56 protein-coding genes (2 of these 56 running past the window's edge) are annotated in these 56487 nt (G+C 74.7%); 27 read left to right on the top strand and 29 right to left on the bottom strand.

Going from position 1 to position 56487, the window contains the following annotated elements; translation table 11 throughout:
• The 3 genes in view from ACYVG5_RS12625 to ACYVG5_RS12615 are tightly spaced (at most 55 nt apart) and all read left to right on the top strand, a layout consistent with a single transcriptional unit that may run on beyond the window.
• Positions 1-67: the end of a phage holin family protein gene (locus tag ACYVG5_RS12625; protein ID WP_222049852.1), read on the top strand. Its footprint begins 323 nt before the window's first position; only the last 67 of its 390 coding nucleotides appear in the window; the start codon falls outside the window, past its left edge; it ends in the stop codon at positions 65-67.
• Positions 68-91: 24 nt separating this feature from the next.
• Positions 92-5047, top strand: coding sequence for an NAD-glutamate dehydrogenase (locus tag ACYVG5_RS12620; RefSeq protein ID WP_222049851.1), 4956 nt, complete (start codon positions 92-94; stop codon positions 5045-5047).
• A gap of 55 nt (positions 5048-5102) precedes the next feature.
• Positions 5103-5555, top strand: a complete 453-nt coding sequence (locus ACYVG5_RS12615) for a PGPGW domain-containing protein (RefSeq protein WP_222049877.1) — start codon at positions 5103-5105, stop codon at positions 5553-5555.
• A gap of 4 nt (positions 5556-5559) precedes the next feature.
• On the opposite strand, the gene ACYVG5_RS12610 is transcribed toward ACYVG5_RS12615, so the two are convergent.
• The 3 genes from ACYVG5_RS12610 to yaaA are packed head-to-tail and all read right to left on the bottom strand — an operon-like array spanning position 5560 to position 9481.
• Positions 5560-7263: a glycoside hydrolase family 13 protein gene (locus ACYVG5_RS12610; RefSeq protein ID WP_222049850.1), complete on the bottom strand. Its 1704-nt coding sequence runs from the start codon at positions 7261-7263 to the stop codon at positions 5560-5562.
• Positions 7260-8690, bottom strand: a complete 1431-nt coding sequence (locus ACYVG5_RS12605) for an amidase (protein WP_222049849.1) — start codon at positions 8688-8690, stop codon at positions 7260-7262. The genes ACYVG5_RS12610 and ACYVG5_RS12605 overlap by 4 nt, the downstream gene beginning before the upstream one ends.
• A gap of 38 nt (positions 8691-8728) precedes the next feature.
• Positions 8729-9481, bottom strand: coding sequence for a peroxide stress protein YaaA (yaaA, locus tag ACYVG5_RS12600; protein ID WP_222049848.1), 753 nt, complete (start codon positions 9479-9481; stop codon positions 8729-8731).
• Positions 9482-9630: 149 nt separating this feature from the next.
• On the opposite strand from yaaA, the gene ACYVG5_RS12595 reads away from it, so the two are divergent.
• Positions 9631-10506, top strand: coding sequence for a protein phosphatase 2C domain-containing protein (locus ACYVG5_RS12595; protein ID WP_222049847.1), 876 nt, complete (start codon positions 9631-9633; stop codon positions 10504-10506).
• A 72-nt stretch (positions 10507-10578) separates the two neighbouring features.
• Here ACYVG5_RS12595 and ACYVG5_RS12590 read toward each other — a convergent pair whose 3' ends face one another.
• Both ACYVG5_RS12590 and ACYVG5_RS12585 read right to left on the bottom strand, forming a co-directional pair.
• A complete protein-coding gene (locus ACYVG5_RS12590; protein ID WP_222049846.1) occupies positions 10579-11382 on the bottom strand; it encodes an exodeoxyribonuclease III in 804 nt (267 codons plus the stop codon).
• A gap of 46 nt (positions 11383-11428) precedes the next feature.
• On the bottom strand, positions 11429-12388 hold the full coding sequence (locus tag ACYVG5_RS12585) for an acyl-ACP desaturase (RefSeq protein ID WP_222049845.1): 960 nt from the start codon (positions 12386-12388) through the stop codon (positions 11429-11431).
• Between the two features lie 302 nt (positions 12389-12690).
• Here ACYVG5_RS12585 and ACYVG5_RS12580 point away from each other — a divergent pair, with 302 nt between their 5' ends.
• Entirely contained in the window at positions 12691-14319 is a 1629-nt protein-coding gene (locus ACYVG5_RS12580) for an LCP family protein (RefSeq protein ID WP_222049843.1), read from the top strand.
• Between the two features lie 64 nt (positions 14320-14383).
• Here ACYVG5_RS12580 and ACYVG5_RS12575 read toward each other — a convergent pair whose 3' ends face one another.
• The 3 genes from ACYVG5_RS12575 to ACYVG5_RS12565 are packed head-to-tail and all read right to left on the bottom strand — an operon-like array spanning position 14384 to position 17252.
• Complete coding sequence (locus ACYVG5_RS12575) at positions 14384-15016, bottom strand: LutC/YkgG family protein (RefSeq protein WP_222049842.1); 633 nt, start codon at positions 15014-15016, stop codon at positions 14384-14386.
• On the bottom strand, positions 15013-16482 hold the full coding sequence (locus ACYVG5_RS12570; protein ID WP_460683229.1) for a LutB/LldF family L-lactate oxidation iron-sulfur protein: 1470 nt from the start codon (positions 16480-16482) through the stop codon (positions 15013-15015). Before ACYVG5_RS12570 ends, ACYVG5_RS12575 begins: the two co-directional genes overlap by 4 nt.
• Complete coding sequence (locus tag ACYVG5_RS12565; RefSeq protein ID WP_222049841.1) at positions 16479-17252, bottom strand: (Fe-S)-binding protein; 774 nt, start codon at positions 17250-17252, stop codon at positions 16479-16481. Before ACYVG5_RS12565 ends, ACYVG5_RS12570 begins: the two co-directional genes overlap by 4 nt.
• 77 nt (positions 17253-17329) lie before the next feature.
• Between ACYVG5_RS12565 and ACYVG5_RS12560 the strand changes: the two genes are divergently transcribed.
• Positions 17330-17527: a hypothetical protein gene (locus ACYVG5_RS12560; protein ID WP_222049840.1), complete on the top strand. Its 198-nt coding sequence runs from the start codon at positions 17330-17332 to the stop codon at positions 17525-17527.
• Between the two features lie 36 nt (positions 17528-17563).
• The gene (locus ACYVG5_RS12555; RefSeq protein ID WP_222049839.1) at positions 17564-17761 is read left to right on the top strand and encodes a hypothetical protein; all 198 of its coding nucleotides are present in this window, start codon (positions 17564-17566) and stop codon (positions 17759-17761) included.
• 1 nt (position 17762) lies between these two features.
• Here ACYVG5_RS12555 and ACYVG5_RS12550 read toward each other — a convergent pair whose 3' ends face one another.
• The 4 genes from ACYVG5_RS12550 to ACYVG5_RS12535 form a co-directional block, all read right to left on the bottom strand.
• Positions 17763-18974, bottom strand: coding sequence for an acyl-CoA dehydrogenase family protein (locus ACYVG5_RS12550; RefSeq protein ID WP_222049838.1), 1212 nt, complete (start codon positions 18972-18974; stop codon positions 17763-17765).
• A 76-nt stretch (positions 18975-19050) separates the two neighbouring features.
• Positions 19051-19476 (bottom strand): DUF4383 domain-containing protein, encoded by a 426-nt coding sequence (locus ACYVG5_RS12545; protein WP_246630775.1) that lies wholly within the window; start codon positions 19474-19476, stop codon positions 19051-19053.
• Positions 19477-19619: 143 nt separating this feature from the next.
• Positions 19620-21269 (bottom strand): carbamoyltransferase family protein, encoded by a 1650-nt coding sequence (locus ACYVG5_RS12540; protein ID WP_222049875.1) that lies wholly within the window; start codon positions 21267-21269, stop codon positions 19620-19622.
• Positions 21266-21502 (bottom strand): hypothetical protein, encoded by a 237-nt coding sequence (locus ACYVG5_RS12535; RefSeq protein ID WP_222049836.1) that lies wholly within the window; start codon positions 21500-21502, stop codon positions 21266-21268. The genes ACYVG5_RS12540 and ACYVG5_RS12535 overlap by 4 nt, the downstream gene beginning before the upstream one ends.
• On the opposite strand from ACYVG5_RS12535, the gene ACYVG5_RS12530 reads away from it, so the two are divergent.
• Complete coding sequence (locus ACYVG5_RS12530; protein ID WP_222049835.1) at positions 21501-21986, top strand: FtsX-like permease family protein; 486 nt, start codon at positions 21501-21503, stop codon at positions 21984-21986. The two genes, ACYVG5_RS12535 and ACYVG5_RS12530, sit on opposite strands and share 2 nt — an antisense overlap.
• Positions 21983-23524 carry an ATP-binding cassette domain-containing protein gene (locus tag ACYVG5_RS12525; protein ID WP_222049834.1) on the top strand — a complete coding sequence of 514 codons (1542 nt, stop codon included), beginning with the start codon at positions 21983-21985 and terminating at the stop codon, positions 23522-23524. Before ACYVG5_RS12530 ends, ACYVG5_RS12525 begins: the two co-directional genes overlap by 4 nt.
• Positions 23525-23544: 20 nt before the next feature.
• On the opposite strand, the gene ACYVG5_RS12520 is transcribed toward ACYVG5_RS12525, so the two are convergent.
• The 3 genes from ACYVG5_RS12520 to ACYVG5_RS12510 form a co-directional block, all read right to left on the bottom strand.
• Complete coding sequence (locus tag ACYVG5_RS12520) at positions 23545-25260, bottom strand: RecQ family ATP-dependent DNA helicase (RefSeq protein ID WP_222049833.1); 1716 nt, start codon at positions 25258-25260, stop codon at positions 23545-23547.
• Between the two features lie 104 nt (positions 25261-25364).
• The gene (locus ACYVG5_RS12515; RefSeq protein WP_222049832.1) at positions 25365-26072 is read right to left on the bottom strand and encodes an HAAS signaling domain-containing protein; all 708 of its coding nucleotides are present in this window, start codon (positions 26070-26072) and stop codon (positions 25365-25367) included.
• Positions 26069-26428 carry a PadR family transcriptional regulator gene (locus ACYVG5_RS12510; RefSeq protein WP_222049831.1) on the bottom strand — a complete coding sequence of 120 codons (360 nt, stop codon included), beginning with the start codon at positions 26426-26428 and terminating at the stop codon, positions 26069-26071. The genes ACYVG5_RS12515 and ACYVG5_RS12510 overlap by 4 nt, the downstream gene beginning before the upstream one ends.
• 133 nt (positions 26429-26561) lie before the next feature.
• On the opposite strand from ACYVG5_RS12510, the gene ACYVG5_RS12505 reads away from it, so the two are divergent.
• The 7 genes from ACYVG5_RS12505 (at position 26562) to ACYVG5_RS12475 (ending at position 32492) form a co-directional block, all read left to right on the top strand.
• Entirely contained in the window at positions 26562-26957 is a 396-nt protein-coding gene (locus tag ACYVG5_RS12505) for a TOBE domain-containing protein (RefSeq protein WP_222049830.1), read from the top strand.
• A 67-nt stretch (positions 26958-27024) separates the two neighbouring features.
• Positions 27025-27804, top strand: coding sequence for a molybdate ABC transporter substrate-binding protein (gene modA, locus ACYVG5_RS12500; RefSeq protein WP_222049829.1), 780 nt, complete (start codon positions 27025-27027; stop codon positions 27802-27804).
• A 56-nt stretch (positions 27805-27860) separates the two neighbouring features.
• Entirely contained in the window at positions 27861-28643 is a 783-nt protein-coding gene (locus tag ACYVG5_RS12495; RefSeq protein WP_222049828.1) for an ABC transporter permease, read from the top strand.
• On the top strand, positions 28640-29689 hold the full coding sequence (locus ACYVG5_RS12490; protein ID WP_222049827.1) for an ABC transporter ATP-binding protein: 1050 nt from the start codon (positions 28640-28642) through the stop codon (positions 29687-29689). Before ACYVG5_RS12495 ends, ACYVG5_RS12490 begins: the two co-directional genes overlap by 4 nt.
• 12 nt (positions 29690-29701) lie before the next feature.
• Positions 29702-30286 carry a nucleotidyltransferase family protein gene (locus ACYVG5_RS12485; RefSeq protein ID WP_222049826.1) on the top strand — a complete coding sequence of 195 codons (585 nt, stop codon included), beginning with the start codon at positions 29702-29704 and terminating at the stop codon, positions 30284-30286.
• A gap of 20 nt (positions 30287-30306) precedes the next feature.
• The gene (locus tag ACYVG5_RS12480; protein WP_460683228.1) at positions 30307-30732 is read left to right on the top strand and encodes a molybdenum cofactor biosynthesis protein MoaE; all 426 of its coding nucleotides are present in this window, start codon (positions 30307-30309) and stop codon (positions 30730-30732) included.
• A 170-nt stretch (positions 30733-30902) separates the two neighbouring features.
• Positions 30903-32492 carry a PP2C family protein-serine/threonine phosphatase gene (locus ACYVG5_RS12475; protein ID WP_460683227.1) on the top strand — a complete coding sequence of 530 codons (1590 nt, stop codon included), beginning with the start codon at positions 30903-30905 and terminating at the stop codon, positions 32490-32492.
• A gap of 30 nt (positions 32493-32522) precedes the next feature.
• Here ACYVG5_RS12475 and ACYVG5_RS12470 read toward each other — a convergent pair whose 3' ends face one another.
• From ACYVG5_RS12470 to moaA, 3 genes are all read right to left on the bottom strand, one after another.
• Positions 32523-32735, bottom strand: a complete 213-nt coding sequence (locus tag ACYVG5_RS12470) for a hypothetical protein (RefSeq protein WP_222049825.1) — start codon at positions 32733-32735, stop codon at positions 32523-32525.
• 78 nt (positions 32736-32813) lie between these two features.
• Positions 32814-33068, bottom strand: a complete 255-nt coding sequence (locus ACYVG5_RS12465) for a MoaD/ThiS family protein (protein WP_460683226.1) — start codon at positions 33066-33068, stop codon at positions 32814-32816.
• A 4-nt stretch (positions 33069-33072) separates the two neighbouring features.
• Complete coding sequence (gene moaA, locus ACYVG5_RS12460) at positions 33073-34122, bottom strand: GTP 3',8-cyclase MoaA (RefSeq protein ID WP_222049824.1); 1050 nt, start codon at positions 34120-34122, stop codon at positions 33073-33075.
• A 180-nt stretch (positions 34123-34302) separates the two neighbouring features.
• Between moaA and ACYVG5_RS12455 the strand changes: the two genes are divergently transcribed.
• The 3 genes from ACYVG5_RS12455 (at position 34303) to ACYVG5_RS12445 (ending at position 37667) form a co-directional block, all read left to right on the top strand.
• Entirely contained in the window at positions 34303-35559 is a 1257-nt protein-coding gene (locus ACYVG5_RS12455) for an MFS transporter (RefSeq protein ID WP_222049823.1), read from the top strand.
• The gene (locus ACYVG5_RS12450; RefSeq protein ID WP_222049822.1) at positions 35556-36740 is read left to right on the top strand and encodes a GNAT family N-acetyltransferase; all 1185 of its coding nucleotides are present in this window, start codon (positions 35556-35558) and stop codon (positions 36738-36740) included. Before ACYVG5_RS12455 ends, ACYVG5_RS12450 begins: the two co-directional genes overlap by 4 nt.
• Positions 36741-36827: 87 nt before the next feature.
• On the top strand, positions 36828-37667 hold the full coding sequence (locus tag ACYVG5_RS12445; protein ID WP_222049821.1) for an aldo/keto reductase: 840 nt from the start codon (positions 36828-36830) through the stop codon (positions 37665-37667).
• Between the two features lie 22 nt (positions 37668-37689).
• On the opposite strand, the gene ACYVG5_RS12440 is transcribed toward ACYVG5_RS12445, so the two are convergent.
• The 3 genes from ACYVG5_RS12440 to ACYVG5_RS12430 all read right to left on the bottom strand — a co-directional run bounded on the left by ACYVG5_RS12440 (position 37690) and on the right by ACYVG5_RS12430 (position 39890).
• Positions 37690-38073, bottom strand: coding sequence for a GntR family transcriptional regulator (locus ACYVG5_RS12440; protein ID WP_222049820.1), 384 nt, complete (start codon positions 38071-38073; stop codon positions 37690-37692).
• Between the two features lie 5 nt (positions 38074-38078).
• Positions 38079-38951, bottom strand: a complete 873-nt coding sequence (locus ACYVG5_RS12435) for a hypothetical protein (RefSeq protein ID WP_222049819.1) — start codon at positions 38949-38951, stop codon at positions 38079-38081.
• 126 nt (positions 38952-39077) lie between these two features.
• Positions 39078-39890 carry a DUF3097 domain-containing protein gene (locus ACYVG5_RS12430; protein WP_222049818.1) on the bottom strand — a complete coding sequence of 271 codons (813 nt, stop codon included), beginning with the start codon at positions 39888-39890 and terminating at the stop codon, positions 39078-39080.
• 289 nt (positions 39891-40179) lie between these two features.
• On the opposite strand from ACYVG5_RS12430, the gene ACYVG5_RS12425 reads away from it, so the two are divergent.
• Positions 40180-41013 carry a DUF2382 domain-containing protein gene (locus tag ACYVG5_RS12425; RefSeq protein ID WP_222049817.1) on the top strand — a complete coding sequence of 278 codons (834 nt, stop codon included), beginning with the start codon at positions 40180-40182 and terminating at the stop codon, positions 41011-41013.
• A gap of 121 nt (positions 41014-41134) precedes the next feature.
• Here ACYVG5_RS12425 and ACYVG5_RS12420 read toward each other — a convergent pair whose 3' ends face one another.
• The 4 genes from ACYVG5_RS12420 to ACYVG5_RS12405 all read right to left on the bottom strand — a co-directional run bounded on the left by ACYVG5_RS12420 (position 41135) and on the right by ACYVG5_RS12405 (position 44489).
• A complete protein-coding gene (locus tag ACYVG5_RS12420; RefSeq protein WP_222049816.1) occupies positions 41135-42178 on the bottom strand; it encodes a uroporphyrinogen decarboxylase family protein in 1044 nt (347 codons plus the stop codon).
• A 77-nt stretch (positions 42179-42255) separates the two neighbouring features.
• Positions 42256-43251, bottom strand: coding sequence for a polyphosphate kinase 2 (gene ppk2, locus ACYVG5_RS12415; RefSeq protein WP_222049815.1), 996 nt, complete (start codon positions 43249-43251; stop codon positions 42256-42258).
• A gap of 88 nt (positions 43252-43339) precedes the next feature.
• Complete coding sequence (locus ACYVG5_RS12410) at positions 43340-43978, bottom strand: hypothetical protein (protein WP_222049814.1); 639 nt, start codon at positions 43976-43978, stop codon at positions 43340-43342.
• 79 nt (positions 43979-44057) lie between these two features.
• Positions 44058-44489 carry an NAD(P)H-dependent oxidoreductase gene (locus ACYVG5_RS12405; RefSeq protein ID WP_222049813.1) on the bottom strand — a complete coding sequence of 144 codons (432 nt, stop codon included), beginning with the start codon at positions 44487-44489 and terminating at the stop codon, positions 44058-44060.
• A gap of 227 nt (positions 44490-44716) precedes the next feature.
• On the opposite strand from ACYVG5_RS12405, the gene ACYVG5_RS12400 reads away from it, so the two are divergent.
• Both ACYVG5_RS12400 and ACYVG5_RS12395 read left to right on the top strand, forming a co-directional pair.
• Positions 44717-45358 (top strand): cysteine hydrolase family protein, encoded by a 642-nt coding sequence (locus ACYVG5_RS12400; RefSeq protein WP_222049812.1) that lies wholly within the window; start codon positions 44717-44719, stop codon positions 45356-45358.
• Positions 45359-45642: 284 nt separating this feature from the next.
• Positions 45643-45888 carry a hypothetical protein gene (locus tag ACYVG5_RS12395; protein WP_460683225.1) on the top strand — a complete coding sequence of 82 codons (246 nt, stop codon included), beginning with the start codon at positions 45643-45645 and terminating at the stop codon, positions 45886-45888.
• A 21-nt stretch (positions 45889-45909) separates the two neighbouring features.
• On the opposite strand, the gene ACYVG5_RS12390 is transcribed toward ACYVG5_RS12395, so the two are convergent.
• Positions 45910-47208, bottom strand: a complete 1299-nt coding sequence (locus ACYVG5_RS12390) for a M18 family aminopeptidase (RefSeq protein WP_222049810.1) — start codon at positions 47206-47208, stop codon at positions 45910-45912.
• A gap of 114 nt (positions 47209-47322) precedes the next feature.
• Here ACYVG5_RS12390 and ACYVG5_RS12385 point away from each other — a divergent pair, with 114 nt between their 5' ends.
• From ACYVG5_RS12385 to ACYVG5_RS12370, 4 genes are all read left to right on the top strand, one after another.
• Positions 47323-48246, top strand: coding sequence for an AAA family ATPase (locus tag ACYVG5_RS12385; protein ID WP_460683224.1), 924 nt, complete (start codon positions 47323-47325; stop codon positions 48244-48246).
• Entirely contained in the window at positions 48239-49372 is a 1134-nt protein-coding gene (locus ACYVG5_RS12380; RefSeq protein WP_222049809.1) for a vWA domain-containing protein, read from the top strand. Before ACYVG5_RS12385 ends, ACYVG5_RS12380 begins: the two co-directional genes overlap by 8 nt.
• Positions 49373-49446: 74 nt before the next feature.
• Positions 49447-50568, top strand: coding sequence for an XdhC family protein (locus tag ACYVG5_RS12375; RefSeq protein ID WP_222049808.1), 1122 nt, complete (start codon positions 49447-49449; stop codon positions 50566-50568).
• A gap of 55 nt (positions 50569-50623) precedes the next feature.
• A complete protein-coding gene (locus ACYVG5_RS12370) occupies positions 50624-51205 on the top strand; it encodes an MOSC domain-containing protein (protein ID WP_460683223.1) in 582 nt (193 codons plus the stop codon).
• Here ACYVG5_RS12370 and ACYVG5_RS12365 read toward each other — a convergent pair.
• The 3 genes from ACYVG5_RS12365 to ACYVG5_RS12355 all read right to left on the bottom strand — a co-directional run bounded on the left by ACYVG5_RS12365 (position 51202) and on the right by ACYVG5_RS12355 (position 54428).
• A complete protein-coding gene (locus tag ACYVG5_RS12365; RefSeq protein WP_460683222.1) occupies positions 51202-51885 on the bottom strand; it encodes a vWA domain-containing protein in 684 nt (227 codons plus the stop codon). The genes ACYVG5_RS12370 and ACYVG5_RS12365 overlap by 4 nt on opposite strands.
• A 389-nt stretch (positions 51886-52274) precedes the next feature.
• Positions 52275-53192, bottom strand: a complete 918-nt coding sequence (locus ACYVG5_RS12360; RefSeq protein WP_246630772.1) for an AAA family ATPase — start codon at positions 53190-53192, stop codon at positions 52275-52277.
• A gap of 111 nt (positions 53193-53303) precedes the next feature.
• Positions 53304-54428 (bottom strand): NDMA-dependent alcohol dehydrogenase, encoded by a 1125-nt coding sequence (locus ACYVG5_RS12355; RefSeq protein ID WP_222049807.1) that lies wholly within the window; start codon positions 54426-54428, stop codon positions 53304-53306.
• Between the two features lie 221 nt (positions 54429-54649).
• Between ACYVG5_RS12355 and ACYVG5_RS12350 the strand changes: the two genes are divergently transcribed.
• A protein-coding gene (locus tag ACYVG5_RS12350) for an L-lactate permease (RefSeq protein ID WP_222049806.1) crosses the window boundary here: on the top strand, positions 54650-56487 show its 5' portion. 64 nt of this gene lie beyond the right edge of the window; 1838 of the gene's 1902 nt are visible here — the first part of the coding sequence; its start codon is at positions 54650-54652; the stop codon falls past the right edge of the window.

The raw sequence follows: 56487 nt of genomic DNA, 5'->3' as shown, positions 1-56487 counted from the left end.
TCTGCTGATCGCCGTCTTCAGCTGGATCGCCGAGCTGCTGCTCCCGCTGAAGGTGCGCGCCGGCTGACCCGAGTCGCTAGCGTGACGGGGTATGGCACGCACCGTCCCGCCCCCCCATCCGGACACGGAGGCGCTGCTCGACCGGCTCCCCGAGGTCCCCGTCGACCTGGCGGCGCTCGAGGCCGCCCAGCAGGAGAAGCGCCGGCTGCTGGACCGCGCCGCCGAGGCGGCCGGCCGCCAGTTCCCCAGGGGCGGGGAGCTGCCCGGGGCCGTCGGCCCCGACGAGCTGAGCGTGCTGCTGCACCGCTTCTACGGGGGTGAGCCGGCCGCCGAGGTGGTCGGCCGTGATCCGGAGGCCCTCGCCGCACTGGCCCTGGGGCACCTGCGGCTGGCCGGCACTCGGCCCCAGGGCTCGGCGACGATCGACGTGCACCGCCGCGACGGCGGTGGGGCCGTGCTGCGGGTGGTCACCGACGACATGCCGTTCCTGGTCGACTCGGTCACCGCCGAGGTCGTCCGCCAGGGCGTCGGCCTGGATCACGTCGTCCACCCGGTCGTCGTGGTGCGACGGGACGTCAGCGGCCGGCTGCTGGCCCTCTGCGACAGCTCGGACGCCGCCCGTTGCGGCGCCGACGCGCTGCCCGAGTCTTGGATGGCCGTCGTCCTGGACGGTGCGGTCGACGACGAGGCCACCGCCGACCTGGTCACCGGCCTGCGGACCGTGCTCGCCGACGTCCGCAGCGTGCACGAGGACGCCGGCCGGCTGCGCCAGCGCGCCCGCACGCTGGCCGACGCGCTGGATGCCCTCCCCGCGCCCGGGCCGGCCGCGGACGTCGACGTGCACCCCGCCGCCGACCCGAGAGAGGCCGCGGAGCTGCTGCGCTGGCTGGCGAGGAGAAACTTCGTCTTCCTCGGCGCCCGCGCCGTCGACCTGCTCCCCGACGGCGGGACGGCGCTGGTGCCGGGCTCGGGCCTGGGTGTGCTGCGCAGCGACGTCGACCCCGGCACCCCCGTCGTCCCGGCCGGGCTGGCCGCCGCCGGCGTGGTCTCCCGCCGGCGGGTCGTGGTCACCAAGGGCGATGCCCGCTCCACGGTGCACCGGCCCGGCTGGCTGGACGTGGTGACGGTCAACCTGCCCGGCGAGGACGGCCGGCACCGCCAGCAGCGGCTGGTCGGTCTGTTCCCGAACGAGGCCTACACCAGCAGCGTCCGGGACGTGCCGCTGGTGCGCCGCACGGCGGCCGAGGTGCTGGCCCGGTCCGGGGTGCCGGCCGACAGCCACTCGGGCAAGGAGCTGCTCGACGTGCTGGAGACCTATCCCCGCGACGAGCTGCTGCAGGTCGAGGTCGACGAGCTGCTGCCGGTCGCGCTGGCCGTGCTGCACCTGCGCGAGCGGCGCCAGACCCGGCTGTTCCTGCGCCGCGACCCCTTCGGCCGGTTCTTCTCCTGCCTGGTCTACCTGCCGCGCGACCGGTACACGACCGAGGTGCGGCTGACCATGCAGCGCCTGCTGCTCGAGCGGCTGGGCGGCACCAGCGTCGAGTACACGGTGCGCTCCACCGAGTCGGTGCTGAGCCGGCTGCACTTCGTCGTCCGGGTCCCGGTGAGCCGGCGGGACGGGCCCTCCCTGCCCGCCGTCGACGTCGCGGGCCTGGAGACGGCGCTCGCCGACGCCGCCCGCAGCTGGACCGACGACCTCGCCCACGCGCTGGCCGCCCGGTACGGCGACGACGCCCCCCGGCTGCTGGCCCGGGCCGCCGACGCCTTCCCGGCCGCCTACCAGGAGGACTTCCCGGCCGAGGTCGCCGTCGGCGACCTGGCCCGGCTCGAGTCGCTGCCCCCCGGGGCGATCGACCTGCGGCTGTGGGCGCCGCGCGACGCCGCGGCCGGCGAACGCCGGCTGACGGTGTACCGGGTGGGGGAGCGGCTGCTGCTGTCCGACGTGCTGCCGGTGCTGCAGCACATGGGCGTGGACGTGCTCGACGAGCGGCCCTACGAGATCGACCGGATCGGCGCGCCGCTGGCCTGGGTGTACGACTTCGGCCTGGCCGCCCCCGCCCGGGAGGTGCCGTTCGCCGGGAGCCTCGCCGAGCGCTTCACGGATGCGATCGCCGCGGTCTGGACCCGTCGGGCCGAGGACGACGGGCTCAACGCGCTGGTGCTGCTGGCCGGGCTGAACTGGCGGCAGGTCGCGGTGCTGCGGGCCTACGTCCAGTGGCTGCGCCAGGGCGGGCTGCCGTTCGGCTCGCGCTACGTGGAGCAGGTGCTCGGCGACCACCCCGACGTGGTCGCCCGGCTGATCGCGCTGTTCGAGACCCGGTTCCGGCCCGACCGGGCGAGCAGCCGGCCGGCCAGGGAGGCCGAGCTGGTCGAGTCGCTGACCGCGGCCATCGGGCAGGTCGCCTCCCTGGACGCCGACCGGGTGCTGTCCTCGCTGCTGGCCGCGGTGCGGGCCACCCTCCGGACGACGGCCTACACCCCCGGCGTCTTCGTCGACGGCACCCCGCTGGCGCTCAAGCTCGATCCGCACGCCGTGCCCGACCTCCCCGAACCGCGCCCGGCCCGGGAGGTGTGGGTCAGCTCGCCGCGGGTGATGGGCGTGCACCTGCGCTTCGGCGCGGTCGCCCGGGGCGGGCTGCGCTGGAGCGACCGCCGGGAGGATCTCCGCACCGAGGTGCTGGGGCTGGTGAAGGCCCAGACGGTGAAGAACACCGTGATCGTGCCGACCGGCGCCAAGGGCGGTTTCGTGGTGCTGGACCCACCGCCGGAGGGCGCTTCCCGCGACGACGTGGTCGCCGAGGGGCAGGCCTGCTACAAGCTGTTCATCGGCGCCCTGCTGTCGCTGACGGACAACCTGGTCGACGGGGCGGTGGTCCCGCCGGAGCGGGTCGTCCGGCACGACGGCGACGACACCTACCTCGTCGTCGCCGCGGACAAGGGGACGGCGACCTTCTCCGACCTGGCCAATGCCGTGGCGATCGAGCGCGGGTTCTGGCTGGGGGATGCCTTCGCCTCCGGCGGCTCGGTCGGCTACGACCACAAGGCGATGGGCATCACCGCCCGCGGCGCCTGGGAGTCGGTGACCCGGCACTTCCGCGAGCTCGGGGTGGACGTGCAGGGCCAGGAGGTCACCGTCGTCGGGATCGGCGACATGTCCGGCGACGTCTTCGGCAACGGCATGCTGCTGTCCGAGCACCTCCGGCTGGTGGCCGCCTTCGACCACCGGCACGTCTTCGTCGACCCGGATCCGGACGCCGCCACCTCCTACGCCGAGCGCCGCCGGCTGTTCGGGCTGCCGCGCTCCTCCTGGGCCGACTACGACAGCACGCTGATCAGCGACGGCGGAGGGGTGTGGCCGCGGACGGCGAAGTCGGTGCCGGTGTCCCAGCCGATGCGCACCGCCCTGGGCCTGGCCGACGACGTCGAGGCGCTCAGCCCCGCCGAGCTGGTCCGCGCCGTGCTGCTGGCCCCGGTGGACCTGCTGTTCAACGGCGGGATCGGCACCTACGTCAAGGCCGCGACCGAGAGCGCGCTGGACGTGGGGGACAAGGCCAACGACGCGGTGCGCGTGGACGGCGGGCAGCTGCGGGTCAAGGTGGTCGGCGAGGGCGGCAACCTGGGGCTCACCCAGCGCGGCCGGATCGAGTTCGCGCTGGCCGGCGGGCGGGTCAACACCGACGCCATCGACAACTCCGCCGGCGTCGACACCTCCGACCACGAGGTCAACATCAAGATCGCGCTGAACCGGGTGGTCGACGAGGGGCGGCTGGACCCCGACGGGCGGGCCGGCCTGCTGGGGGAGATGGCCGACGAGGTGGCCGTCGCCGTCCTGGCCGACAACTACGCGCAGAACGCCGTGCTGGCCTCCGACGTGGCCGCCACCCGCGGGCTGCTCGACGCCCACCAGCGGTACCTGCGGGCGCTGGAGCGCGGCGGCCGGCTGGACCGGGCGGTCGAGGCGCTGCCCGACGACCGGGCGATCACCCAGCGCCGCCGGGACGGCCACGCGCTCACCTCGCCCGAGCTGTCGGTGCTGCTGGCCTACGCCAAGATCGAGGTCAACGACGCCGTGCTGGAGTCCTCGCTGCCCGACGATCCCGCGCTGGCCGAGCTGCTCACCGGCTACTTCCCCACCGCCCTGCGGCAGCGCTTCCCCGCCGCGCTGGCCGCGCACCCGCTGCGCCGGGAGATCGTCGCCACCGTGCTGGCCAACCGGGCGGTGAACACCGCCGGGGTCACCGGGCTGTTCCGGCTGGCGGAGGAGACCGGCGCCCCCCTGGTGGCCGTGGTGCGGGCGCACGCGGTGGCCCGGGCGGTGTTCGACGTCGACCGGATGTGGGACGCCGCGCGGGCGCTGGACAACCGGGTGCCGGCCGCCGTGCAGGTACAGGTGCGCACCGAGGGCACCCGGCTGGCCGAGCGGGCCGCCCGCTGGCTGCTGCGGGTGCCCGAGCTGTCCGCCGAGCCGGCCGGGTCGTTGACCACCGTGACGGACCGGTTCGCCGCGGCGGCGGAAGCGGTGCGCGGGGGGCTGCCCGGCTGGCTGCTGGGCGCCGACGCCGCCGGGTACGCCGAGCGGGCCGCGGAGCTGGAGGCGGCCGGGGTGCCCGACGACCTGGCCGCCGACGCGGCCGCCGCCCCGCTGCTGCCGGTCGCGCTCGACCTGGCCGTCGTCGCCGAGGACACCGGGGCGCCCATCGCGCTGGCCGGCCAGGTGGCGCAGTGCTTGGCCGAGCGGCTGGGCCTGGTGCCCCTGCGCGAGCTGGTGACCGCGCTGCCGCGGGACCGCCGCTGGCCCTCGATGGCCCGTGCCTCGCTGCGCGACGACCTGGGTGCGGAGCAGGCGGTGCTCACCGCCGACGTGCTCGGCCTGCGCGGCTCCGACGACGAGCCGGCCGGCCGGCTGGTGGAGCAGTGGGCGGACGGCTGGGACACCGCGCAGCGACGGGCGGCGACCCAGCTGGCCGAGCTCGCCGCCGGCGACCGGCACGAGCTCGCCGAGCTGCTGGTCGCCGTCCGCACGCTGCGCGGGCTGCGCCGCCGGTAGCAGCACGCCCTGGCCCCCGCGCATGATCCCGGTCCCGGTTGGGCACAACCGGGCGGTGAAGACCGTCGTCGTCGCCGCCCTCGGCGGACTGCTCACCCTCGCCGGCATCTGCCTGCTGGTCCTGCCCGGCCCCGGCTTCGTGCTCGTGGCGGCCGGGCTGGCCGTGCTGGCCACCCGCTTCGAGTGGGCCCGCAAGCCGCTGGACTACGCCAGGGACAAGGCGGAGGAAGGCGTCGAGGAGGTCGGCAGGAGCCCCTGGCGTGCCGCCGGCGCGGTGCTCGCCGCGCTGCTCCTGATCGCGGCGGGCGTGCTGCCGCTGACCGGGATCGATCTGCCGTTCGTCAACACCCTGAGCGCGATCGTCCTGATCATCTCCGGGCTGTTCCTGATCGGCTCGGTGGTCTTCGCCCAGCGGCAGGAGAAGATCACGGACGCCGCGATGCACCGTCCGGCCGGCACCCCCGGCCAGGGGGGTGCCTACCGGGCCGACAACCCCCGGGTCGGCTGACCGGCTAGCGCAGCCGCAGCACCCGGGCGTCCCAGGCGCCCAGCACGGCGGGATCGGCGTCGGCGAGGTTGCCCAGCACCAGGTCCGCGCCCACCGCCTCCGGCAGCAGGCCGGCCAGGTCGTACGGGGTGGCGCTGATGTTGCAGACCACCAGCAGCGTCTCGCCGTCCAGCGCGCGGGTGAAGGCGTACACGTCCTCGTGGTCGGGGAGCAGCATGGTGAACTCGCCGAGCCGGACCGTCCGGGACGCGTGCCGCAGCGCGATCAGCGACCGGTGGTGGGCGAGCACCGACCGCGGGTCCTCGCGCTGGGCGGCGGCGTTCCACTCGGTGTGGTCGGGGTTGACCCCGATCCACGGCGTCCCGGTGGTGAACCCGGCGTGCTCGGTGGCGTCCCACTGCACCGGTGTGCGGGCGTTGTCCCGGCTGACCGGCCGGATCGCGGCCAGCACCGCCGCCGGGTCGTGCCCGGCCGCCACCGCCTGGGCGTGGTGGTTGAGCGACTCGACGTCGCGGAGGTCGGCCGGCGACGCGAACGGGGCGTTGGCCATCCCCAGCTCCTCGCCCTGGTAGACGTACGGCGTCCCGCGGTGCAGGTGCAGCAGGGTGGCCAGGCAGGTCGCCGAGTTCCGCCGGTGCGCGGGGCTGTCGTCGCCGAAGCGGGAGACGGCGCGCGGCTGATCGTGGTTGTCCCAGTAGAGCGAGTTCCATCCGACGTCGGCGAGGCCGGCCTGCCAGCGGCCGAAGGACGCCTTCAGGTCGCGCAGCCGGAGCGGCCGGGAGTGCCACTTGTCGCCGTCGAAGTCCAGCCCCACGTGCTCGAACTGGAACACCATGTCGACCTCGGCGCGGGCCGGGTCGGTGAACAACCGCGCCTGGTCCACGGTGACGCCGGGCATCTCGCCCACGGTGAGCAGCCGCTCGGGCCGCCCGGCGAACACCTCGCGGTGCATCTCCTGCAGGAACTCGTGGATCCGGGGCCCGCACAGGTAGGACGCCGAGCCGTCGCCGTAGGGGCTGCCGGGCAGCGGCGGGCCGTCGGGCAGCGCGCCGTCCGGGCCGACGTCCTTGGAGATCATGTTGATGACGTCCATCCGGAAGCCGTCGACCCCGCGGTCCAGCCACCAGCGCATCATCTCGTACACCGCCTCCCGGACCTGCGGGTTCTCCCAGTTCAGGTCGGGCTGGGTGCGGTCGAACAGGTGCAGGTAGTACTCGCCGGAGGCACCGTCCAGCTCCCAGGTGGGGCCGGAGAAGAACGACTGCCAGTTGGTGGGCTCGGCGCCCGGCTCCCCGGCCGGCATGCCGGCGCGCGGCGGCCGCCACCAGTACCAGTCGCGCTTGGGCGACGTCCGCGATGCCCTGCTCTCTTCGAACCAGGGGTGCTGGTCGCTGGTGTGGTTGACGACCAGGTCCATGATCAGCCGGATCCCGCGCTCGTGCAGCGCTTCGAGCAGGGCGTCGAACTCCGCGAGCGTGCCGAAGGTGGGGTCGATGGCCTGGTAGTCGCTGATGTCGTAGCCATTGTCGGCCTGCGGCGAGGCGTAGACCGGGGACAACCACACCACGTCCACGCCGAGATCGGCCAGGTGGTCCAGCCGCTGTCGGATGCCGCCCAGGTCACCGATCCCGTCGCCGTCGGAGTCCTGGAAGGACCGGGGGTAGACCTGGTAGACGACGGCGTCGATCCACCATGCGGGCTCGGTCACGGGGTGCTCCTCGGCTGGGGACGCCGCCGGCCGAAGCCGGTGGCCTGCTCGTAGGCGTGCCCGACCTCCAGCAGCCGCCGGTCGGCCCGCGGGGCGCCGATCACCTGCAGGCCGACCGGCAGCCCGTCGGGGGTGAAGCCGCCGGGCACCGACAGCGCCGGGCAGCCGGTCGCGGAGATCAGCGTGCAGGACCGCATCCACTCCAGGTAGTTGTCCTGGTGCACGCCGGCGATCTCGGTCGGGTACTCGAGCTCGACCGGGAACGGCAGCACCTGGGTGGTGGGGGCCAGCAGCACGTCGTAGCGGTCGAAGAAGCCGACCACCCGCTCGTACAGCCTCGTGTGCAGCTGCTCGGCGCGGGCCAGATCGGATCCGGTGAGCTGCGCGCCCAGCTCGGCGTTCCAGCGGATCGACTCCTTGAGCAGGTCCGGCGAGCGCCGGCCGATCGCGCCGAACGTCGAATCGAACACCCAGGCCCGCAGCGTGCCGAACACCTCGTCGGCCCCCGAGAGGTCGGGGCAGGCGTCCTCGACGGTGGCCCCCAGGTCCTCGAACACCCCGCGCGAGGCCTGCAGCACCGAGGTGATCGCCGGGTCGACCGTCACCCGGCCGCCGAGGTCGGGCGCCCAGGCGACCCGCAGGCCGGTCAGCTCGGTGGGCAGCGGGGCGGCGAATCCGGCCGGGTCGTCGGTGAGCGAGATCGGCACCCGGGGATCGGGGCCGGCCAGCACCGAGAGCGTCAGTGCGACGTCGCCCACCGTGCGGCCCAGCGGCCCCTGCACCGACAGCTGCGACCAGCCGTTGGCTGCCGGGTGGGTGGGCACCCGGCCGGGCGTGGGGCGCAGCCCGACGACGTTGCAGAAGGCCGCCGGGTTGCGCAGCGAGCCGCCCATGTCGCTGCCCTCGGCGAGCGGCACCAGCCCGGCGGCGAGCGCGGCGGCCGCACCGCCGGAGGAGCCGCCGGCGGAGAGACCGTGCCGGTAGGGGTTGTGCGTGGCGCCGAACAGCGTGTTGAACGTGTGCGAGCCGGCCGCGAACTCCGGGACGTTGGTCTTGCCGACCCGGATGGCGCCCGCCGCCCGGAGCCGGGCGACCACGAGCTCGTCGCGGGCCGGCACGGTGTCGGCGTGCAGCGGCGACCCCCACGTGGTCCGCATGCCCCCGGTGACGTGGGTGTCCTTGTGCGCGACCGGCAGGCCGTGCAGCGGGCCGACCGGGTCACCGGCGGCGAGAGCGGCGTCGGCGGCGTCGGCCGCCGCCCGGGCACCGTCGGCATCCAGCGTGACGATGGCGTTGATGCCCGGGTCGAGCCGGTCGATCCGGTCGAGATGGGCATCCATCAGCTCGCGGGCCGAGACCTCCCGGCGCCGGACTAGCGCGGCCAGTTCGGTGGCCGGCCGGGTGCAGAGGTCGTCGCTGCTGTCCACCCCGGCGACGGTAGTGGAGCCCGTCGCGCGGCGAGCAGTCAGACGACCAGCGTGAGCCGGGTGCCCTGTGGTCCGTCCGCGGAGTCGTGTTCCACGTGCAACCCCGCCCGGCGGAGCAGGCCCCGGAGCCGGACGACGGTGTCCGGCTCGCCGGTGGTGGTCGCCAGCAGCCGGGCGAGCCGGCCCTTGTGCGCCTTGTTGAAGTGGCTGACCACCGCGCGGGTGCCGTCGGACCGCTCGCTGAGCACCTGGACGGTCACCGCGCCGGGGGCCGGGGCCAGCTCGGCGTAGGCCCCGGACCGCAGATCGACGACGAGGTCGCCGTCCGCTTCGAGCACCGGTGTCAGCACCGGCTTCCACAGCGTCCGCAGCGACGGGAGACCGGGCAGCGACGAGCCGGCGGACAGCCGGTAGGCCGGGATCGGGTCCTCCGCCCGGACCAGCCCGAACAGCGCCGAGCCGACGGCGAGCCGCCGCGCGGCGCGGCGTCGCTGCGCGCGGGTCAGCGACCGGACGTCCAGGGCGTCGTAGAGCACGCCGGTGTACCGCTCGATGGCCGGCAGGGTGGCGCTGGTGCGCAGGGCGGCGTTCCGGGCGATCTCGTCGTCCTGGGCGGGGGAGAGGCCGAGCGCGGCGCGGGCGGCGGGGACGTCACCGGCCAGGCCCGCCAGGGCGTCGGCGACCCTTTCCCGGACGGGGGTCAGTTCGGGCGCGGTGAGGGCGTCGAGGTCCAGCGCGGGGCCGGTGCCACCGGGGTGCTTGGTCTCCGACGGGGGCAGCAGTACGAGCACGGGAGGCAACAGTAGGCACCCGCACCGGCGCCGCGGGCGAGGCCGTCGGCGCCGCGCCCACCGCGTCGCCGACGCGCAGGGCGGCGCGGTGATCTAACGTCGCTGCTCAACTGCGGCTCGAACCCCTCGGCCGGTCGGGAGGTGTGCTGGTGCTCGTCCTGGAATCGGCGGCGGTGTCGACCACCGGTCCACGTCCGGACAACCAGGACTCGGCGCACGCGGCGCCGTTGATGATCGCCATCGCCGACGGGGTCGGCGGCAACGTCGGCGGCGCGGTGGCGTCCTCGCTCGTCGTCAACTGGCTCGCCCCGATGGGGATCGGGCTGGCGCCCGGGGGCGGCCGGGCCCGCCGTGGAGTTCCGGGTGCGGGCGCGACGGACCTGCTCCGGGTGGTGGCCGGCGCCAACGAACGGATCCGCGCTGCCTACACCGAACGGCCGCGGCTGCGCAGCATGGCGACGACGATGACCGCCGTCTACGCGGACGGGGAGGGGCTGCTGCTGGCGCACATCGGCGACTCGCGCGGCTACCAGCTCCGGAACGGCGTCCTCGTGCAGGTCACCACCGACCACACCCTCGTGCAGGCGATGATCGACGCCGGCGAGCTCACCCCGGAGGAGGCGCGGGTGCACCCGCAGCGCTCCGCGGTGTACGCGGCCCTGCACGGCGGTGGGGACGACGACCTGGCCGGGCTCGACCTCGTCCGGCTGAACGCCCAGGTGGGGGACCGGTTGATGGTGTGCTCCGACGGGCTGTCCGACGTCGTCCGCCCCGACCGGATCCGGCAGCTGCTGGCCGACGCCGGCACCCCGGCCGAGGCCGCCGCCGCGCTGCGCGAGGCCGCGCTGGCCGGCCCGCCCACCGACAACATCACCGTGGTGGTCGGCGACGTGCGCGAGGACCAGCCGGGTGACGAGACCGAGATGCCGTGCACGGTGGGTGCCGCCGTCGACTTCCGGGAGGAGACCGCCGACGCGCTCGAGGCGCTGTGGCCCGGCAGGGCGCAGGCCGCCCAGGCCCGGTGACGTCCTGGAACGGCCACCCTTCAGGGGCCCGCGCCGAGCCTGCGAGGCGTGGGGGGAAGGGGTGGTCCTCTTTCAGTCGGCCAGGTCGACCACGACGGGCGCGTGGTCGCTGGCGCCCTTGCCCTTGCGCTCCTCCCGGTCGATGCGCGCGCCGCATACCCGGCGTTCCAGGGCAGGGGAGCCGAGCACGAAGTCGATCCGCATGCCCTCCCGGCGCGGGAAGCGGAGCTGCGTGTAGTCCCAGTAGGTGTAGACACCCGGTCCTGGGGTGTAGGGCCGGACGAGGTCGGCGTACCCCGCGTCGACCACCCCGCGGAAGGCGGCCCGCTCGGGCTCGCTGACGTGCGTGGAGTGGGTGAACAGCGAGACGTCCCAGACGTCGTCGTCCTGCGGAGCGATGTTCCAGTCGCCGACCAGGGCGACCTGGGCCTCGGCGTCCTCGGTCAGCCAGCCGCCGGCCGCCACCCGCAGGGCCTCCAGCCAGGCCAGCTTGTAGTCGTAGTGCGGGTCACCGAGCTGCCGGCCGTTGGGCACGTACAGGCTCCACAGCCGGACGCCACCGCAGGTGGCGCCCAGCGCACGGGCCTCGGGGGCCGGGTCCAGGCCCTCCTTGGCGGCCCACGCCGGCACGCCGGGGAAGCCGACCTGGACGTCGGACAGGCCGACCCGCGACAGCAGCGCGACCCCGTTCCACTGCGAGTGGCCGACGTGCGCCACCTCGTAACCGAGGTCCCGGAAGCGGGCCTCCGGGAACTGGTCGTCGCGGCACTTGGTCTCCTGCAGGGCCAGCACGTCGACGTCGCTGCGCTGCAGCCAGGCGGCGACGCGGTCGGCACGGCTGCGGATGGAGTTGACGTTCCAGGTGGCCAGGCGCACGGGGAAGCACCCTAGGTGACGTCGACCCGGCCCCCTTCCGGTCCCGCTACTGGGCGAGGGGCGCGATCGCGTCGTCGGACCGGGCCTGCACGCGGGCGCGCATCCGTTCGCGGCTCTCCACGAACTTCGTCGCCTGCGCGTCGAGGCCGGTCAGGAAGGCGGCGAGGTCCTCGCGGGCCTTCTCGCCCTCCGGGCCGAGGTTCGTGCGCTCGAAGACCTCCCAGGCACGCAGCACCGGCTGGACCACCTCGTCGTGGTGCAGCCGCAGGTCGTAGATGCCGGCCTTGGCGATGATCATCGAGTTCTTCCGGAAGCCGGCCATCGTGGCTCCGGGCATCTCGAAGTGCATGACCTCCTGGGCGACGGCCTGCATAGTCTCGTCCGGGGCGATCTCGAACGCCGCAGCCACGAGGTTGCGGTAGAAGACCATGTGCAGGTTCTCGTCCTTGGAGATGCGGGCGAGCATCTTGTCGGCGATCGGGTCGCCGGTGGCCTTCCCGGTGTTGCGGTGGCTCACCCGGGTGGCCAGCTCCTGGAACGAGACGTAGGTGACCGCCTCGAGCGGGGTCTTGTCGCCGGAGTCGTAGCCGGACGTCATGTAGTCCATCCGGGCCCGTTCCAGCTCGACGGGGTCGACGCCCCGGGTGACGATGAGGTAGTCGCGCATGGCGATGCCGTGCCGGTTCTCCTCCGCCGTCCAGCGGCCGACCCAGGTGCCCCACGCGCCGTCCTGCCCGAACTGGGTGGCGATCTCCCGGTGGTAGCTGGGCAGGTTGTCCTCGGTGAGCAGGTTGGTGATCATGGCGGCCTTCGCCGTCTCGTCCAGCCGGGACTGCTCCGGAGCCCAGTCCTCGCCGCCGAGGAAGGCGAAGTCCCGGCCCTCTGACCAGGGCACGTAGTCGTGTGGGTGCCACTCCTGGGCGAGAGCCAGGTGCCGGTTCAGGTTCTGCTCCACGACCGGCTCGAGCTCGGCGAGCAGTCCGCCGTGCGGCGATGTCTGGGACACGAGGGCCTCCCTGGTCCAATTACCTACGGTGTCGTAACTTACGGGACCGTAACCCGCGCTGCGGTCCGGGCGTGTTGAGGTTCACTACCCCGATGAGCTGCCCGGCATGCAGGCCGAACGCCGTCCTGGGCGGCGGGCCGGGCACGCGCAGTGACGCCGCACCGCGTCGGTGGGTGGACCGGCCGGAGGGCTCGTGCGCGCCGTTCCCGCGGGAGTGAGGGCCTGGCCTGGGCGCCTGCTGAGGGCGCCGATGAGTGCGATCATGGCCGGATGACCAGGAGCGGAAGGCGGGGCCACCGACCGTGACGTCCGACGACCGGCCGGGCTCGCGCCGCCGGCCGTGGTCCGCGCGCGCCGGCACCGGGCCGGCCGGCAGCGCCGGCGTCCCCGGTGAGCCTCGATCCGGCCGCGCCCCCGACCCGACGACGCCGGCCCAGCCTGCCGGGGGTGCGTCCGCGGCCGCCCGCGGCGCCCGGCCGCGCGGCTTCGGCCGGGCCCTCGCGTTCACCGTACTCGGTGCGGCGCTCCCGGGCGCGGGTTTCCTCGCCGCCGGCAGGCGCCGGATCGGCGGGGTCGTCCTCGCGCTCTTTCTGCTGCTCGCCGCGGGCGGCGGCTACCTGGCGGTGGCCGGGCAGCGGGGGGTGCTGCTGCGGGTCGCCGTCGACTCCTCGGCGCTGCTCTGGCTGGCCGGCGGGGTGGCCCTGGCCGCGCTGGCCTGGGTGGCCGTCGTCGTCGCCAGTTACCGGTCGCTGCTGCCGCGGCGCATCCGGGGCTGGCAGCAGGCGCTGGGCGGGGTGCTCGTCGTGGCGCTCTGCGCGGCCGTCGTCGCGCCCGCCGTGCTCGTCGTGCAGCTGGCCGCTGCCCAGCGTGACCTGGTCGACACCGTCTTCGCCGACCGGGAGAGCGCGACCGTGGTCGAGCCGGAGGACCCGGCCGACCCCTTCGCCGGGCGGGAGTCGATCAACGTGCTGCTGCTGGGCGGGGACGGCGGTGAGGGGCGTGAGGGTGTCCGGACCGACACCGTCATCGTCGCGAACGTACAGACCGACACCGGCCGGACGACGCTGTTCAGCCTGCCGCGCAACCTGCAGGAGCTCCCGTTCCCGGCCGACAGCCCGCTCGCCGAGGTGTACCCCGACGGCTTCGATGCCGGGTCGGAGTCCGAGAGCCTGCTCAACGCCGTCTACCGCAACGGCCCGGCCTGGTACCCCGACGTCCTGGGCCCGACCACCGACCCCGGGGCGGACTTCCTCAAGCTCGGCGTCGGCGAGGCGCTCGGTCTGCACATCGACTACTACGTGCTGGTCAACCTCGAGGGCTTCAGCCGGCTGATCGACGCCCTCGGCGGGATCACCGTGAACGTCAACTACTACGTCCCGATCGGTGGCGAGCCGACGATCGGGATCCTCCCCGACGACTACATCGCCCCCGGGCCGGACCAGCACCTGGACGGGACCCGGGCGCTCGACTTCGCCCGCGGCCGCTTCGGGCAGTCCGACTACATGCGGATGGACCGGCAGCGGTGCGTGATCGACGCCATCGTGGCGGCGGCCGACCCGATGACGCTGCTGTCGCAGTACCGCGAGCTGGCCGCGACCACCCAGGACATCGTGAGCACCGACATCCCGGCGCGGGTGCTGGGCGACGTGGCCGAGCTGGCCCTCCGGGTCAAGGACGCCGAGATCCGCAGCGTCGTCTTCGACGACACGGTCATCGATCCCGCCTACCCCGACTACGACCGGATCCGGGCCCTGGTGCAGGAGGCACTGGTGCCGGCTCCACCGGTGGACGACGCCGGGCCGGCGCCGGAGCAGCCCGCCCCGCCGCCGGACGCCGGCGTGGTCAGCGAGGTCGGCGACGCCTGCGCGTACGACCCGGTCGAGGCGGCGGCAGCGCTGGCCGAGGGGGAGCCGCCGACGCGCGGCGGCTGAAGAAGGACCCCGTCCCCCTCACCCCTCGCACGCTCGGGGCGAGCCTCTGGACGGGGCCGCGCCGCTACGCGACCAGGACCACCATCAACGTACGGGGGCCGTGCACGCCCTCCACCCGCTGCAGCTCGATGTCGCTGGTCGCCGACGGACCGCTGACCATGGTCAGCGGGCGCAGCGGGTCCAGCCGGGCCAGCGCCTCCGGGACGCTGCCCACGACCTGGTCGGTGCGCACGACGCAGACCAGGCAGTCGGGCAGCAGGGACAGCGCGCGCCGCCCGCACGCCGGTGAGCCGTCGAGCACCAGCGTGCCGGTCTCGGCGATGGCCACGGCGACCGCGGTCACCGCGGCCGACCGGTCGGCCAGCTGCACGGGTGGGCGGTCGTCGTCCACGTCGCTGCCCGGCGGCCGCCACTCCTCGGGCAGCCCCGGCGCGACGACGACGTCGCCCGGCGCCCAGCCCGCCCCCATCCCCTGGTCCAGCGCGGCGGCGACCGTGCCGGCCACCTCGCCGGGACCGCAGCGCAGCACCGAGGCGCGGTAGTCCTCGACCCGGTCGACGAGCAGGTCGAGCAGCCCCGGGTCGCCGGCAGGGCGCCCGTCGCTGTGCCGGTAGTCGCGGGCCACCTCGGCCGGCGCCGTCCGATCGGGCCCGAGAGCCTGCCGGATGCGCCCCAGGACGTCCTCGCGCGCGCTCACCGTCCGTGCTCCCGGGTCCAGGACTCGACGAACGTCGACGTCGGTGGCGTGGGCAGGTCGCGGCTGCGGGTCCAGCCGGAGATCGGCGGGGGCAGCGCGTTGGGCAGCGTCGGCCTGCCCCGGGCGATCAGCCGGCCCAGCCGGGACGCCCGCTGGGTCAGGTGCCACAGCCAGGGCCGGGACATGGCCGTCGACAGGGCCCGGAAGGCGGCCGCCTCCGGGGTGACCCGCTGCTGCGCCTCGACGTGCTCGGCCCGCAGGTGCACGAGGATCTTCGGGATGTCGATGGCGACCGGGCAGACGTCGTAGCAGGCACCGCACAGCGACGAGGCATACGGCAGCGAGGCGTTGTCCTCCACCCCGGTGAGCTGGGGGGACAGGATCGCCCCGATCGGCCCGGGGTAGACCGAGCCGTAGGAGTGCCCGCCGGCCCGCTCGTAGACCGGGCAGACGTTCAGGCAGGCCGAGCAGCGGATGCAGTGCAGCGCCTCCCGGCCCACCTCGTCGGCCAGCACCGCCGTCCGGCCGTTGTCCAGCAGCACCAGGTGGAACTCCTGCGGCCCGTCGCCGGGGGTCACACCGGCCCAGGTGGACGTGTAGGGGTTCATCCGCTCGCCGGTCGAGGAGCGGGGCAGCAGCTGCAGGAACACCTCCAGGTCCTGCCAGGTCGGCACCACCTTCTCGATGCCCATCACGGTGATCAGCGTCTCCGGCAGGGTCAGGCACATCCGCCCGTTGCCCTCGCTCTCGACGACGGCGAGGGTGCCGGTGTCGGCGATGCCGAAGTTCGCCCCGCTGACGGCCACCCGGGCCCGGAGGAACCGTTCGCGCAGGTGTGCCCGCGCGGCCATGGCGAGCTGGCGGGGGTCGTCGGTGAGGCCCGGGTCGACGCCCGGGATGGTGCGGGCGAAGATCTCCCGGATCTCGGCCCGGTTCTTGTGGATCGCCGGCACCAGGATGTGCGACGGCTTGTCCTCGCCCAGCTGCACGATCAGCTCGGCCAGGTCGGTCTCGAAGACGTCGAGGCCGACGGCCTCCAGTGCCTCGTTGAGCCCGATCTCCTGGGTCGCCATCGACTTGACCTTGACCACCTCGGAGGCCCCGGTCGCCTGCACCAGCCGGGTGACGATCTCGTTGGCCTCGTTCGCGTCGCGGGCCCAGTGCACGGTGCCGCCGCGGGCGGTGACCTGGCGCTCCAGCTCCTCGAGGTGATCGTCGAGCCGGGCCATGGTGGCCGCCTTCAGCGCCCGGCCGGCCTCGCGCAGCTCGGCCCAGTCGGGCAGCTCGTCGACCACCCGGGCCCGCTTGTCGCGGATGGTGGTGGTCGCGTGGCCGAGGTTGGCGCGCAGCTGGCCGTCGCGCAGGGCGGAACGCGCGGCGGCGGGGAAGGACTCGTCGCCGCGCAGGTGGCCCACCCCGCGGGGGGCGGTGGGCAGGGCGGGCATCCCCAGGTGGACGGCGGTCACGCGGTCACCGCCGGCTTCGTCTGCTGGTCAGGGGTCACGGCGTCCTCCGTCGAGGCGAGGATCTCGGCCAGGTGCACGGTCCGGGTACCGGCGCGCAGCCGGGACAACCCGCCGCCGATGTGCATCAGGCAGGACGCGTCGCCGGCGGTGCACACCTCGGCGTGGGTGCCGAGCACGTTGGCCATCTTGTCGGTGAGCATCGCGGTCGAGGTGTCGGCGTTCTTGACCGCGAACGTGCCGCCGAAGCCGCAGCACTGCTCGGCGCCGGGCAGCTCGACGAGCTCCAGGCCGCGTACCGCGCGGAGCAGCTGCAGCGGCCGGTCGCCGACCCGGAGCAGCCGCAGCGAGTGGCAGGTCGGGTGGTAGGTGACCCGGTGCGGGTAGTACGCGCCCACGTCGGTGATGCCGAGGACGTCGACCAGGAACTGGGAGAGCTCGTAGGTGCGCCCGGCCAGCTCGGTGGCGTCGTCGGCGAGCCGGTGCTCGCCGGCCCGGCGGGCGACGTCGGCCTGCTGGTGGTGGATGGAGGCGACGCACGAGCCGGACGGCGCCACGATCGCCTCCGCCCCGGCGAACGCCCGCACGTGATTGGCGATGATCGGCACCGCCTCGCGCCGGTAGCCGGTGTTCACGTGCATCTGGCCGCAGCAGGCCTGGTCACGGGGCACGACCACCTCGTGCCCCAGCCGTTCCAGCAACGTGGCGGTGGCCCGGGCCACCGACGGCGTCAGGGTGTCCACCAGGCAGGTGGCGAACAGTGCGACCCTCATCCCCGGATCCTCATCGCCCCATCCTGCCCCCGCGGCTCACGTGCTGGCGATCTGGACCAGGACCTAGTGTCGGGGGCATGACCTCACCGGAGCCCCGGGCCGGGCGCGAGCGGCTGGTCGGCCTGCTCCTGCTCGGCATCGCCGTCGTCCTGCTGGTCTCCTCGGTCACCTGGTTCGGCAGCGACCGCGGCGGCGTGGGCATCGGCCAGGTGGTGCTGGGCGTCGTCCTGGCCGGGGTGGGCGGCTTCCTGGTCCGCCGGGCGGCGCGCGGCTGACCGTTTCACGGGAAACGGATCGGGCACCACCCGGTGATGCAGATCAGCAGGGACGAACTCGTCCGGGTGCTGCGCACCGAAGGCGACAACGACACCGCCGAGAAGGCGGCCGGGCTGCCGGACCGGATCGACACCGACCGGGACGGCGAGGCGCTGGACGCGATGGGTCTGGACCGCACCCAGCTCATGGCCAAGCTGGCCGCGGCCGGGTTCGGCGGGTCGATCACGCCCTGACTCACCCGCGGAAGGGGCGCTCCCGGGCCAGCTCCTCGCGGGCGACCGAGCGGATGTGCACCGCGTCGGGACCGTCGACGATGCGCAACGTGCGCGCGGAGGCGTAGAAGCGCGCCAGCACCGTGTCGTTGCTGACCCCGGCGCCGCCGTGCACCTCGATCGCCCGGTCGATCACCTCGCAGGCGACCCGGGGGGCGGCCACCTTGATCGCGGAGATCTCGGTGCGGGCCCCCTTGGCGCCGTACCTGTCGATCAGGTCGGCGGTCTTGAGCACCAGCAACCGGACCTGGTCGATCTCGATCCGGGAGCGGGCGATGAGCTCCCGGACGGTGCCCTGCTCGGCCAGCGGCCGGCCGAACGCGACCCGCGTCCTCGCCCGCTCGACCATCAGCGCCAGCGCGCGTTCGGCCATGCCGATCGCCCGCATGCAGTGGTGGATCCGGCCCGGGCCCAGCCGGGCCTGGGCGATCATGAAGCCGTCGCCCTCGCCGGCGAGCATGTTGGTCGCCGGTACCCGGACGTCGGTGAAGCGCAGTTCCGAGTGGCCGTGCTGGTCCTGGTACCCGAACACCGGCAGGTGCCGGACGATCTGCAGGCCCGGGGTGTCCCGCGGGACCAGGATCATCGACTGCTGGCGGTGCGTGGAGCCCTCTGGGTCGGTCTTGCCCATCACGATGAAGACCTGGCACCGCTCGTCGGCGGCCCCGCTGGTCCACCACTTGCGGCCGTTGATGACGTAGTCGTCGCCGTCCCGGACGATCGAGGTTTGAATGTTGCGGGCGTCGGAGCTGGCGACGTCCGGCTCGGTCATGGCGAATCCCGAGCGGATCTCGCCCTCCAGCAGGGGGGCGAGCCAGCGTTCCTTCTGCTCCGGGGTCCCGAAGAGCATCAGGGTCTCCATGTTCCCGGTGTCCGGGGCGCCGCAGTTGATCGCCTCGGGGGCGATCACCGGCGACCAGCCGGTGATCTCGGCGACCGACGCGTACTCCAGGTTGGTCAGCCCGCCGTGCTCGTGGTGGAACAGGTTCCACAGCCCGCGGCCGCGCGCCTCGGCCTTGAGCTCCTCGAGCACCGGCGGGTGGCCGTGGTCGTCGTGGCCGCGGGCGGCCCGCCACGCGTCGTACACGGGCTCCGCGGGAAAGACGCGTTCCCGCATGAAGTCCCACATCCGGCCGGTGACGTCCTCGGCGCGAGCGGAGAGGGCGAAGTCCATGGCCGGGACCGTAGCCGGACGCGACACCGCCCGGACACGGGGCGGTGTCCGGGCGGTGTGGGTCGGGCTGGGTGGGTCAGCGGCGCAGCGAGCCGTCCCGCCCCCGGTCGGTGGTGGTCACGTCCTTGACCGGGCCGAGGGCGATGGCCAGGCCGGCGAGCACGCTGGCCAGGTGCAGCCAGTTGTCGGCCCAGTTGATGCTGAGGAAGTTCAGCGGCTCCTCTTCCCCGGCAGCGAACAGGCCGTAGACGAACGCCGCGCCGTACCCGACGGCCAGCAGCCAGCCGTAGGTGCGGGCTCCGCTCAGCGTCCGGGCCAGCGCGATGCCGGCCAGCCCGATCACCAGGTGCACGATGTTGTGCAGCGGGTTGATCGAGAACCCGAGCAGCGCCTCGTCGGTGTGCGCGGCGAAGTCGTCGAACCCGGTGATGAAGAAGCCGACGATGCCGACGAGGGTGTAGATGACACCGATCGCCATCGCGAGCATCTGGGGCCAGGTCATGCCCCGACGGTCGGTGCCGGGAGAGTCTGCACGAGACATGGGATGTCCTCCGTGGGTGGTCGTCGCCGCCAGGTCCTGGCGGTTCCGGTGATGCCCTACCCACTCTCCTCGGGACCCACCGCGGTGTCACCCGATCGTGATCGTCACCTGCCGGCCAGCGTGGACCTCGGACGGCGGACCACGAACGGCCCGATCGCCAGCAGGTCGACCGGTGCCGAGCCGAAGCACTCCAGCGCGTCCCGCGGGTCGTCGACCATCGGCCGGCCGGCGGTGTTCAGGCTGGTGTTGACCACGATGGGCAGCCCGGTGCGGCGCTCGAAGCACTCGAGCATCCGGGCGACCAGCGGCTCCTCGGTGCGGTCGACGGTCTGGATCCGCGCCGTCCCGTCGACGTGCGTGACGGTGGGGATGCGGTCGTGCCACTCGGGCGCGACGTCGTGCACGAACAGCATGTACTTCGACGGGATCGGGCCGCGGCTGAAGATCTGCGGCGCCCGCTCCAGCAGCACCATCGGCGCCACCGGGCGGAACTGCTCCCGGCCCTTGACGTCGTTCATCCGCTCCAGGTTCGTCTCGTACCCGGGATGGGCGAGCAGGGACCGGTGGCCCAGCGCCCGCGGCCCGTACTCGCTGCGGCCCTGGAACCACGCGACGATCCCGTTGGCGGCCAGCGTCTCGGCGACGGCGTCGGCGACGTCGCGCGGGCGCTCGTAGTCGATCGCAGCGGTGACCAGCACCGCCTCGATCTCCTCGTCGGACCAGCCGCGGCCCAGATCGGCGCCGGGCATCGGCTCGGTCACGTCGCCGAGCGCGCGCGCCAGGTGCAGCGCTCCGCCGAGCGCCGTCCCCGCGTCACCGGCGGCCGGCTGGACCCACACCTCGTCGAAGGGCCCCTCCGCGGCGATCCGGGTGTTGGCCACGCAGTTGAGCGCCGTGCCGCCGGCCAGGGTGAGCACCCGGTCGCCGGTGCGGGCGTGCAGCCAGCGCACCAGGTCCAGCAGCACCTCCTCCAGCCGCTGCTGCACGCTGGCTGCGAGGTCGGCGTGGTCCTGGGTCCACTCCTCGCCCTTGCCCAGGCGCGGGGCGAACTCGGCGAAGTCGATCCGCTCGGTGCGGAACCCGCCGTCGCCGGTGGCCCGGACGGCCTGCGCGAGGTCGGCGACGAACCGCGGCTTGCCGTAGGAGGCCATCGCCATGACCTTGAACTCGTCGGAGCTGCGCAGGAAGCCGAGGTGGTCGGTGAGCTCCTCGTAGAGCAGGCCGAGGGAGTGCGGCAGCGCCTGCCCGGCCAGCACCTCCAGCTGCCCGTCGACGTAGCGGCCGGCCAGGTGGCTGTGCGCCTCGCCGCGGCCGTCGAGCACCAGGACCGAGTTGTTCTGCTCGGGGGCGGCCAGGCCGGCGGAGGCGGCGTGCGCGACGTGGTGCTTGACGTACCGCACCGTGCCCTCGGCGAGGCCGGGGAGGGCGTGCGCGAGGAAGGACGGTGCCTTCTGCGCGTACATCTTGCGCATCGCGTCGCCAGGGTCATCCAGGCCCGACTGCTCCGGGGTGCCCATCAGCGCGGGGTCGAAGGAGTAGGCGACGGCGTCCAGCTCGTCGGGGCTGATCCCGGCCTCGGCCAGGCACCAGGCGGCGGACAGCTCGGGCAGCTCCCAGGCGCTCCACGGCAGCGGTCGCTTGCCGTGCTTGCGCCGGCTGAACCGCTCCTCCTCGGCTGCGGCCACGACCCTGCCGTCGACGACCAGGGCAGCTGCCGGGTCGTGGTAGATCGCGTTGATGCCCAGGACCTTCACGTGCGCGCTCCAATCAGCCGGGCGCACGCCGCCCGGTCCCCGTCGATGATCACGCCATCGGCAGAAAGTCGCACCCCGAGCGCCGGGATCTGTAAGTTGTGCCATCCCGCCCGTTGATCAACTGTGGAGAGCAGGATGATGACCCGTTCCAGCCGGCCTGCCCGATCCGGGCCGTGGCGACTGGTCTCGGCGCTCTCGGTGGCCATGGGAGTCGCTTTCGCGGTGCTGCTCATGTCGATCTCGTACGGCGTCTCCGAACGGATCAGCGCCGACCTCGACGTGCCGCAGCTCCGCGACGCGGGGTTCCTCGACGTCGACCTGATCGAGTCCATCCTCCGGGCGCTGACGGTGGCGGTCACCGCAGCCATGATCATCCAGACGGCTGCCGCCACGGCGACGGTCGGCTGGGTGCTCATGCAGTCGCGGATGCGCGAGATCGGGATCCGCCGCCAGAGCGGCGTGTTCCGGGGGCGCCTCGTGTCGGACTTCGTGAAGGAGATGGCCCCGCCCGTCCTCGCCGGGGCCGTGGCCGGGGAGGTCGTGGGCGTCGGCCTGGGGATGGTCATCCGTTCCGTGACGGTGCTGCCGGTCACGTTCACCCCCGTCTCGCTGTTCGCGTCGTTCCCCATCACGATCCTGCTGGCCGGTGTCGCGACCACGATCCCGGCCTGGCTGGCCGCCGGGAAGTCCCCCAAGAGCATGCAGGCGGCGCAGTGACGGACAAGGTCGTCGACGTCAGCTCGCTGCGCTTCCGGTACCCGGGCGGCCCGGCCCTGCTGGCCGTGGACCGCTTCGAGGTGTCCGACCCCGGACTGGTGGCCGTGATGGGCCAGTCCGGCGCGGGGAAGTCGACCTTCGGCGCGCTCATCGGCGGGCAGGAGCAGGCGCCGTACGAGGGCTCGCTCAAGGTGTTCGGGCACGAGTGGTCCTCGATCGTAGAGGACGGGCGGGACGCCGACCGGCAGCGGCACCGCAGGCGGATCGGCTACATCCCGCAGGGCTACGGACTGCTGCCGAACTACACCCCGGAGGACATGCTCATGCTGGACATGGGCGACGCCGAGGTCGACCAGGATGCCCGGCCCGGCCGAGCAGATCGGGCCCTGCAGGTCATGGGCCTGGCCGAGATGCGGGACCGGCCGATCTCCGAGCTGTCCGGAGGGCAGCAGCAGCGGGTCGCCATCGCCCGGATGCTCGCGCGCGAGGTCGGTCTCGTCGTGGCCGACGAACCCACCGCGAACCTCGACGTCGCGACGACGCGGGACGTGCTGGAGGCGCTGCGGCAGGCCGGACGTCGCATGCCGGTGATCGTGATCACCCATGACCAGTGGGTCGCCGACCAGTGCCGGTGGCGGCTGGACCTCCCCGACCTGGCGACGGAGGGCGAGGCCAAGCGGCCGGAGACCCACGGCGTCCGCCGCGTCGTGGACGTCTCGTCCGCCGCGCCGGGGAGCCTCGGGATGTGGCACGTCGACCAGGACGGCGGCATCCGGCACCGGCGGTGGCCGCACGGGAACCGGTGGTCGGAGTGGGACCGGACGGAGCTGCCGGAGGGCGCGCGAGCCGCCTCCACCGGCGCCGGTTCCCGGGGCGAGGGGGACCACGAGCAGCTGGTCGCCGACTTCGACGGTCGGGTCTGGGCCAGGCAGTGGCGGGACGGGGCGTGGGCTCCGTGGGCAGCGCTGCCGTTCGACGGCGTCGCACGGAGCGTCGCGGTGTCCTCCGCCGGAGCGGGCCATCTCGAACGGTGGATCGTGCGGAACGACGGGGAGCTGTGGCACCAGTGGACCGAGGAGGGCGGCTGGTCCGGGTGGGCGCGGATGGCGGGCCGGCACGAGTTCCAACGGATCACCTCGGTGGCCGCGGGTTCCCGGGGCGACGGGCACCACGAGATCGTCGCCGCCGACACCCAGGGCCGCGCCTGGCACCGGTGGCGGGCGGCCGGTGGGTGGTCGGACTGGCTGGGCCTGCCGGTCGACGACGTCCGGTCCGTGGCCCTGTCCTCCGGCGGGCCGGGCCACCTGGAGATGTGGGCGGTGCTGTCCGACGGCGCCCTGCAGCACAGCTGGTCGGGCCCGGACGGCGCCTGGTCGGCGTGGCACCGGATGCCTCCCCCCGACGGCTGCCGCATCGTCTCGGTCGCCGCCGGCTCACGGGGTGACGGGAACCACGAGCTGATCGCCGCAGCAGCCGACGGTGCGCTGCTGCACCGCTGGTGGGCAGGGCACGGCTGGAGCGACTGGGTGGGGGCGTGACCCGCCGCTGACCGGCGGCGTCAGGTGTCGCCGCGCCCGGTCAGCAGCCGGCGCTCCAGCACCGCCCCGAGGGCGAGGGTCTTGTAGCCGACCTCGTCGAACAGCACCACGACCCGGTCGTCCTCGTGCCGCATCACCACGCCGGGCCCCCATTCGGCGTGCTGTACCGCGGTGTCGACCGGGAACGGCTGCTCGTCCGCCGGGGCCTGGTGCTCCGCCGTCCCGGCCGAGCAGTTGTCGCAGTTGCCGCACGGCTGGTCGAGCTGCTCGCCGAAGTAGCCGAGCAGGAACTGGCGGCGGCAGCCGGTGGTCTCCGCGTAGCCGCGCATCATCTCGATCCGGCTCTCGTCGACCCGCTGGTGGTGCTCGGCCAGCTCCCGGGCCGCGGTGGCCGCCTCGCCCGGCGCCGGTGCGCCGGGCGCCGGCGACGCCGTCCCCTCGTCGTCCAGGACCACGGCCCCCGCCTGTTCCAGCAGGTTCAGGTCGCGCACCAGCGGTGTGGCCGCCCGGCCGGTCTCCTCCCGCAGGTCGTGCACGTCGACGCCGTCCAGCCCGGCCTCGGCGCCGGCGGTGACCAGGCCGGCGACCTGCTGGAGCTCCTCCTCGGCGGGGGCCCCGGCGGCGAAGAAGCGCCGCAGCCCGAGGTCCTCCTGGCGGTGGACCAGCACCGCGACGGCGGGCTCGCCGTCCCGGCCGGCACGGCCGATCTCCTGGTAGTAGCTGTCGACCGAGTCGGCCGGCTCGGCGTGCACCACGAACCGCGTCTCCGGCTTGTCGATGCCCATGCCGAAGGCGGTGGTGGCGACCACGACGTCCAGCTCGTCGGCCATGAACGCCCGCTGCACGTCCTCGCGCTCGCTCTTCTTCAGCCCGGCGTGGTAGGCGCGGGCCCGCAGGCCGCGGTCGGTGAGCGCCTCGGCGAACTCCTCGGTGCCCTTGCGGGTGGCGCTGTAGAGGATGCCGGTGCCCTGCTCGGTCAGCGCGGTGACCCGGTCCAGGACGGCGGCGTGCTTGGCGGCGGCGTCGGCGTGCTGCTCGACCTCCAGCCGGATCTCCGGCCGGTCGAACCCGGCGACGACGACCGCCGGGTTCCGCATCTCCAGCCGCTCCACGATCTCGGCGCGCACCGGCGGGGCGGCGGTGGCGGTGAGGGCCAGCACCGGCGGGTGGCCCAGCTGCTGCACCACCCCGCCCAGGCGGAGGTAGTCCGGCCGGAAGTCGTGCCCCCAGGCGGAGACGCAGTGCGCCTCGTCGACCACGAAGAGGGCCGGCCCGGCGTTCCGGATCGCCGCGACGACCTCCGGTTTGGCCAGCTGCTCCGGTGCCAGGAAGCAGAAGCGGACCGTTCCGTCCCCGAGCCCGTCGAGCACCGCCTGCTGGTCGCCGGCCGAGAGCGTGGAGTTGAGCGGCGCCACCCCGCCGATCTGCGGGCCGAGCTCCTCCAGGCGCTGCACCTGGTCGCGCTGCAGCGCGATGAGCGGGGACACCACCAGCACCGGGCCGTCGAGCAGCAGCCCGGCCACCGTGTAGACCGCGGACTTGCCGGCGCCCGACGGCAGCACGGCGAGGGTGTCCCGGCCGGCCACGATCGACTTCAGCGCGGCCTCCTGGCCGGGGCGGAAGCCGTCGAAGCCCAGCAGCTCCCGGGCGGTCTCCCGGATCCGGCGGGTGCGGACCGACGCCGAGCGCCCTGCCGTCGTCGCGGGGGCGGTGGTCGGCTCGGTACGGGGAGGCACCGACCGCAGCTGCCCAGCGCCGCTGATCGACAAACGAGCCGCACGGTATCGACGCCGTCACCCCGGTGGACCGTGAGCAGGCCGGGGCGCACGGGGTCGCCGGGTCACCCCAGCCGGTCGGCGAGCACCGCGGCGCCGACCGCGAGCGCCACCAGGAACAGCAGCCAGGCCCACAGCACGGCGTTGACGAGGGCGCCGTCCCGACGACGGTGGGCCTGGACCACCGCCGGCGGATCGAACGGGTCGACCACCGGGTCCGCGGACCCGCGCAGGGCCAGGGAGCCGAGCACCAGCAGCGCCAGGCCGAGCACGAGGGGCACCGGTGCGGGGACGGCCCAGCCCACGCGGTCGTTGAGCAGCAGGCCGAGGGCAGTGAGGGCCGCCACCGCCGCGGCGATCGCCAGGACGCCCCGCGCCAGCCGGGCGCGCGAGCGGGAGACCAGCTGCTCCAGCGCCCAGGGGGCGGCCGCGGCGGCCAGTGCGGCGGCCACCAGGGGGACGGGTCCCAGCTCGGCGGGGCCACCGGTGGCCAGGGTGGTCGCGCCGTCGGCCAGCCACCACCCGCCGAGGGTGAACGCGGCGCCGGTCAGCCCGCTCCGCAGGCGTTCGGCCGGCGCGGTGAGAGCCCGGTCGCCGGCGAGGGCCGCCGCGTACTCCTCGGGGGCGCCGAAGGCCTCCACCGGGTCCTCGCCGCTCTCGGCCAGGTGGCCGCGCACCTCGGTGAGCACCTCGCCGATCCGCGGCCCGGGCACGTCGGCCATGCGCAGGGCCACCAGCAGGTCGTTGCAGTAGCGGGCGGTGGGGTCGGTCACGACGGGCCTCCGGTCGGGGCGGGGTCGGGCAGCAGGTCGGTGGTGAGTCGGGTGAAGGCCCGCCAGGCGGTGCCCTGGTCGTGCAGCCGCGCGCGGCCGGCGGGTGTGGTGCTGTACCACTTGCGCCCGGGGCCGGACTCGCCCGCCCGCCAGGTCGCCGAGACGGCGCCGTCCTCCTCCAGCCGGGCCAGGAGGGGATAGAGCGTGCCGCCCTTGACGACGCCGAAGCCGGCCTCCTCGAGGTCGGCGGCGATCCGGTAGCCGTAGGTCTCCGCGCGGTCCACCACCGCGAGGACGGCGAGCTCCAGCACGCCGCGCAGCCACTGGGGCGGCCAGGCGGGAGGCGCAGCGCTCATCCGGTACATGGTGTCACTACCTAGATAGCGACACAACCGTAGGAGCACCGCGTTGCGGATGGGGGACCGGCTCCCCGCAACTGCGAGGCATAAGCGCATTGCGCGACCGCAGATGCGGACCTAGCGTGCGTCTGTGCCCGCCTCCTACCGGATCGCCGAAGCCGCCGCGCTGCTCGGTGTCAGCGACGACACCGTTCGCCGCTGGATCGACAGCGACCGGCTCGCCGCCACCCGCCCGACCGGCGGGCCCGCCCAGGTCGACGGCGCCGACCTGGCCCGGGTGGCCACCGAGCTGCACGCCGCACCCCAGCCGGGCGCCACCCGGTCCTCCTCGGCCCGCAACCGGCTCCCCGGCCTGGTCACCCGGGTGGTCCGCGACACGGTGATGGCGCAGGTCGAGATCCAGGCCGGCCCGTTCCGGCTGGTCTCGCTGATGTCTCGCGAGGCCGCCGACGAGCTCGGCCTGGAGGTCGGCGTCCGGGCCGTGGCCACCGTCAAGGCCACCCAGGTCAGCGTGGACGTGCCGTGAGTGAGCATCGCAGCGAGCGCCAGCGAGCGAGGAGCGGAGCGAGCGTGCATTGCCAGGGGTTCCTGCCGTGAGCGGGCGTCGTGCCGCGCGGCGGCTCGTCCCCGCCGTCCTGGCGCTGGCCCTGACCGGCTGCGGCAGCGGCGGTGCCGCTCCCGCCGCGGACGGAGCGCCGACCGGCACGGTGACGGTCTTCGCCGCCGCCTCGCTGACCGGGGTGTTCACCGAGCTCGGTGACCAGTTGGCGGCGGAGTACGAGGGCCTGGCCGTGCAGTTCACCTTCGCCGGCAGCGCCACCCTGGCCACCCAGGTCCTCCAGGGCGCCCCGGCCGACGTCTTCGCCTCGGCCGACCCCGCCCAGATGGACCGGGTCGCCGACGCCGGCCTGCCGCAGGGGTCCCCGGGCGTGTTCGCCGGCAACGTGCTGGAGATCGCCGTCCCGGCCGGCAATCCCGGCGACGTCGGCGGGCTGGCCGACCTCGCCGACCCCGACCGCACCATCGCGCTGTGCGCCCCGCAGGTGCCCTGCGGCGCGGCGGCGGAACGGCTGTTCGCCGCCGCCGGCCTGACCGCCGCCCCGGACACCCTCGAGGAGGACGTCCGGGCCGCCCTCACCAAGGCCCAGCTCGGCGAGGTCGACGCGGCGCTGGTGTACGCCACCGACATCCGGGCCGCGGGCGGTGACGTCGAGGGCATCGCGGTGCCCGGGGCGGCCGACGTCGTCAACGAGTACCCGATCTGCGCGCTGGCCGCGGCGCCCAACCCGGCCGGAGCCGCCGCGTTCGTCGACCTGGTGCGCTCGGCCGACGGCCGGCAGGCGCTGGCCGCGGCCGGCTTCCGCACCCCGTGAGCCACCGATCGGGGCCAAAGTCGCGATTTTGGCCCCTGGGGCGGGGGGACGGCGGGGTGCCGGTCCCGCTGCTGGTGCCCGCCGTCCTGGCCGTCGGGTTCCTCGTCCTGCCGCTGGTCGGGCTGGTGGTGCGCGCCCCGTGGCGCGAGCTGTGGCCGGCGCTCGCCTCCCCGGGCGTCGGCACGGCGCTGCGGCTGTCGCTGGTCTCCGCCACCGCCGCCACCGCGGTCTCGCTGGTGCTCGGCGTGCCGCTGGCCTGGGTGCTCGCCCGGTCGCGGGTGCGTGGCCGCCCGCTGCTGCGGGCGCTGGTCACCGTGCCGCTGGTGCTGCCGCCGGTGGTCGGCGGGGTCGCGCTGTTCCTGGTGCTCGGCCGGCAGGGCCTGGTCGGGCAGTGGCTGTTCGAGACGTTCGGGCTGACCATCCCGTTCACCACGACCGCCGTCGTCATCGCCGAGACGTTCGTGGCGCTGCCGTTCCTGGTGATCAGCGTGGAGGGCGCCCTGCGGGCCGCGGACGCCCGGTTCGAGGACGCCGCCGCGACCCTGGGCGCCGACCGGTGGACGACGTTCCGCCGGGTCACCCTGCCGCTGGTCGCCCCCGGCGTCGCCGCCGGCGCGGTGCTCTGCTGGGCGCGCGCGCTGGGCGAGTTCGGCGCCACGATCACCTTCGCCGGCAACTTCCCGGGGACGACGCAGACCATGCCGCTGGCCGTCTACCTGGCACTGCAGTCGGACCCGGAGGCGGCGATCGCGCTGAGCCTGGTGCTGCTGGCGGTCTCGCTGGCCACCCTGGTGCTGCTGCGCGGGAACTGGCTGGGCCGGGCCGGGGTGACGCCGTGACCCTGTCCGCGCACGTCGTCGTCCAGCGCGGGTCGCTGGCCGTCGACGTCGACCTGGCCGTCGGCGACGGCGAGGTGCTCGCCGTGCTCGGGCCCAACGGCGCCGGCAAGTCCACCGTGCTGCGGGTGCTCGCCGGCCTGCTGACCCCCGACGGGGGCCGGGTCGCGCTGGACGGCGACACGGTCTGGGACGACGACGCCACCCACCTGCCCGCCCACCGCCGCTCGCTGGGCATGGTCTTCCAGGACCACCTGCTGTTCCCGCACCTGACCGTCTGCGACAACGTCGCCTTCGGCCTGCGTACCCGCGGTGCCCGCCGGGCGCCCGCCCGCGCCGCCGCGGCGGCCTGGCTGGACCGGGTCGGCCTGGAGGGGCTCGGCGACCGGCGCCCCGGCGAGCTGTCCGGCGGGCAGGCCCAGCGGGCCGCGCTGGCCCGCGCCCTGGTCGGCGACCCGCGGGTGCTGCTGCTGGACGAGCCGCTGTCGGCGCTGGACGCCCGCACCCGGCTCACCGTGCGCGCCGAGCTGCACCGGCACCTGGCCGAGTACGCCGGCTCCGCGGTGCTGGTCACCCACGACCCGGTCGACGCGATGGCGCTGGCCGGCCGGGTGGTGGTGGTGGAGGACGGCCGGGTGGTGCAGGCCGGCACGCCCGCGGAGGTGGCCCGCCGGCCGCGCACCGACTACGTGGCCCGGCTGGTCGGGCTGGTGCTGCTGCCGGGCACCGGGCACGGGACGACGGTGCAGCTCGACGGCGGCGGAACGGTCGCGGTGGGGGAGGAGGCGGCCGGGCCGGTGTTCGTCGCCATCCGGCCCGCCTCGGTCTCGCTCTACCTGCAGCGGCCGGCCGGCAGCCCGCGCAACGTCTGGCCGCTCCGGCTGGCCGCGGCCACCCCGCACGGCTCGGTGGTGCGCTGCGACCTGGCCGGCGAGGTGCCGCTGACCGCCGACGTCACCACCACCTCCTTCGCCGAGCTCGCCCTGGCCCCCGGGGCGTCGGTCTGGGCCTCGGTGAAGGCCGCCGACGTCGCCGTCTACGCCCGCTGAGAGGGTGGCGGAGTGAGCACCGACCAGCCCGTCGCCGCGCTCGTGCTGGCCGCCGGAGGCGGCCGGCGGTACGGGATGCCCAAGGCGCTGGTCGAGTACGAGGGCAGCCTGCTGGTCGAGCGCGCCGTGCGGACGGCGACGGCGGTCTGCGACCCGGTGCTCGTCGTCCTCGGCGCGCAGGCGGTGGACGTGTGGCGGGCCGCCGACCTGGGCGGTGCCACGGTCCTGGCCAACCGCGACTGGGAGACCGGCATGGCTTCCTCGCTGCGCACCGGGCTGGACGGGCTGCGCGGCTGGCCGGGCAGGGTCGACGCCGTCCTGGTGCTGCTGGTGGACATGCCGGGAATGACGCCGGCGGCGCTGGAGCGGATGGCCGCGCAGGCGGCGCCCGACGTCCTGGCCGTGCCCACCTACGGCGGCGTCCGCGGCCATCCGGTGCTGCTGGGCCGCGAGCACTGGGCCGGCGTCGCCGCCGGCGCCACCGGCGACGAGGGCGCGCGCAGCTACCTCGCCGCCCACCCGGTCACCGAGGTCGACTGCACCGGGCTGGCCGACCCGGCCGACCTCGACGTCCCGCCGGGCACCGGGCCGGCCTGAGCGCGGGTAACTTCGCGACCGTGAGCACTCCTCCGCTGCTGGCCGCCGTCACCGACGAACCCCTGTCGGTCACCGACCACGAGGCGGCGGTCGCCGACAAGGCGGCCGGCGCGGTCGTCTCCTTCTGCGGCGTCGTCCGCGACCACGACGGCGGCCGCTCGGTCACCGAGCTCGAGTACGTCGGCCACCCCACCGCCGGCGACCTCATCGCCGAGATCGCCGCCGAGTTCGCCGCCCGGCCCGACGTGCGCGCCGTCGCCGTCTCGCACCGGGTCGGCCTGCTGGCCATCGGCGACGTCGCACTGGCCTGCGCGGTCAGCGCGGCCCACCGGGGCGCGGCCTTCGCCGCCTGCGGGGAGCTCGTCGACGAGGTGAAGGCCCGGTTGCCCATCTGGAAGCGCCAGGTGTTCACCGACGGCGCGGAGGAGTGGGTGGACTGCCCCTGAGGGCGCCGCAGGCGGCGGACATCCCTCGGCAACGTGTTGCTCGTCGCTCCCCGGCCCGGTTGCTTGCCGACCCGGCCCCGGCGTGACATAACTGTTCGCGTCGACTCCAACACCGGGGGCGGTGCTCCTCCGGTGTGTCCGCGGGAAGCGGAGGACCAGGAGGTCACGACGTGCCATGGCGGGCCGGTGAGCGGGTTGTCGAGTCGATGCCCGTGGGCTTCATGTCCGTGGACCACGACTGGGTCATTACCCATATCAACCCCGCCGGGGAGCGGCTGGTCCAGGCCTGCCGCGAGGACCTGGTCGGCCGCATCTACTGGGACATCTACCCCGAGACCGTCGACCACGACTTCGGCCGCACCTACCGCAAGGTCCTCGAGTCGGGGCAGCCGGCCATGGTGGAGGCGTTCTACCCGCACCCGCTGAACCGCTGGTACGAGGTCGAGGCCGTGCCGGCGACCGACGGCTTGATGTTCTACTTCACCGACGTCACCGAACGCCGGGTCGCCCAGGACCGACTGGCCATGCTGGCCCGGCTCAGCGCCGAGCTGGCCGGCACGCTGGACGCCGACGCCGGGATGTCCCGCATCCCCCGCCTGCTGGTGCCCTCGCTCGGTGACTGGTGCCTGCTCACCGTGGTCGACGACGACGGCCGGCCCCGCGACGTCGGCTGTTGGCACGCCGATCCGGCGCAGCGGGCGCTGGTCGAGCGCTACGCCGCCGTCCGCCTGGACGCCATGCCGGTCACCTCGCCGGTGGTCCGCGCCCTGATGGGGGAGACGGTGGTCTCCGCGTCCGCCGACGTGGTCGACCTGCTGCCCCCCGGCGACGCCCGCGAGCTCGCCGAGCTGCTCGGGGTCACCTCGGGGGTGACCCTGCCGCTGCGCGGCCGTGGCCGGACGCTGGGCGTGCTGACCCTCTACTTCGACGGCTCGCGCAAGCCCACGGACGCCGAGCTCGTCACCGGCCAGGAGGTGGCCGACCGGGTCGGGCTGGCCCTGGACAACGCCCGGCTCTTCAGCGAGCAGCGCAAGCTGGCCGAGGAACTGCAGCGCAGCCTGCTCACCGGCCCGCTGGATCTGGACCGGGCCGAGGTCGTCGTCCGCTACACCCCGGCCGCCGAGGCGGCCCGGGTCGGCGGGGACTGGTACGACGCGTTCGTGCAGCCCTGCGGCGCGATGATGCTGGTCATCGGGGACGTCGTGGGGCACGACACCGCCGCCGCGGCGGCGATGGGCCAGCTGCGGTCGCTGCTGCGCGGGATCGCCACCTACAGCGACGCCGGGCCGGGTGAGGTGCTGCGCGGGCTGGACGCCGCGATGGCCCAGCTGCGGCTGGACACCTACGCGACCGCCGCGGTGGCCCGTTTCGAGCAGACGCCGGCGGAGGCCGCGCGGGGGGTCACCCGGATGCGGTGGACCAACGCCGGGCACCTGCCGCCGCTGGTCATCCACCCCGACGGGACCTTGGCGGCGCTGGCGCAGTGGAAGGGCGAGCTGCTGCTCGGCGTCGATGCCGCGGTGCGCCGGGAGGAGTCGGTGGTGACCCTGGACGAGGGCACCACCGTGCTGCTGTTCACCGACGGGCTCATCGAACGGCGGGACGCCGACCTGGACGAGGGCATGGGCCGCCTGCGGGCGGCCGCCGCGGAGCTGGCGGGGGAACCGCTGGACGTGCTCTGCGACGAGCTGGTGGACCGGCTGGTGCACGGCCGGCCCGACGACGACGTCGCCCTGGTGGCCGTCCGCCTCCGCCGGTAGCCGCCCCGGTCAGCGGGGCCTCAGCGGGCCTCAGCGGGCCCCGGCCAACCCGTCGTCGTCGGGGTGCCGGTCCTCGCCGGCGGCCTGCTCGCCGGCGGCCTGCTCCTCCTCGGCCTCGGCCTCCAGCCGCCGGGCCTCGCCGTCCAGGCTGGCTGCGGCATCCCCGTGGGACTCGCCGTACACCTGCTCGGCGCGGCCGAGCAGTTCCTCCACCTTGGCCTTGGCCTTGCCGAACACGCTCATGGCTCCTCCTCGTGGAACGGCCATTCTTCAGGGGCCCGCGCCGAGCCTGCCAGGCGTGGGGGAAAGGACGGTCCTCTTTCACCCACCGGCGAACGGGGGCAGGACGTCGACCACCGCACCGGGTGCCAGGACCGACGCCCGGTCCCGGGTCGAGGTGCCGTCCACCAGGAACGAGCAGGCGGTGAGCACCTTCTCCAGCCGGTCGCCGTGCGCGTGCACGAGCTGGCCGACCAGGTCGTCCAGGGTCGCGGCCTCGCGGGCCTCGGTGTCGACACCGACGGCGGCCCGGGCGCCGGCGAAGTACCGGACGGTCACCGGGTTCGGGCTGGTCACCTCCTCAGCCCCCGATCGCGGACATCGGGCGGCTGGGCTGCAGGAAGCTCGGGTCGTCGATTCCGTGCCCCGGCAGCTTGCCCAGGGTGGCGACCCGCCAGCGGTCGGCGAGCTCCTCGTCGTCGGCGCCCGCGCGCATCGCGGTGCGCAGGTCGGACTCCTCCCGGGCGAACAGGCAGTTGCGGATCTGGCCGTCGGCGGTGAGCCGGGTGCGGTCGCAGGCGCCGCAGAAGGACCGGGTCACCGAGGCGATGACGCCGACCGTGGCGGGCCCGCCGTCGACCAGCCAACGTTCGGCCGGTGCCGCGCCGCGGTCCTCGACGTCCGGGGTGAGCGTGTGCGCCGCGGTGAGCCGGGCCAGGATGTCCTCCGCGGTGACCATCTCGCCGCGGGTCCAGGCGTGGTGGGCGTCCAGCGGCATCTGCTCGATGAAGCGCAGCTGGTAGCCGTGCTCCAGGCAGTAGTCCAGCAGCGGGACGGCGTCGGCCTCGTTGATGCCGCGCAGCAGCACCGCGTTGACCTTCACCGGGGTGAGCCCGGCGTCGCGGGCGGCGGCCAGCCCGGCCAGCACGTCGGGCAGCCGGTCGCGGTGGGTGAGTTGCTTGAACCGCTCGCGGTCGAGGGTGTCCAGGCTGACGTTGATCCGGTCCAGCCCGGCCTCGGCCAGCGCCGGGGCCATCCGGGACAGGCCGATGGCGTTGGTGGTGAGGCTGACCTCGGGGCGGGGCGCCAGCGCCGTGGTCGCGGCGACGATGCCGGGCAGGCCCGGGCGCAGCAGCGGCTCGCCACCGGTGAACCGGACCTCGCGGATGCCCAGCTGCTCGACGCCGATCCGGACCAGCCGGACGATCTCCTCGTCGGTGAGCACCTCCACCTTCGGCAGCCAGTCCAGCCCTTCGGGCGGCATGCAGTAGGTGCAGCGCAGGTTGCAGCGATCGGTGAGGGAGACCCGCAGGTCGGTGGCCACCCGGCCGTGCCGGTCGACCAGGCCGCCGCTGCCCCGGGGCACCGGGGCGCGCACCTGGGGGTCGGGGAGCGAGCTCACGGTCGTCATCGCTCCGAATGTAGTGCCGGACGGCGCGTCCTGCGCCGGGTCCCGCGCTCCGGGCCGCAGGGCCGGCTGGTTCCGGCGCCCGTCGCGACCGCGCTGTTATCTTGCACGGGCCACCCGAGAGCCCGGCGGACGAACCCGCACTCGCCTGTGGCCAGGAAGCGCGAGAAGCAGTCCGTGTCCGTGAAGGCCCCCGCAGCCCGCACCCTCTTCAGTCCCTACGCCCGCCTGTTCGCCGTCCCCGGCGCGCGGGCGTTCTCGCTGGCCGGCTGGCTGGCCCGGATCCCGATGGCCACCGTCGGCCTCGGCTCGATCCTGCTGGTGGCCGGCGAGACCGGCAGCTACGGGCTCGCCGGGGCCGTTGCCGGCACCCTCGCGCTGTCCTTCGCGCTGGCCAGCCCCCAGTGGGCGCGGTTGATGGACCGCTACGGCCAGGCGCCGGTACTGCGCCTCACCAGCCTCGCCTACCTGGTGCTGGGGCTGGCGTTCGTCGGCGTCGTCGTGGCCGACGCCCCCCGGTGGACGTGGTTCGTGCTCGCCGCCGTCAGCGGCGCCAGCGGGGCCAACATGGGTTCGGTGGTGCGGTCCCGCTGGGCGCACGCGCTGCCCGACCAGCAGCAGCGGCAGACCGCCTTCGCCTTCGAGTCGGTGGTGGACGAGGTGGTCTTCGTCGTCGGGCCGCCGGCGGTCACGTTCCTGGCTGCGCTGGTCGCGCCGCCCGCCGGCTTCCTCGCCGGCCTGCTGGTCGGGGTCGCCGGTGGGCTGGTGCTCTCCGGTCAGGTGGCCACGCAGCCGCCGGTGGCCGTCGTCCCGGTCGGGGAGCGGCGGGTCCGCACGACGGTCCTCAGCCCTGCGCTGGTCGTCGTCGCCATCACCTACCTGGCCGTGGGCGTCGTGTTCGGTGCGATGGACGTCGTGGTGGTCGGCTTCGCCGAGGCGCAGGGGCGGCCGGCGGCGGCCGGGGTCGCGCTGGCCGTCTACGCCGCCGGCAGCCTGGTCGCCGGGCTGCTCTACGGCGTCCTGCGGCTGCCCGGGACGCTGGTCACCCGGTTCCTGGCCTGCGCCGTCCTGTTCGGTGCCGCCACCCAGCTGCTGCTGGCCGTCGGGTCGCTGGTCTGGCTCGTCCCGGCCGCCTTCCTCTCCGGGCTGGCGATCGCGCCCCTGCTGGTCGCCGGGATGTCGCTGGTCGAGTCGCGGATGGACCGGGCGGCGCTCAACGAGGGGCTGGCCTGGACGTCGACCGGCCTGACGCTGGGGGTGACGCTGGGTGCCGCGCTGGGCGGCGCGGCGGTCGACGCCTGGGGTGCCGACACCGCGTTCGCCGTGCCGGCCGCCGGCGCCGGCCTGGCCGGGCTGCTGGCGCTGGCCGGCGCCGGGCTGCTGCGGCGTCCGGCCGGCACCGTCGGGTCGATGGTGCCCGGGCAGGGCGTCGCCCGGTGAGCAGCACGATCCGCGAGCTCGCGGCCGACGACCTGCCGGCGGCCTGGGAGCTGGGCCGGCTGGCCTTCGGCGGCCCGGCCGAACCGCCGGCGTACGCGCTGCGCGACGTCCCCGGTGTGCGGCGGATCGGCGCCTTCGACGGTGCCGGCCGGCTGGTCGGCAAGGTCACCGATCTCGCCCACGACCAGTGGTGGGGTGGCCGGCGGGTGCCCGCTGCCGACGTCAGCGGGGTCGCCGTCCGGCCGGAGAGCCGCGGCGGCGGGCTCGCCCGGGAGCTGCTGACGGAGCTGCTGGCCGGTGCCCGTGACCGGGGCGCGGCGGTCAGCGCGCTCTACCCGACCGTCACGGCGGTGTACCGGGCGCTGGGCTGGGAGGTCGCCGGTGCGCTCACCGGCGCCGAGCTGGACGTCGCCGCGCTGCCCCGCGCCCGCGACACCGGGAGCGTCCAGCTGCGCCCGGGAGGTCCCGACGACCTGCCGGCCGTCACGGAGCTCTACCAGCGCGTCGCCCGCCTCCACGACGGACTGCTCACCCGCCGCGGCGGCGTCTTCGACGAGCCGCCGGAGACCCCGCTCCCGCGGGAGGTCGACGCGGTGACCCTGGCCGAGGACGGCGGGGAGCTGGTCGGGGCGCTGCTGTTCGGCCGCGGCCGGGGGTACGGCCCCGAGGGCCGGCTCGAGGTGCGCGACCTGCTGGCGGCGGGGCCGGAGGCGGCCCGCGCGCTGGTCGGCGTGCTGGCCGGGTGGACGACGGTCACCCGCACGGTGCGGGTGCCGTTGCTGCCCGGGGACGCGGTCTCCGCCGTCCTGCCGCTGGAGCGGGCCGGCGCGCACTCCGCCCAGCCGTGGATGCACCGGCCGGTCGACGTGGCCCGGGCCGTGCAGGCCCGCGGCTGGCCGGCCCACGTGCGGGGGCGGGTCTCGTTCAACCTCGCCGACGGCGCCGCGCCGTGGAACGCCGGCGCCTGGGAGCTGGAGATCGCCGACGGTGCGGGCAGGCTGACGCGCACCATCGCCGAGCCGGAGCTGGAGCTCGACGTCCGGGGCTTCGCCGTCCTGTACTGCGGTGCGGGCACCGGACGGGCCGTGGCCCAGGCGGGCCTGGCCGGCGGAACCGGCGACCCGGCGGCGCTGGACCTGCTGGCCGGTGGCCCGCGGGCCCAGCTGCTCGACTACTTCTAAGCCGGGCGGGTAGGCGTCGGTCCGGGCCGGCGCGCCTCCCCGTGCAGCGTGCGCCCCCACTCAGCCCCGCCCCACGAGAGGACCCCCATGGCCACCGTGCCCACGATCACCCTGAACAACGGCGTGCAGATCCCGCAGCTCGGCTTCGGCGTCTACCAGGTGCCCCCGGCGGAGACCGCCACGGCGGTGCAGACGGCGCTGGAGGTCGGCTACCGGCACATCGACACCGCCCAGATGTACGGCAACGAGAAGGGTGTCGGCGAGGGCATCCGCGCCGCCGGCGTCGACCGCGGCGAGATCTTCGTGACCAGCAAGCTGAACAACGGCTTCCACGCCCGCGACGACGCGCTGCGCGCCTTCGACCAGAGCCTGGCCGACCTCGGCTTCGACCACCTGGACCTGTTCCTCATCCACTGGCCGCTGCCGGGCATCGACGTCGACTTCGTCGAGACCTGGAAGGCGATGGAGGAGATCTACCGCTCCGGCCGGGCCACGGCGATCGGCGTCTCGAACTTCCACGCCCAGCACCTGGGCAGGTTGTTCGCCGAGACCGAGGTCCGCCCGGCGGTGAACCAGGTCGAGATCCACCCGTACCTGGTCCAGGACGACCTGCGCGCGTTCGACGCCGAGCACCAGATCGTCACCGAGGCCTGGTCGCCGATCGCCCAGGGGAAGGTCCTCGACGACCCGGCCGTCGTGCGGGTGGCCGAGCGGACCGGCCGGACGCCGGCGCAGGTGACGCTGCGGTGGCACGTCCAGCGCGGCGACGTCGTCTTCCCGAAGTCGGTGACCCGCAGCCGGGTCGAGGAGAACTTCGCCCTCTTCGACTTCCAGCTGAGCGAGGACGACATGCGCGAGATCAGCGCCCTCGACCGCGGCGAGCGCACCGGCCCCGACCCGGAGACGTTCAACCACGTCCCCCGCTGACCCCGCTCCGGCCGCCGCCGGGTCAGGACGCCGTCGCCCGCAGCAGCGCCGCGCGGACGATCGCCAGCACCGTCTCGCCGTCCACGCCGTCCTGCTGCGCGCGGGCGGCGAGGTCGGCCGCGGCGGCGCGGACGCCGTCCTCGCGGGCAGAGACGGGGGCGGCCGGGCCGGTGACCACGGTGCCGGTGCGGCGGCGGCTGGCCACCAGCCCGGCGGCCTCCAGCTCGGCGTAGGCGCGGGCCACCGTGCCCACCGCGACCCCCAGGTCGGCGGCGAGCGCCCGCATGGTGGGCAGTCGGGTGCCGTCGGCGAGCAGCCCGCCCTGCACGTACGCCGCGATCTGACTGCGGATCTGCTCGTAGGGCGGGGTCGCCGCCTGCACGTCGACGGTGATGTCGAGGGCCACTGCCGTCAACTCGCCGGCACGGCGGGCGAGTCCGCCGGTACGCCGGGTGCCCGGATGAACGTGACCACGAGTCCCGTGACCATGGTCACCAGGCCGGGGACCGCTCCGGCCAGGCCGGGCGCGGACACCAGGCCGGCATTGACCATCGCCGTCCCGCCGACGAGCAGGAGGCCCCCGGCGACGACCAGGGATGACCCGACGGCCGCCCGGAGCACCCGGTGAGCCGAGGCCCGGCGGAGCGCACCCTCGATCCGGTCGTCCTCGGTGGCCACCGCGGGCCGGTTCGCGACGATCCACAGTGCGGCTGCCGCCGCGACGGCGAGCACCAGCAGGCCGATCGCCGCCGGGCGGCCGTAGAAGAGGCCGGGGAACGGACTGGCCGTCGAGGAGAACGCGCTTCCCCCGGTCGCGGACTCGTGGGTGAACCGCCGTCCGGTTGCGTCCGCCAGGAGTGCCCCGGCCACGAGGACGGCGGCGGCGAGCGACAGCGCGGCCCACGCCGTCCGCACCAGCCAGCGCGGCGCCGCGTCCAGCAGGCCGCGCCGCACCAACCGGGCCCGGCGCACCGCACCCTCCGGTCGGGGCCAGGTCAGCTCGCCGGCGGCGAGGACCAGGGTGTGCACGATGCCGAAAGCGATCGGGACCAGCAGGGCCGTGACGCCCAGGCCGCCGGGGGAGGTGTTCCCCACCTCGCGAGCCGCGGTGGCCAGGGCGGCGGCGGCACCGAGGGCCACGGCCGCTCCCGAGGCCAGCCGGGCGTGCCGGCGGGCCGCGGCCACCGAGGCCTCCCGGCTGGGCGGCGGCCGGCGGACGACTGCGGTGCCGAGGGCGACCGTGCCGGCCAGCACGAGTACGGCGAGCAGCGGCACCAGTGCCACGACGTCCTCCACTGAGTCATTGAGTCAACTGATTGACACAATGACGGTCCGGGCGCGACGACGCAAGGGCCTCGACGGCTTAACGCGTCAGGAGCACGGCCCCTGGTCGCGGTGTGACGCGAAGCGTCACGGTGCCTCGGTGACGAAGTCGATGAGCTCCTCGACCCGGCCGATCAGCGTGGGCTCGAGGTCGGTCCAGGCCTGCACCCGGGCCAGGATGCGCTGCGCCCAGACGTAGCCGGTGTCGTCCTCCCAGCCCAGCCGGCGGCAGACGCCCTCCTTCCAGGGCTCCCCCTTCGGCACCGTCGGCCAGGCCTTGATCCCGACGACGGAGGGCTTGACGGCCTGCCAGATGTCGATGAAGGGGTGCCCGACGACCAGCGCGTGCGCGCCGGTGACCTGGTTGGCGATCCGGGTCTCCTTGGAGCCGGTGACCAGGTGGTCGACCAGCACGCCGAGCCGCCGCCCGGCGGAGGGCCGGAACTCCTGCACGATCCCGGGCAGGTCGTCCACACCGTGCAGCGGCTCGACGACGACACCCTCGATGCGCAGGTCGTGGCCCCAGACCTTCTCCACCAGCTCGGCGTCGTGCTTGCCCTCGACGTAGATCCGGCCCTCCCGGGCCACCCGGGCCCGGGCACCGATGACGTAGGTCGACCCGGACGCGCTGCGCTGCGGACCCGACGGGGCGTTCTGCTTCGGCCGGACCAGCACCACCGGGCGGCCGTCGACCCAGAAGCCGGGGCCGAGCGGGTAGGCGCGCACCTTGCCGAACCGGTCCTCGAGGTGGACGACGTCCTTCTCGCAGCGCACCACCGCGCCGACGAACCCGCTGCTGGGGTCCTCGACGACGACGTCCTTGAGCGCCTCGACCTGGGGGGAGGGCTTCTTCTGGGTGCGGGGGTGGACCAGGTTGTCGTACGGCGAACGGGGAGGCACGCCCCCATGCTCGGTCGCCCGGCCGCCGGCAGGCGGCACGACACGCCCGGGCCTGCACCATCCACGGATTCTCCGGCGTGTCGCGATGGCCGGCGTGGACTCGTGTAGAACCCCCCGCCGAACGGCCGACGACGTGCTCACCTGCGGTTTCGTCACGCCCACGGCGCGGCCGGGCGGCGCCCGCCGTTCACCCTCGGTGTGTCGATCATGAACGGGCCGTTTCCGGATGTCGTCGGCGGGCAGTGACCTGGACGAGACACGAGATCCCCCAGCTTGAGGAGCGGAACCCATGATCGGCACCGACACCCTCGACCGCGTGATCGGCGCAGACGTCTACGACGCCGACGGCGACAAGATCGGCACGGCCTCCGAGGTGTTCCTGGACGACCAGTCCGGCAACCCGGAGTGGGTGACCGTCAAGACCGGCATGTTCGGCACCAAGGAGAGCTTCGTCCCCATCCGGGACGCCGACCTCACCAACGACGGCGTGCGCGTACCCGTGAGCAAGGCCGCGGTGAAGGACGCCCCCAAGATCGACACCGACGGGCACCTCTCCCCCCAGGAGGAGCAGGAGCTCTACCGGCACTACGGCATGGGCGCCGGTGACGTGCGGACCGACACGACGAGGACCGACACGACGACCACCGGCACCGCCGGCATGGACACGTCGGCGGGCGTGGCGGCCGACACCAACCGGCACGGCACCGTGGGTCACGACACCTCGGGTCCCACCACCGACGACGCGATGACGCGGTCGGAGGAGCAGCTCCGGGTCGGCACCGCGACCGAGGAGGCCGGCCGGGCCCGGCTGCGCAAGTACGTCGTGAACGAGAACGTGACGAAGACCGTGCCCGTCTCGCGCGAGGAGGTCCGGGTCGAGCGTGAGCCCATCACCGACGCCAACATCGGCTCGGCCACCGACGGCCCCGCGATCAGCGAGGAAGAGCACGAGGTGACGCTGCACGCCGAGCGCCCCGTCGTGGAGAAGGAGGCCGTTCCGGTCGAGCGCGTCCGCCTGGACACCGAGACCGTCACCGACCAGGTGACCGTGGACGAGACCGTCCGCAAGGAGCAGATCGACGCCGACGGTGACGAGCGGCGCGGGGACACCCCCCGCCGCTGAGGAAGGACCCCCGTCCTCCCACCGCTCGCGAGCTCGCGGCGGTGTCCTGGACGGGGCCTGAGCCCCACAGCGCCCGCCCCGACCTACCGGGGCGGGCGCTGTGCTGTCCGGGGCGGGCGGCTCAGGCCAGGCCCAGCTCCGCCCGCAGGGTGGCCGCGGCGGTGGCGAGGGAGCGCATCTTGCCCGCCGCCGCGGCCCGGGGCAGGTACTTGAGGCCGCAGTCGCTGGAGAGCACGAGCTGGTCCACGTCCACGTGGTCCAGCGCGCGGCGGACCCGGTCGGCGACCACCGCGGGGGTCTCCACCTCCGGGGTGGAGAGGTCCAGCACGCCCAGCGCGATGCCCTTGCCCAGCAGCGGCCGCAGCGTCGCCGGGTCAAGGTGCGACTGGGCGGTCTCCACCGACACGGTGTGCACCGGGGTGTCGGCCAGCTCGGGCAGGAACGAGTAGCCCTCCGGGCGCTCGGCCACCATCGCCGCGTAGCCGAAGCACAGGTGCAGGTGCACCGGCCCGGCGGCGCCCTCGACCGCCCGGGTCACCGCCTCGGCGCCGTACTGGCGGGCGATCTCCGGCCGGGCCTGCAGCCACGGCTCGTCGATCTGCACGATGTCGGCGCCGGCCGCGAAGAGGTCGGCGATCTCCGCCCGGACGATGTCGGCGTAGGCGAGCGCCAGGGCGCGGTCGCCGCCGTAGTGCTCGTCCTGGGACTGCTGGGTCATGGTGAACGGCCCTGGCACGGTGATCTTGATGGTCCGGTCGGTGTGCGCCCGGAGGAACCGCACGTCCTCGACCTGGATGGGGGCCGGCCGGGCCAGCGCCCCGACCACCCGCGGCACCGGGATCTCCAGCCCGGACCGGTTGGTCACCGAGCCCGGGTGGTCGATGTCGATGCCGTCCAGCGCGGTGGCGAAGTGGTTGGAGTAGGACTCCCGGCGGATCTCGCCGTCGGTGAGGATGTCCAGCCCGGCCTCCTCCTGGGAGCGGATCGCCACCAGCGTCGCGTCGTCCTGGGCCTCGGCGAGGAGGTCCGGCGCCACCCGCCACAGCTCGCGGGCCCGGACCCGGGGCGGAAACCGGTGCGCGAGCTTCTCCCGGTCGATGAGCCAGTCGGGCTGCGGCAGGCTGCCGACGACCGAGGTGGGGAGCATGGGGAGCGGTGTGGGCACCGGGGTCCTTCCGTGGGAGCGGGGGAGCGACGTCCCCGCGGGGTGTCGTCGTCACCATCCCAGCAGACCGGGGACGGTCAGGCGCGGCGGTCCCCGATCGGCAGCCGGTCTCCGGGGTGCGGCATCACCGGGGCGCCGGCCTCCTCCTCCAGGACGTCGGCGGCGGAGCCGACGATCAGCGGGTCGGGGGTGCCCACGGCGTCGTCGTCGCGGTCGGTGTAGGCGAACCTGGACAGCACGTGCCGCATGGCCTCCAGCCGGGCGCGCTTCTTGTCGTTGCTCTTGATCACCGTCCACGGGGCGTGCTCGGTGTCGGTGTGCAGGAACATCGCCTCCTTGGCCTCGGTGTAGGCATCCCACTTGTCGAGCGAGGCCAGGTCGGTGGGCGAGAGCTTCCACTGCCGCACCGGGTCGATCTGCCGCACGATGAAGCGGCTGCGCTGCTCACCGCGGGTGACCGAGAACCAGAACTTCACCAGGTGGATGCCGCTGCTCACGAACATCTTCTCCAGTTCGGGCGCCTGCTGCATGAACTCGAGGTACTGGTCGGCGGTGCAGTAGCACATGACCCGCTCGACGCCGGCCCGGTTGTACCAGGACCGGTCGAACATCACGATCTCCCCGGCGGCCGGGAGGTGCTGCACGTACCGCTGGAAGTACCACTGGGTCTGCTCGCGCTCCGAGGGCTTGTCCAGCGCCACCACGCGGGCACCCCGCGGGTTGAGGTGCTCGGTGAACCGCTTGATGGTGCCGCCCTTGCCGGCCGCGTCGCGCCCCTCGCAGACCAGCACCAGCTTCTGGCCGGACTCCTTCACCCAGCCCTGCAGTTTGAGCAGCTCGATCTGCAGCCGGCGCTTCTCGACCTCGTACTCGCGGCGCTCCATCCGCTCGCTGTACGGATAGCCCTCGCGCCAGGTGTCGACCCGGTGGCCGTCGGGGTCGAAGAGCTCGCGGTCGTCGTCCCAGTCCTCGTCGGAGCCGGTGTCGGGCAGCGCGTTGAGCCGCCACCGGCTCAGGTCCACCACCGTGGAGCTGGTGTCGTCCTGGGCACGGTCGCGCAGCGGGTCGGTCACGTCGTCTCCGGGTGGGCGGGCGAGTGCGGAGCCTCGATCCTGCGCCCGGACGGCGCGCGCCGCCGGTCGGCCGCGGGGCGGGTGGCCCTCAGCCCCGGACGTCGCGGGCGAGCTGCCCGGCCGGTGCCCGGTCGAGCGGGGCCAGCAGGTGCACCGTCACGACCACGTCGCGGGCGGCGACCACCTCGGCGAGGCCCCGCCACGTCAGCCGGCCCGCCGCCGGTGCGCCGTGGGCGTGGCGGAGCTCGACCGGGCAGATCGCGGCTGCCGGGTCGTGGGCCGCCGCCGGGAGGACGCACCGGCCGGCGGGGTCCAGGACGGCGACGCCCGACCGCCGGACCAGCCGCCCCAGCCCCGGCCACCCGGCGACCTCCGGCGTGGCCACCGGCAGGCCGGGGACGGCGGTCAGCAGGGCGAGCCCGTCGAGCCAGCCCACCCGGTCGGCGACGACGACCAGGTACCCCGGCCCGGTCCGCGGCCAGGCGGCCGGCGCGGCGCGCACGTCGACCCGCACGCCGAGGGCGGTCAGCGCGCGGGCGGCACCGCAGACCACCAGCCGCCGGCGGCCGCGGGTACCGCAGACCGGCGCACGCAGCGACCGCAGGGCCGCACCGGCCAGGACCGCGGCCAACCGCAGCCGGCGCCGGCGCCGGGTGGCGGCGTCCACGGTCGGCCGGTGCCGGGCGGCGCCGGCCGACCGGACGGGGACGAGGGGGACGACGGTCATGCCGCCAGGGTCGGAGCCCCGGGTGACGCGGCGGTGTCCACGGTCTGGCTGGTGTGCGGACGATGCCCGACGAGCGGGATCAGTCCCCCGGCGAGCCGGCCGGCTCGCCGGCGCGGACCCGGGCCGCGGCAGCGTCCGCGTGGCCTGGGCACGGCGCTCGGCCAGTGACGACACCCGGCCGGCCGGCCGGCGGGGGAGTGCCCGGACCGAAGGGCACCGTCGTCCCGAGCACGTGGACGTGGTCCACCCAGGCCTTGAGCGTCGAGGGGAGCGACCAGTTGTACATCGGGGCGCCGATGAGCAGCGCGTCGGCGGCGAGCAGCTCGTCGAGGTAGCCCTGCTGGCGGGCCTCGGCGGTCGGGTCGGCGACCTCACCGGCCGTGCGCAGCTCCGGGGCCCAGTGCAGCAGGGCGTCGGGGAGGTGCGGCGGCGGGTCGGCCTGCAGGTTCCGCGACGTCACGGTGAATTCGGCGCCCCGGGCGCGCCAGGTCTCGACGAACGCCGCGGTCACCGCCCGGGGGCTGAGGTGCGCGGATCGGCGGGCGAGCCGAGGTGCAGCAGGTGGGGCATCGGTCCTCCCGGGGCGTTGAGTGGGGACAGCCAACGCATGTTCCCGGTGGGCCCGGGACAGCCTCATCGACGCAATGGTCAGGCCTCTGGCTAGGGTGGGTCGAGGGCCGTTCGATCTCGCCGGGCACCCCGCCGGTTCGGCGCCACGATGCCGTCTGAGAGGACCACATGGTCGGCACCACCTTCCGCAACGCACCCGGAACCGCCGCGTTGATCGTCGTGGACGTTCAGAACGACTTCTGCGACCCGGCCGGCGTCTGCGGGACAGCAGGCAGGGACACGTCCCTCGCGGTGGACATGGTGCCGCGCCTGGAGCGCCTGCTGGAGTCGGCGAGGGGTGCAGGCGTCTTGGTCGTCTTCGTGCAGACCATGCACGACGAGACGACCGACAGCCCGGTCTGGCTCTCCCGCCGGGTGGTCGACGGCGAGCCGGTAGCGGCGCGGACGTCCACCTGCCGCCCCGGGTCGTGGGGGGCGGAGTTCTACCGGGTCGCCCCGGCGCCCGGCGAGCCGGTGGTCGTCAAGCACCGGTACTCGGCGTTCACCGGCACGGACCTGGACACGCTGCTGCGAACCGCGGGCATCACCTCGCTGCTGCTCACCGGCGTGGCCACCGACGTGTGCGTGGACTCCACCCTCCGGGACGGGCTGTTTCACGACTACCACGTCACCCTGGTGAAGGACTGCTGTGCCAGCTACCACGAGGAAGGCCACGCTGCCACGGTTCAGACCGTGAACCGGCACTTCGGGGCCGTCACCACGGGCGGGGAGTTGGCCGACGCATGGGATCCGGCGCTGCGCCCCGTGTGAGGACCGCACAGTCAGTCACCTGAGCGATTCCGGCGGCGCGAAGGCTCGGTGACGCGGCGTACGAGCCCGACCGAAGCACGGTGCCGTCGAGCCGGAACCACTCCCGGTAGCCGTCCGGCCGACCATCGACGACCCGGCCGCGGACACGGATCGAGCCGTCGCGGTGACGTTCCACGTGGAACCCGTCGGTGAACTCTGTCCGGCAGCGGACTCCGTGCTGGGCGGCTGCCGGCATTGCCCGGAGCGTACGGCGGCCCTGCATCCGGAATCGTCACTCGATGCGAATGCCGGTCGTGGAGTTGCTCGGGCGTGATCAAGCCCAGTGGGTCATCCAGCCCCTGATCGACGCGGGCCTGGAAGTCGGGCAGATCCAGGACCTGGTGTTCCGCGTGGCCTTCGAGGACATCGTGGGCGAGCTGCGCGGCTTCCTTCCCGGCCTCCGGGACCTCGTCGCCGACCGGCCGCTTCCGGTTCAGGCGGCGTGGGCCCGGACGATCAGCCGGATGCTCATGCTGACGCCGCCGATGTAGGTCTCGGTGCGCCCGGACCGCTCAGTCCAGGAAGCAGGCGGTGAGCGCGCCGACCATCAGCGGGACGTCGAGCGCCGAGGCGAGCTCCCGGCACGAGTGCATCGCCAGCATGGGCCCGCCGACGTCGACGGTCGGGATGCCCAGCCGGGTCGCGGTCAGCGGCCCGATGGTGCTGCCGCAGGGCAGGTCGGCGCGGCTCACGAAGCGCTGCACCGGCACGCCGGCCTCGGCGCACCGCTCGGCGAACCAGCCGCCGCCGGCCGCGTCGGTCGCGTAGGCCTGGTTGGCGTTCACCTTCAGCACCGGCCCGCCGCCCAGCCGCGGGGCGTGCTCGGGCTCGTGCCGGTCGGACCGGGTCGGGTGGACAGCGTGCGCCATGTCCGCCGACACCAGCACCGACCGGGCCACGGCGCGGTGCACGGCCTGGGCGTCGCCGTCGCCGGTGGCGGCGACCAGCCGGGCGACCACGTCGGCCAGGAAGCTGCCGCGCGCCCCCTCCATCGAGCCGCTGCCCACCTCCTCGTGGTCGTTGCAGACCAGCAGCTGGGTGCGCGTGGTCGGCGGGGCGGTCAGTAGCGCGGTGAGCCCGGCGTGGCAGCAGGCCAGGTCGTCCAGCCGGGGCGCGGCGACCCAGGTGCCGTCCGCGCCGGCCCGGGCGGCGGGCTGGGTGTCGGCCAGCACCAGGTCGTGACCGAGGACGTCGCCCGCCGGCACCCCGGCCGCGTCCGCCAGTGCCTCGGCCAGGCCCGGTGCGGTGCCCAGCCCGCCGTCCCACACCGGAACGAGGTGCCGCTGCGGATCCAGGGTCAGCCCCTCGCGCACGCTGCGGTCCAGGTGGATGGCCAGCGACGGCAGCCGCAGCGGCGCCCCGGGCAGCCGGACGAGCGCCGTGCCACCGCCGCGCAGCGCCAGCCGGCCGGCCACGGTCAGCTCGCGGTCCAGCCAGGTGTGCCACAGGCCGCCGCCGTAGGGCTCCACGCCCACCAGCCGGTAGCCGGCCTGCCGCACGTCGTTGTTCGGCCGGACCTTGAAGGTGGGGGAGTCGGTGTGCGCCCCGACCAGCCGCAGGCCGGCCTCGGCCGGCGCAGCGCTGCCCACCCGGAACGCCACCACGCTGCCGCCGCGGCGCACCACGAAGTGCTCGGCGCCCGGGGCCAGCTCCCAGCGGTCGACCTCGGCCAGCTCGGTGAAACCCGCCGCGGTCAGCCGCCGGGCCAGCTCGGCCCCGGCGTGCGACGGGGAGGGGGAGGCGTCGACGAAGGCCCGCAGGTCGTCGCCGAGGGCGAGCTCGTCGGTCGGGGCGGCGTCTCCGGTCGGCATGCCCGTCATCCTGGCCCGGGGCCGCCGGGCCGCCGTCCCCGGGTGGGGGCCGACGATCCGTTCCCGCGGGCGGCCCGCCGACACGCGGCGCGAGCGGGTGGGATGCTGCCACGTGTGAGCGAGCCCACCACGACCGCGCCGACCGAGACCGCGCCCCGCCCCGACCTCCCCGGCGATCCCGGCGCGCTCGCCGCCGCGCTGGAGGCCACCGGGTACCTGCCCGACGAGGGCCTGGCGACGGCGGCCTACCTGGCCCTGGTCATGCACCGGCCGCTGTTCCTGGAGGGTGAGGCCGGCGTCGGCAAGACCGCGCTGGCCCGGGCGCTCGCCGAGGTCACCGGGCGGCCGCTGTACCGGCTGCAGTGCTACGAGGGTCTGGAGGCCAGCCAGGCGCTCTACGACTGGGACTTCGGCCGGCAGCTGCTGCACCTGCGCGCCGCCGAGGCCGCGCACGAGGGCTCCGACACCGCCGCGCTGGAGGCGTCGCTCTACGACCGCCGGTTCCTGCTGGCCCGGCCGCTGCTGCAGGCGCTGGAGGACTCGCCGGCGGTGCTGCTGGTCGACGAGGTCGACCGGGCCGACGACGAGTTCGAGGCCTTCCTGCTCGAGGTGCTCAGCGACTTCACCATCTCCATCCCCGAGCTCGGCACGGTGCGCGCCGAGACCCCGCCGCTGGTCGTCCTCACCTCCAACCGCACCCGCGAGGTGCACGACGCGCTCAAGCGCCGCTGCCTCTACCACTGGCTGGAGCACCCCGACTTCGACCGCGAGGTGGCCATCCTGCGCCGCCGGCTGCCGCAGGTCACCGAGGAGCTGGCCCGCCAGGTGGCCCGCGCGACGGCGCAGCTGCGCGGCCTGGACCTGCTCAAGCCCCCGGGCGTGGCCGAGGCGATGGACTGGGCGTCGGCCCTGCACGCCCTCGGCGCCCGCGAGCTGGACCCGGACACCGCCGCGCGCACCCTGGGCGCCGTGCTGAAGTACCGGGAGGACACCGACCGGGTGCACTCCCTGGCCCGGGGGGCGCTGTTCGGTGGCTGAGGCAAACGGGACGGCGACCGGGGTCGCCCGGGACGTCGTCGACACCGTGCTGGGCTTCGCCCGGACGCTCCGGCACGCCGGGGTCACCGCCTCCCCCGACCGGGTCGAGGCGATGGTCGCCGCGATCGCGCACCTCGACGTCCTCGATCCCTCCGCCGTCTACTGGGCCGGCCGGCTCACCCTGTGCGGCGGCCCGGACGACCTCGACCGCTACGACGCCGCCTTCGCCGCCTTCTTCGGTGGCGAGGCGCCGCGAATGCGGACGAGCAGCGGGCCCGAGCGGGAGCGGGTGGTGCAGAGCGCCCCGGTGCAGACCACCGAGGGCGGCGAGGACGGTGGGGAGCCCGCCGATCTCGCCACCAGGGCCAGCGGCGAGGAGGTGCTGCGGCACCGGGACGTCGGCGAGCTGACCGTCGCCGAGCGCGAGCAGCTGCGCCGGCTGTTCGCGCTGCTGGTGCCCGCCGTCCCGATGCGCCCCTCGCGCCGGCGCCGGCCCGGACCGCACGGCTCGGTGCACGCGGCCCGCACCGTGCGGCGGGCGCTGCGCGACGGCGGCGAGGTCGGCCGGCTGATGTACCACCGGGCGCGGCCCCGGCCCCGCCGGGTGGTGCTGCTGGTCGACGTCTCCGGCTCGATGAGCCCCTACGCCGACGCGCTGCTCCGGTTCGCGCACGCCGCCGTCCGGGCCCGGCCGGCCAGCACCGAGGTGTTCACCATCGGCACCCGGCTGACCCGGGTCACCCGCGAGCTGCGGCTGCGCGACCCGGACCGGGCGCTGGCCGCCAGCGGCTCGGCGATCCCGGACTGGTCGGGTGGCACCCGGATCGGCGAGGTGCTCAAGGCGTTCCTGGACCGCTGGGGGCAGCGCGGCACCGCGCGCGGCGCCGTCGTGGTGATCTGCAGCGACGGCTGGGAGCGCGGCGGCACCGAGCTGCTGGGCGAGCAGATGGCCCGGCTGCAGCGGCTGGCGCACGCGGTGGTGTGGGTCAACCCGCACAAGGGCCGGCTGGGCTACGAGCCGCTGACCGGGGGCATGCAGGCCGCGCTGCCCGCGGTCGACCACTTCGTCGCCGGGCACAGCCTGGCCGCCTTCGAGGAACTGGTGGAAGTGATCACGGATGCCTGAAGGACCTCGATCCCCTCACCACTCGCAAGCTCGCGGCGAGCCTCCGACCGAGGCCAACCGACAGGAGGACGCAGATGCGTGATGTGTTGGACGACCTGATCGGCTGGTGGCAGGCAGGGGAGACCGTCGGCGTCGGCACGGTGGTGGGCACCTGGCGCTCGGCGCCCCGCCCGCCGGGCGCCTCGATGCTGGTCGGCCCGGACGGGACCGCGGTGGGCAGCGTCTCCGGCGGCTGCGTCGAGGGCGCGGTCTACGAGGAGGCCCGGGACGCCGCCCGGACCGGCGAGCCGACCCTGCAGCGGTACGGCGTCAGCGACGACGACGCCTTCGCCGTGGGGCTCACCTGCGGCGGGATCCTCGACGTCTACGTGGAACCGGTGTCCCGCGAGTCGTTCCCCGAGCTCGGGGAGATCGCCGGATCGGTGGCCGCGCACGAGCCGGTCGCCGTCGTCACCTGCGTGAAGGGCCCCGAGGACCGGCTGGGCAAGCGGCTGGTCCTGTGGCCCGACCGCGCGTCGGGCACCCTGGGCCTGCAGCGCCTGGACGACGCCGTCGCCGCCGACGCGCGCGGCATGCTGGCCGCCGGCCGGACGGCGACCCTCACCTACGGCCACGACGGCGAGCGCCGCGGCGACGACCTCACGCTGTTCGTCTCCTCCTACGCCCCGCCGGCCCGGATGGTCGTGTTCGGCGCGATCGACTTCGCCGCGGCCGTGGCCCGGGTCGGGTCGTTCCTCGGCTACCGGGTCACCGTGTGCGACGCGCGGCCGGTGTTCGCCACCGCCCGCCGGTTCCCCGACGCCCACGAGGTGATCGTGGAGTGGCCGCACCGGTACCTCCGGGCCGAGGCGGACGCCGGCCGCGTCGACGAGCGCACCGTGCTCTGCGTGCTCACCCACGACCCGAAGTTCGACGTCCCGCTGCTGGAGGTCGCACTGCGGCTGCCGGTGGCCTACGTGGGGGCGATGGGCTCCCGGCGCACCCACGACGAGCGGCTGGACCGGCTGCGCGAGGCCGGGCTCCAGCCCGACGAGCTCCAGCGGCTGTCCTCACCGATCGGGCTGGACCTCGGCGCCCGCACCCCGGAGGAGACCGCCGTGTCGATCGCCGCGGAGATCATCGCCGGTCGCTGGGGCGGCAGCGGCGAGCGGCTCACCGGGGCCGAGGGCCCGATCCACCGCACCGCCGAACGCTGAGCCGCGGCAGCCCGGCCGCCGGAACGGCTCTGCCGGCGGGACCGGAGGAGGGCGGGTGAGAGCCCCGGTGTACGCCTACGAGGTCGAGGTGGTCGGGCTGCTCGCCTCGCCGGCGCACCGCTACGGCGGCCGGCCCGACCCGGCGGTGGCGGCGCTGCCGGTCGAGGCGCGGGCCGGCATCGAGGTGCGCGCCGGGCTGGGCGTCGTCGGCGACCGGTACTTCGGCCGGCCGGCCCACCGGGAGGCGTCGGTGACCGTGCTGGCCGTCGAGGCGCTGGAGGCCCTGGCCGCCGAGCTCGGCAGCGGCCCGCTGGACCCGCTCGCCGCGCGACGCAACGTGGTGCTGCGGGGAGCGCAGGTCGAGGCGTTGCGCGGGCAGCTGTTCAGCCTGGACTGCGGCGCCGGTGAGGTGGTGCTGGCCGGTGGGCGGCCGGCCAACCCGTGCGCCTGGCTGGACGTCGCCCTCACCCCGGGGGCGCACCGCGGGCTGCGCGGCCGGGCGGGGGTGCGCTGCGCGCCGCGGTCGGACGGCGGGCTCCGGGTGGGCCCGGCGGTGCTGCGGGCCGCCGTTCCGCTGGCTGCCGCCCGGGCCGGGGACGCCGTCCGCCCGGCAGCCGCCCGCTCCCGCACCTCCTAGTCCAGCAGCGTCCGCAGCGCGGCCGGCGCCTGCGTGGGCCGCTGCAGCGCCGCGGACCGCCCGCCCCCGGCCGCGGCGAGCAGCGCGCAGTTGCCCACCGACTCGGGCTCGTCGGCCAGCGCCAGCACGTGCAGCCGAGCGCCGAGCCGGCGCAGCGCCGTGGCGGCCGGCAACGGATCCGGGCTGTCGGTGGGCATGCCGTCGGACAGCAGCAGCACGTCCCGGGCCGCGGCCCGGGAGCGGGCGAGCTGGCCGGCCGCGGTGCGCAGCGCCAGGTCCAGGTCCGTCGTCCCGCCACCCTTCAGGTCGAACAGCCGGTCGGTCACGAGCTCGGCCCGGGGCCTGTCCGACAGCGGTTGCAGCAGGACGGCGGACGACCAGAACGCCACCACGGCCAGCTCGTCGCCGGGCCGCATCCGCTGGCCGAGCGCCGCCGCGGTGAGCACCGCGACCGCCAGCTCGTCCCCCGCCACCGACCCGGAGGCGTCCACCAGCAGCACGCAGGCCCGCCCGGTGGCCCGCCAGCCCCGGGTGTGCACGTGCTCCGCGCGCCAGTGCGGCTCCGCCCCGCGAGCGGCCAGCGTGGCGTCCAGGTCGACGTCGGTGCCGGTGGGGTCGCGGCGGGTGACCACCCGCCGGGTGCCCGGCCGGTCGGGGACGCCGGCGCGCGGAACGCTCACCGGCAGCCGGGTGGCCAGCGCCCGGGCCGCCGCGCGCAGCCCCGGGTCGAAGGCCCGCCCCAGCGCGGTCAGCAGCCGCGCCGCCGCGTCGGGGTCGCGGGCGGTCAGCTCGGCCAGCGCCTCCCCGTCGAGCTCACCGGGAGCGGGGCTGACCTGCTCGAAGTCCGGATGGGCGCGGGCCAGCTCGTCCCGGCCGGCCCGCCGGGCCCGCTGCTCGCGGAGCAGCTCCTCGACGTCGGTCTCGTCCTCGATCGGTGCGGGCGGCGCCGGCCGGCGGCCCGGCGGGCCGGTGAGCCCCGCGCCGGCCTGCGGCGGCGCAGGCAGTGCGCCCCGGTCGCCGGGCTCCCCGGTGTCCGGGCCGTCCCCGGGCGGTTCCTCCGGCCCGGGGGTCAGGCTTTTCCCAGCTCCTCACCGGCCCGCCGCCAGATGTCCACCACGACCTGCTCGACGGGGCGGGTGACGGCGTCGCCGAGGGTCACCTTGCCGGTGAGCGCGGCGAGGGCGGCATCCTCCCCGACGGCCTCGTCCAGCGGCTGGGCGAGCCCGTCGAGCCCGCGCACCGCGGCCAGCTCCCCGGCGATGAGCACCGTGTCGATGGCGCCGCGCACCGAGGCGCCGATCCGGAGCTCGGCGTGGTCGCGGGTGATCCGCACCGCCCGGACCGCGCGGGCCACCAGGCCGCCCGGCCCGCCGGTGGCGGTGCTGACGACGGCGCGCTCGGCGTCCTCGTCCTGGTAGCCCATCGCGATCCGGCAGGACCGGTCGTAGAGGGCGGGGGTGATCCTGGCGGTGCCGACGGCGTCGAACGGGTTCATGGCCGCCACCAGCCGGAACGTGGGCCGGGCGGCGACCCGGCCGAACCGCGGCACGTGCATCTCCCGCTCCGACAGCACCCCGAGCAGGACGTTCATCGTCTCCTCGGGCACCCGGTTGAACTCCTCGACGTAGAGCAGGGCGCCCTCGGTCATCGCCCGGGTGAGGGGCCCGGGGACGAAGTTCTCCGGCCGGTAGTCCTCGGTGAGCACCCGTGAGGCGTCGTGGTGGCCGATCAGCCGGGTGGGGGTGAGCTCGGCGTTCCCCTCCACCAGCACGAGCGGAACGCCGGTGCCGTCGGCCAGGGCGCGCAGCAGCGTGGTCTTGCCGGTGCCGGGCGGCCCCTCCAGGACGATGTTGCGGCCCGCCGACAGCGCCGCGGCGACCACCTCGGCCTCGCGCACCCGGTCCACCACCCGCTCCCGGGCGGTGCGGACCATGCCCGCCGCGTCGAGCCGTCCGGCGGCGGTGGCGTGCGGGGGCGCGGCGGTCATGGGGTCCTCATCGGGCAGCGGAAGGCCCCGGGGGCGGACAGCCCCCGGGACCTGGCCCCGTTGCAGGGACCCACGGCGAGCGTGCGAGCCGTGGGGGGCAACGGGGTCCTTCTAGTAGACGATGACGCCGCGGATGTTCTTGCCCTCGTGCAGGTCCTCGTAGCCCTGGTTGATGTCGTCCAGCTTGTACCGCTTGGTGATCAGCTCGTCGAGCTTGAGGGTGCCCTCCTGGTAGAGCCGCAGCATCTTCAGCATGTCGAAGCTGGGGTTCTGGTCACCGAACAGGGCGCCGCGGATCTCCTTGGTGAACAACGCCAGCATGCTGGGGTTGATCGGGATGCCCACGTCGGTGAGGTCGCCGAGGCCGGTGATGACGACCCGCCCACCCTTGCCGATCGCGTCCAACGCCTGGGCCACGTGCTCGCCCTTGAGCACCCCGACGGTGATCAGCGCCTTGTCGGCGCCCTGCCCGTTGGTGACGCTGCGCGCGAAGTCGGCGGCCTCCTCGATGCCCGCGAACGTCTCGGTCGCGCCGAGTTCCATCGCCTTCTCGCGCTTGAACGCCACGGGGTCGACGGCGATGACGTGGCTCGCGCCCGCGTTCGCCGCGCCCTGCACGGCGTTGATACCGATGCCGCCGACGCCCATCACGATGACCGTGTCGCCGGCCCGGACCTCGCCGGCCTGGACCGCGGTGCCCCAGCCCGTGCCCACGCCGCACCCGACGAGGCAGGCGACGTCCAGCGGGATGCTCTTGTCGATCTTCACGGTCGAGCGGACGTCCACCGTGGTGATCTCGGCGAAGGTGCCGAGCCCGCACATCTGCCCGACGTCCTCGCCGTCCGAGGTCTTGACGCGGAAGCTCGTCGCGTCGTCCCACCGCGAGCCGACGAGCAGGTTGGCGCCGGAGTCGCAGATGTACTGCTGGCCGTTGGCGCAGTAGCGGCACCGGCCGCAGCCGGGCAGGAACGAGAAGACGACGTGGTCGCCCTCCTCGAAGTCCTTCACGCCCGGCCCGACGGCGGTGACGACGCCGGCACCCTCGTGGCCGCCGAGGAAGGGATACTTGCCGACCTGCATGTCGCCGGTGGCGATGTGGTCGTCGGAGTGGCACAGCCCGGAGGCGGCCAGCTTGACCTGGAGTTCGCCGGCCTGCGGATCGTCGACGACCAGGTCGACGACCTCCCACGTGCCGGGGGCCGAACGCATGATCGCGCCGCGGGTGTTGACGGGCACGGGGGCCTCCTCGTCGCCCTCGTCGCCGAGGGCCTCGGTGGTGTGCGCAGCCGCGCACCTGGAGCGGCACGCTATGGCACGGATCACACTCGCCGGAAGGTCGTGCAACGTTCGGGCAACGGTCGCCGGGTGCGCGTGACCCCGGGGTGGCGCGGCCCGGTGACCTGCGACACAGTGCACGTCACCGAACCGTCAGTGCACCGACGACGAGAGGCGCAACCGTGGACAACCTCGCTGTGCTGAGCCTGCTGGCACTGCTCCCGATCGTGGTGGTCGGAGTGCTCCTCGTGGGCCTGCGGTGGCCGGCGAAGTGGGCCATGCCGGTCGGTTTCGTGGTCGTGGTGCTCGTCGCCCTGTTCGTCTGGGAGATGGACCCCACCGCCGTCGCCGCATCGGCGATCCAGGGCCTGCTGCTGGCCCTGACGCTGCTCTACATCGTCTTCGGCGCGCTGCTGCTGCTCGAGACCCTGACCAAGAGCGGCGCGATGGCCACCATCCGCGCCGGGTTCACCAGCATCAGCCCCGACCGCCGGGTGCAGGCGATCATCATCGGCTGGCTGTTCGGCAGCTTCATCGAGGGGGCGTCCGGCTTCGGCACCCCCGCCGCGGTGGTCGCGCCGCTGCTGCTGGCCCTGGGCTTCCCGGCCATGGCCGCGGTCATGGTGGGGCTGATCATCCAGAGCACGCCGGTGAGCTTCGGCGCCGTCGGCACGCCGATCCTGGTGGGGGTCGGCGGCGGGCTGAGCGGTTCCTCCGCCGTCGAGGAGCGGATGTCGGTGCTCGGCGTCGAGCTGCCCGGGTTCCTCGAGCGGATCGGGCTGCAGGTGGCCCTGCTGCACGCCACCATCGGCACGCTGATCCCGCTCATCCTCGCCTGCATGCTGTGCGGGTTCTTCGGCGAGCGGAAGCGGTTCGCCGACGGCCTGGCGATCTGGCCGTTCGCGCTGTTCGCGGCCTTCGCGATGACCGTCCCGTACGTGACCGTCGCGGCCGTCCTCGGCCCGGAGTTCCCGTCCCTGCTCGGTGGCCTCATCGGGCTGGTCATCGTGATGTTCGCGTCCAGCCGCGGCTTCCTGATGCCCAAGAAGGTCTGGGACTTCCCGCCGCGGAAGCGCTGGGCGGCGAACTGGATGGGCAGCCTGGAGCCGGAGACGGAGGACATCGCCGCACGGAAGATGAGCATCTGGCTCGCCTGGACGCCGTACCTCGTCGTCGCCGTCCTGCTGGTGCTGAGCCGCACGATCGACCCGGTCACCGAGTTCCTCACCACCGGCTGGCGGGTCGTGAACGTGGACGACATCTTCGGCACCGGCATCGCCCAGGCCCTGCAGGTGGTGTACCTGCCGGGGTTCGTGTTCATCCTGGCCTGCCTGGCCACCTACGCCCTGCACCGGATGCGCCCCGCCGACATCGCCGCCTCCTGGCGGGTGGCGGGCGCCCAGCTGGCCGGCGCCGCCGTCGCCCTGCTGTTCGCCCTGCCGCTGGTGCGGGTGTTCATCAACTCCGGCGGTGACTTCAACGAGTCCGGCCTGGAGTCCATGCCACTGGTCCTCGCCGAGGGCGCCGCGTCCATCGCCGGCGGCGCGTGGCCGGCGTTCGCGCCGTGGATCGGGGCGCTCGGTGCCTTCGTCGCGGGCAGCAACACCGTGAGCAACCTGATGTTCTCGCTGTTCCAGTTCTCCACCGCCGTGGAGATCGGCGTCGTGCCCGAGACCGTCGTCGCGACCCAGGCGGTCGGCGGCGCGGCCGGCAACATGATCACCGTGCACAACGTCGTGGCGGCGTCGGCCACGGTCGGCCTGATCGGACGCGAGGGCGACCTGATCCGCAAGACGATCCTGCCGACGATCTACTACTGCCTGCTGGCCGGCGGGCTCTCGCTGGTAGTGATCTACGGGTTCGGCCTGAACTTCAGCACGCTGTGGCTGGCGGTCCTGCTGGTCGGGATCGTGGCGCTGATCCTGGCGATGCGGCGCTCCGGCGGCCGGCCCAACGACGAGCTGGTCGACGCCCCGGCCGGGGCCGGCCGGAGCGACGGCACCGCACCGCCGACCGGTGA

This window comes from Modestobacter lapidis, assembly GCF_054780755.1.
Note: the sequence above shows the minus strand (reverse complement) of the source record. Positions and strands in the feature narration are given on the sequence as shown.

What these genes read in the sequence shown, in the direction of transcription:
- ACYVG5_RS12620 (WP_222049851.1), top strand. Translation starts at nt 92, where the DNA reads ATGGCACGCACCGTCCCGCCCCCCCATCCGGACACGGAGGCGCTGCTC.
- ACYVG5_RS12565 (WP_222049841.1), bottom strand. Translation starts at nt 17,252, where the DNA reads ATGAGGGTCGCACTGTTCGCCACCTGCCTGGTGGACACCCTGACGCCG.
- ACYVG5_RS12560 (WP_222049840.1), top strand. Translation starts at nt 17,330, where the DNA reads ATGACCTCACCGGAGCCCCGGGCCGGGCGCGAGCGGCTGGTCGGCCTG.
- ACYVG5_RS12555 (WP_222049839.1), top strand. Translation starts at nt 17,564, where the DNA reads ATGCAGATCAGCAGGGACGAACTCGTCCGGGTGCTGCGCACCGAAGGC.
- ACYVG5_RS12550 (WP_222049838.1), bottom strand. Translation starts at nt 18,974, where the DNA reads ATGGACTTCGCCCTCTCCGCTCGCGCCGAGGACGTCACCGGCCGGATG.
- ACYVG5_RS12545 (WP_246630775.1), bottom strand. Translation starts at nt 19,476, where the DNA reads ATGACCTGGCCCCAGATGCTCGCGATGGCGATCGGTGTCATCTACACC.
- ACYVG5_RS12530 (WP_222049835.1), top strand. Translation starts at nt 21,501, where the DNA reads ATGTCGATCTCGTACGGCGTCTCCGAACGGATCAGCGCCGACCTCGAC.
- ACYVG5_RS12535 (WP_222049836.1), bottom strand. Translation starts at nt 21,502, where the DNA reads ATGAGCAGCACCGCGAAAGCGACTCCCATGGCCACCGAGAGCGCCGAG.
- ACYVG5_RS12510 (WP_222049831.1), bottom strand. Translation starts at nt 26,428, where the DNA reads ATGAGCGCTGCGCCTCCCGCCTGGCCGCCCCAGTGGCTGCGCGGCGTG.
- ACYVG5_RS12470 (WP_222049825.1), bottom strand. Translation starts at nt 32,735, where the DNA reads ATGAGCGTGTTCGGCAAGGCCAAGGCCAAGGTGGAGGAACTGCTCGGC.
- moaA (WP_222049824.1), bottom strand. Translation starts at nt 34,122, where the DNA reads ATGACGACCGTGAGCTCGCTCCCCGACCCCCAGGTGCGCGCCCCGGTG.
- ACYVG5_RS12445 (WP_222049821.1), top strand. Translation starts at nt 36,828, where the DNA reads ATGGCCACCGTGCCCACGATCACCCTGAACAACGGCGTGCAGATCCCG.
- ACYVG5_RS12425 (WP_222049817.1), top strand. Translation starts at nt 40,180, where the DNA reads ATGATCGGCACCGACACCCTCGACCGCGTGATCGGCGCAGACGTCTAC.
- ACYVG5_RS12410 (WP_222049814.1), bottom strand. Translation starts at nt 43,978, where the DNA reads ATGACCGTCGTCCCCCTCGTCCCCGTCCGGTCGGCCGGCGCCGCCCGG.
- ACYVG5_RS12400 (WP_222049812.1), top strand. Translation starts at nt 44,717, where the DNA reads ATGGTCGGCACCACCTTCCGCAACGCACCCGGAACCGCCGCGTTGATC.
- ACYVG5_RS12395 (WP_460683225.1), top strand. Translation starts at nt 45,643, where the DNA reads ATGCCGGTCGTGGAGTTGCTCGGGCGTGATCAAGCCCAGTGGGTCATC.
- ACYVG5_RS12390 (WP_222049810.1), bottom strand. Translation starts at nt 47,208, where the DNA reads ATGCCGACCGGAGACGCCGCCCCGACCGACGAGCTCGCCCTCGGCGAC.
- ACYVG5_RS12375 (WP_222049808.1), top strand. Translation starts at nt 49,447, where the DNA reads ATGCGTGATGTGTTGGACGACCTGATCGGCTGGTGGCAGGCAGGGGAG.
- ACYVG5_RS12360 (WP_246630772.1), bottom strand. Translation starts at nt 53,192, where the DNA reads ATGACCGCCGCGCCCCCGCACGCCACCGCCGCCGGACGGCTCGACGCG.